The following is a 56294-nucleotide window of genomic DNA, read 5'->3' on the forward strand; positions in this document are numbered from 1 at the left end:
CACCTTGACCTGCGCCGTCGGCGTGGGCACCGTCTACTTCCCGCAGGCGGTCAGCCCGCTGGTCGGTACGGCCCTGCACGTGTCGCCCGGCTCCGCCGGCCTCGTGGTGACCGCGATCCAGATCGGCTACACGGCCGGGATCTTCCTGCTGGTGCCGCTCGGCGACCGGCTCCCGCACCGCCCGTTCCTCGTCACCCTGCTCGCCCTGACCGGCACCGGCCTGTTGGCCGCGGGCTGCGCGCCGGGGCTGGCGCCGCTCCTCGCCGCCGCGGCCGTCGTCGGTGTGACGACCGTGGCCGCGCAGGTCATCAGTCCGCTGGCGGCCGGTCTGGTGGCCGCCGACCGTCGGGGAGCCGTACTGGGCACCCTGCTGAGCGGTTCGACCGGCGGCATGCTGCTGGCCCGCACCTTCGGCGGGACGCTCGGCGAGTGGCTGGGGTGGCGGGCCCCCTACCTGGCGGCCGGGGCCGTGGCCCTGGTGCTGGCGGCCGTCCTGTCCCGCGCCCTTCCGGTCACCTCCCCGACCTCGCGCCGGCCGTACCCGGCCCTGCTGGCCGAGCCGTTGCGCCTGCTGCGCACCGAGCCGGAACTGCGCCGCTCCTGCCTCTACCAGGCGGCGGTCTTCGGTGCCTTCTCGGCGGTGTGGACCTGCCTGGCGCTGCTGCTGACCGGCCCGGCCTACGGCCTGGGCGCCCACGCGGTGGGGATGCTGGCCCTGGTGGGCGCGGTGACCATGCTGTGCACCCCGTACGCCGGGCGCCTGGTGGACCGCACGGGCGCGGACCGGGTGAACCTCGTCTGCCTGCTCGGGGTCCTCGTCTCGGCGGCGGTCCTCGCCGCGGGCGCCGGTGGCGGGGCGGCGGGACTGGCCGCGCTTGCGGGCGGCACGCTGCTGCTCGACGTCTCGATGCAGTCCGGCACGGTCGCCAACCTGGCCCGGGTGTACGCCGTGCGGCCCGATGCCCGCAGCCGGCTCAACACCGCGTACATGACCTGCGCCTACCTGGGCGGCAGCGGCGGGTCCTGGCTGGGCGTACGGATCTACGGCCGGGCCGGCTGGCGGGGCGTGTGCGCGCTCGTGGCCCTGTGCGCCGTGATCGCCCTGGCCCGGCACCTCGTGGCGCCGCACGGGCACAACCACGGGCGCGGGCGCGACGCACGACAGGCGGGGGGCGATGGGCGGGGCGTCCCGGTGCCGGTCGGCATCGGTGGCCCGCCCACCGCCGCCCCGCCTGTCGGTTCAGCCGGTCGAACGGTGTGACGGTGGTGCGACGGATCAGACCGCCGGAACCGGGTAGGTCGGGTACTCGACGCCGGACACGTGCTGGACCACACGGATGACCTGGCAGGAGTAGCCGAACTCGTTGTCGTACCAGAGGTAGAGGATGGCGTTGTCGCCGTCCACCTTGGTGGCGCCCGCGTCGACGATCGAGGCGTGGCGCGAGCCGACGAAGTCCATGGAGACCGCGTCGGGAGCCGTGGTGAAGTCGATCTGGCGCTTGAGCGGCGAGTGCAGCGAGACGTCGCGGAGGTAGTCGAGGACCTCGTCGCGGGTGGTCTCACGGCCCAGGCGCAGGCTCAGGATGGCGATCGAGACGTCCGGGACGGGGACGCGGATCGAGCTGCCGGTGATCGGCGCCTTGAGGTCGGGCAGCGCCTTGGCGACGGCGGAGGCGGCGCCGGTCTCGGTGATGACCATGTTCAGCGGCGCGGAGCGGCCACGACGGTCGGCCTTGTGGTAGTTGTCCAGCAGGTTCTGGTCGTTCGTGAACGAGTGGACGGTCTCCACGTGACCGCGCAGGACACCGTACTCGTCGTCCATGGCCTTGAGCGGCGGGACGATCGCGTTGGTGGTGCAGGAGGCGCAGGACAGGATCTGCTCGTCCGGCTTGATGGTGTCGTGGTTGACGCCGTGGACGATGTTCGGGACGTCGCCCTTGCCCGGGGCGGTCAGCACGACCTTGTCGATGCCGGGGCGCAGGTGCTTGGACAGACCCTCGCGGTCGCGCCACTTGCCCGTGTTGTCGATGAGGATGGCGTCCTTGATGCCGTGCTCGGTGTAGTCCACCTCGGACGGGTCGTTCGCGTAGATCACCTTGATGGCGTTGCCGTTGGCGATGATCGTGCTGCTCGCCTCGTCGACGGTGATCGTGCCCTGGAACTGGCCGTGGATCGAGTCGCGGCGCAGCAGCGAGGCGCGCTTGACGATGTCCTGGTCGCCGCCCTGACGGACGACGATGGCGCGCAGGCGCAGGCCGTTGCCGGAGCCGGCCTTCTCGATGAGCAGGCGGGCGACGAGGCGGCCGATGCGGCCGAAGCCGTACAGGACGACGTCGCGGCCCTCGCTGCGCTCGATCTTGTTCGCGCCGGTGGCACCGGCGACGGCCTCGGCGGTGAACTCGGCCACCGAGAGGCCGCGGTCGTCGCTCTTGTAGTCCGCGGCGAGCATGCCGATGTCGATCTGGGACGGGCCGAGATCGAGCGTGGTGAGCACCTGCAGGAACGGCAGCGTCTCGGTGACCGAGAGCTCCTCACCGTCGATCTGCCGGGCGAATCGGTGGGTCTTGAGGATGCTGACCACCGACTTGTTCACCAGGGAGCGGCTGTGGAGCAGGATCGTGACGTCCCGCTCCCGGTGCAGCTTCCCGATGATCGGGATCATCGACTCCGCGATCTCCTCGCGGTTCTTCCAGCTGGTGAACGAGTCCTCATTGACAGTCACAGGATTATCTTTCGAGCTAGGCGGTGCTCATATGCTAACCCGCCGCCATTTTGGTCACTTAAGCGGTACCCACCGTGTCGGGAACGGGCACTATGTGACATCAATTTGTACGTTTTTTCAATGGTTTGCCGAGAGAACGTGCCTCAGAACCTGCCGCGGAGTCGCATCCCGAGCGGGCGGCCGTCCGGGTCGACGAGCAGGTGGTGCAGGGGGGCGGCGAGGACCCGCTGCGTCACGGACAGGTCCGGGGACACGTACCGGCGCAGCCGACCGGGCGGCCGGGGGCCGGGGCGGCCGCTCTCGTGCCAGGCGTCCAGGGCCCGCGCGCTCGCGGCGAAGGCGGCGAAGGCGGACACCGGGTCGCACAGCTCGTCCGCCGCCCCGGCCCCGGTGTGCTCGCGCATGAGTTCCAGGCGCAGCTCCCGGGCGAAAGCGCGTGCGCCGTCCCCGAGACCTCCCGGGTCGGCCGGCCGCCTCGGGTCCGGGCACTCGTCGTACACGGCGCAGCCGAGCTCCGAATCGTGCGTCCACGAGCGGAGGTTGACGTTGTCGGAACCGACCGAGGCCCACACGTCGTCGATCACGCACACCTTGGCGTGGACGTAGACCGGTGTTCCCGCCCGGTTCTCCAGCCCGTACACCGCGACCCGGTCGCCGCCGGCCCGGCGCAGTTCCTCCAGGGCGTTGATCCGTCCGATCAGGTTCATGGGCAGCGTGAGCCGGCCGTCCTGCTCCGGGACGGTGGGGACGACCCCGATCAGCCGGAGCCCCGGGTGTGCGGCCAGTGCCCGGGCGAAGCGGTCCACCACCCGGGGGGACCACAGGTACTGGTCCTCCAGGTAGATCAGCGCCCTGGCCCGGCGCAGCGCCTTGGTGTACCCGCGGGCGATGCTGCGCTCGCCGTCGGGGGCGAAGGGGTAGCCGTACAGCAGACGGTTCGGATAGGTCCGCAGCAGTTGGACGGTGTGCGTGCCGCAGGACCGTGGATCGGGTGTCTGCGGTGGCAGCCGGTCGGCGCTGACGTCCTCGCGGTGCATCAGCTCCCGCAGTCGGGTGAGCGGGCTCCGGCTGAGCGGAGCCGGGTCCTCCCACCGCTCGCGGAAGACGGCCTCGACGTCGCCGACGACCGGCCCGCGCAGGGCGAGCTGGACGTCGTGCCAGGGCGGGTGCGGCCCGTAGGCGGCGGCCAGGGGCAGCGACTGGCGGTCACCGCGGTGCGAGGCGTCGTCGTTGCGGTTGCGACAGAGGTCGATCCCGCCGACGTAGGCGACGTCCAGCTCCGGGCGGTCGCGGTGGCGCAACACCACCAGTTTCTGGTGGTGGGAGCCGCCGGGCCGCACCCTCATGTCGAGCAGGCACTCACCGCCGGCCCGCGCGATCTCCTTGCCGAAGCGGAGGTTCTCCTCTTGGCTGAAGTGAAGACCGTCCAGGTGGGAACGCCACAACAGGCCCTTGACGAGGACTCCGCGCTCGGCCGCCCGGCACAGGACGGAGCCGACCTCCGTGCCGGGCCCGTCGAGCCGCTCGTCGGGATCGCCCCGCCAGTCGGTGAACAGCAACAGATCGCCCGGACCCATCGCACGGACGGCCGCCAAGAGCTCCGCGAAGTAGACGGCGCCGTGGACCAGGGGCCGTACGTCGTTGCCCGTGGACCAGGCCGCGCCGCCGGGGCGGCGCCGGTCCAGGCGCGTCGCCGGGTTGCCCCGCTCAGCGGGGAGCAGGAGCCAGTCGGCGTGTGTCACGGTACCGGCTCCCCGGCCGCGCGCTACCAGGAGTGACGGCGGTCATCCGGTCCTCCGATCACGCTGGTGCACCCCGGTTCCAGGCTAGCCTCCGGGACGGCGCGGCGCCCTCATCCCACGGGTTCGACGGAGGCGCCGCGGCCGGCCGGCGGGTGCGGGACGGCTCCCCCGCGCACGCCGCGCGTCCCGCGGAAGACCACGTCGACCATCCGTCGCTCCGGGCCGCTCCGGCGCAGGTAGCGGTAGCCGAGGAAGGCCGCCGGGCCGAAGAACACCTGGGCCGGGATGAGGGTCGGCGCGTGGTCGGTGACCGCGGCGAGGACGTGCAGCGCGGCGACCGGGGCCACCGCACCGAAGAGGGTGACCAGCGCGATCCCGGTCCGCAGCCCCCGTTTCGCGTACGCCTTGTAGGCGGTGGTGGTGAACAGGGCGTACGCCAGCAGGTCGCCCATGCCGACCACCGCCCCCAACTCCTCGCCGATGCGCAGCCCCGCGGCGGGGGCGTACGGATACCCCTGGACCGCGTCGGACAACTGCTGGGTCAGCGGTACGACCCAGGCGAAGAAGGCGTCGTACGCGGTGAGCGCGAGCAGGAACCACGCGACGTTCTTCAGCCGCATGCCGCCCTGCACGTTGAGGTTCGTGGCGGAGACGACGATCAGCGCGACGACGGTGCTGTTCGCCACCCAGTACGGCGGCGCGGTCTCGCCGAAGGCCAGGTGCGCGACGAGGACGCTCGCGATCAGCACGGCGATCAGCGCCCAGCGCAGCCGGCCGTTGCCGATCAGGGGCTGGTAGCCGACGGACAGCCCGCCCGCGAAGACGAGGGCGAGCACCACCGGAAGGACCGCACCGGGCAGCGCCAGGTAGACGTACGGCAGCGCCAGGACGAAGCCCATCATCATGAAGATGTCGCTGCCGTTGAAGACGCCGACGGGCGGCCTCGGCGCGCGTACGGCACGGAAGTAGGCGATCGCCCCGGCGCACACCCCGACCGCCAGGGCGACGGTGACCGCGAGCTGGAAGAAGACGCTCATGCGTGGCTCCGGGTGAAGGTGTGCTCCGACAGGTCGCAGCGGAGCGGGAAGAGGCGCGCGGCCTCCTCCTCGTCCACCGGGAGGACCGTGACGCGGGCGTCGACGTCCTGGGCCCGCAGCCGCTCGGCCACCTCCGCCTCGGTGACCTCCTTGGAGGCGACCTCCACGTGGAGCCGGCCGTCGGCCCCGACCTCCGCCCGGTGGCGCAGCGGGAACGGCAGGCCGGGCGTGCCGTCCAGCGCCTCCAGGACGTCGCGCGGGGTCACGATGCCGTCGATGGTGCGGTGCAGGGTGCCCGCCTTGCCGAGGATGTGGGAGACCGCGGGCACGGCCGCCAGTTCGCAGTCCGCTTCGCCCTCCAGGGTGCGGACCACGTCACCGGTGTTGTACCGCAGGACCGGCATGCACTCCCGGTAGGGGAAGTAGGGGGTGACCGTCAGTTCGCCGAGCCGGCCGGGGGCGGCGGGCTCGCCGGTCGCCAGGTCGAGCACCTCGGTGTAGCCCATGTTGGGGTCGATGTGGAGGTGCCGTGCGCTACAGGTGCGGCCGCTGACCGGCAGCAGTTCGGTCATGCCGAAGGCGTCGCCGACGGTAGGGGCGCCGAAGGTCTCGCGCAGGGCGTCCGACAGGCGCCTCGAGAGCATCTCCCCGCCCGCGTAGATCGCGCGCAGCGCGAAGTCCTCGGGTCCGTAGCCGCGTCGCCGGGCGGCGGTGACCATCTGGCCGAGGTAGCTGGGGTTGCCGGTGAGGACGGTGGGCCGGGCTCCGCCGCCCGGGCCGAGCAGGTGCTCGACGGACTCCTCCGGCGGGATCTGTCCCACGACGTGGCACGAGGCGTTGGCGAGCCGGCACACCTCGACGTCCTCCTGCACTGCGGCCGTCGCCCGGGAGCTGAGGTTGATCTGCATCCGGTCGCCGGGCCCGAGGTCGCCGCGCAGCACCAGGGACAGCGCGATCAGCGCGGGCCACAGTTCCATCTCGTAACGGGACAGCCAGATCTGCACGGGGCGGCCGGTGGTTCCGGTCGTCTGGGTCGCCAGGTAGGGGGTCCCGCACAGGAAGTCGGCGGGGCTTTCGATGAGGTCGGCCTTGCGGGTCACCGGGATCCCGGTGAGCGTCGCGGCGGTCACGCCGTCGAGGTCGATGCCGGCGAGCCGCTCCCGGTAGAAGGGGGAGCGCTCGGCGAGTCTGCGTACGGTCCGGCGGAGCGCGCGGTCCTGCAGGTCCCGGCGCTCGTCGGGATCGGCGAACGGTCCGTCGGCCAGTTCGTCGACGTCGTCGCCCAGCGAGCCGAACTCCTCCAACGTGAGGAGGGCGTCGGCGACCAGTCGCTCGACGGCCCGTACGTTCAGCCGCCGGCCGAACACCATCGCCATGGCCACCCGTACCTGGCGGACACCGGTCTCGAGCACTCATACCTCCCTGGGGTGTGGCGGAGGGGTGGGAGCGACGCGCCGCCCCCACCCCTCACTCCTTCGTCAGCTGGCGGAACAGTTGGCGAAGAAGACCGCCGTCATGGCGCCCATGACGTACTTGAACTGCTTGGCGCTCGACTTGATCGCGCTCATCGGATCCTCCTTGATCGTTCCGGGCGGACGGTCCCCCAGGCTCCTCGGAAGTCGCCGTAACGTTCCGTCACTTGGACGAGAAGACAATGGCGCGAACGGATCTCACGGGCAATGATCTGGTCCATTCAACGGACCGGTGAACGGGGGAAGGCACCACCGACACCTCCAACGATCCGGTACGAACGGGGAGTTCTGGTTCCGTCCGACCGATGGAGCCAGGCGTGAAAGGGGGACCGCCCATGGCCAGATCCGGCGCAGAGGGGCGGGGCGTACTGGAAGGGGCGTTCGCGTTGATGGAGGTGCTCGCGGAGGGCGAGGAAGTCGGGCTGACCCGCCTGGCGACGGATGCGGAGTTACCCAAGGCCACCGCCCACCGGCTGCTGGGTCAGCTGGTGTCGCTGGGCGCGGTACAGAGCCGCTCCGGCCGCTACCGGCTCGGGGCGAGGGCCTTCCGCCTGGGGCAGGCATGGCACCCGGCGCGGATGCTGCGCGCGGCATCGGCCCGGCCGCTGCGTGAGCTCGCCTCGGCGAACGGCCGGCTGACCCTCAGCCTGTCGGTCGCGGAGGCGGGACAGACGATCGTCGTCGCAGGGCTGCGCGGCGAGACGGACGACGTCTTCCCACTGAGACCGGGCGTCGTACTGCCGCCCGGGAGCGCGGCCGAGCTGATCCTGGCGGCCTCCGCCCCCGAGGCGGAGCCGCCCGAGGGGCGGACGGCGGCCTCCTGGGCCCGTGAGGTCGCGCAGGCCAGGGAGCGGGGGCTGGCCTTCCAGTACGGGGAGTGCGTGAGCTCGCTCTCGTGCGTGTCGGCTCCGGTTCTCTCCGCGTCCGGGCAGGTGGTCGCCGCCGTGGCGGCGACCAGCCCGGACGCCAAGCAGATCGCGCCGCTGGGCGAGTACGTGGCCCGGGCGGCGGCGATGATCAGCGCCAACCTGTCCCGACGGCCGGCCACCGGGGCCCGGGCGCACCTCGAGCGGCCGGCCAGCCCTCCGGGTCCCCGGGCCCCCCACCCGGTCCTGGCCGGTCCGCACTAGGCCCTGTCGGCAAGGTCCCGGTGGGCCGGGGGGCCGTTCCGGATCCTTCCGGAACGGCCCCCTCCTGCGGCCGGAGTGCCGACGGAGGGTGACCGTGCCACGCTGAATCGGGGGAACGCCGACTCCGGCGCGCCGGGTCGGCTCTGCCACCGAGGAGACCGACATGGCCAGTGACGCCGGCAGCGCCCGGACCAGCCAATCGCAGCCCAGCGCCTGGACTGCACCCACATCGGGTACGACCATCACGGCAGGCGCCCTGATGGTCTTCGCGGGTGCCATGGCGATCTTCGAAGGGATCGCGGCCCTCGCCAGGGACGACCTGTTCGTCGTGACGCGGCACTACGTGTTCGAGTGGAGCGTGACGGGCTGGGGCTGGGTCCACCTGATCCTGGGCATCGCCCTCGTTTTCGCCGGCTGCGCCGTGTTCACCGGAGCCCTGTGGGCGCGCTTCTTCGGCGTGGCCATCGCCGGCCTCGGCGCGATCGCCAACTTCCTGTGGCTGCCGTACTACCCGTGGTGGGCCGTGATCCTGATCGCCGTCAACCTGTTCGTGGTCTGGGCGCTGTGCGCGGGCATGCAACGGGAGGCCGATGCGAGCATGACCACCTGACCCCCTGACCTCGGCCGGAACACCCCGGGGAGGTCGGAAAACGGTCGAAGGGCCGCTCCGGATTGCTCCGAAGCGGCCCTTCGACAACGACTCTCACGAGTCGGGACGACAGGATTTGAACCTGCGACCCCTTGACCCCCAGTCAAGTGCGCTACCAAGCTGCGCCACGTCCCGATGCGCGCTGACCTGGGGTTTCCCCTGGTTGAACGCGCAGGAGAACGATACCGCACTTCGTGGGGTGCTTGCGCGCACCTTTCCGTCTCCGGGTCCGCGCGGCCGTGTCGCCGCCCTCAGCCCGTGTCCGCGGTCAGCTCCGGATGGGCGGCGACCAGGCGTTTGGGGGCCGCCTGGCGCCAGGAATCGGTCAGGATGGCGCGCAGCTCGGCCTCGTTCCGCACGGCCGCGAGCCGGACCCTGATCCAGGCGTAATGGTCGTCGTGGCCGGCGCGCAGGAAGAACTTCTCCGGCTCCGCCGCGATCAGCTCGGCCCGGTCCTCCTTGGGGCACTTCACCCCGATCGAGGTGTCGTCGTCGGCGAGCGAAACGAAGATCTTCCCGCCCACCCGGAAGGTCGGCATGCCCCAGGCGAGCTTCTCGCTGCTGTCCGGAAGCGACAGCGCGATCAGGCGGACGTCCTGCGCGGTCATGGCCATCCCGGTTCTCCCTCTCCAGCCACCGGTGAACCCTTGTCCGACGACCGTAGCCCCCGCCACCGACAGACCCGCTCACCCCCGCCGGTCCTCCCGCTCGTGCACCAGCGCCACCAGGTCCGCCGCGAGCGCCTTCACCGTGGCGAGCCCCTCCGTCCCCCACTTGCGGGGCACCACGTCCACCGCGCACACCGTGCCCAGGACGATCCCCCGCCGGTCCGTGAGCGGCGCGCCCGCGTACGACCGCACGCCGCTCTCGTCCACCACCGCGTTGCCCGCGAAGCGCGCGAAGTCCCGTACGTCCTCAAGCACCAGCGCCCGCCGCCGCACCACCACGTGCGGGCAGTAGCCGTGGTCGCGGGCCAGCACCCGCGCCGGGTACCCGCTCGCCGGGGCCTCGGCGGCGTGGTGCAGCCCGGCGAAGAACTGCCGTTCCTCGCCGATGAAGTTCACCCCCGCGTACGGTGCGCCGAGTGCGTCGGCGACGCGCCTCGCGAAGGCGTCCAGTTCGGCGTCCGTCCGCTCCCCCAGGCCCAGCTCGCGCAGCCGGACGGCACGTGCGGGCGCCTCCCGGTCCACCGGCGTGAGCAGCAGGTGTCCGTTCGATTCGTAGTACGTCATGGCGGTTCCCCCGACTCCGAAGACGAAGAGCTGAACGTGGACATGCAGAGCAGGTGCCGGACCAGGGCGGCCAGCGCCCCCGTCCCGGAGCTCGCCAGGCGCGCGTCGCACCGTACGACGGGCACCTCGGGCCCGAGCCCCACCGCTTCGCGGACCTCGTCGGGCCCGTAGCGGTGACCGCCGTCGAACTCGTTGACGGCGACGATGAAACCGATGCCGCGCCGCTCGAAGAAGTCCACGGCGGGGAAGCAGTCGTCCAGGCGGCGGGTGTCGGCGAGCACCACCGCCCCGAGCGCGCCCGCGCACAACTCCTCCCAGAGGAACCAGAAGCGGTGCTGTCCCGGGGTGCCGAAGAGGTAGAGCACGTGGCGCTCGTCCAGGGTGATCCGGCCGAAGTCGAGCGCGACGGTCGTCGTGGTCTTCTCCTGGACGCCGTGCAGCGGGTCGAAGCCCGCGCCGAGTCCGCTGAGGAGTTCCTCCGTGCTCAGCGGTTCGATCTCGCTCACCGCGCCCACGAAGGTGGTCTTGCCCGCCCCGAACCCGCCCGCGACCAGGATCTTCAAGGTCGCGGGCGGAGCTCCGGCGGCCGGGACCGGGGCCGGAGCGGGGGCGGGGGCGTCACAGTCGTTTACGTAGGCCATCGAGCACCGCCAGGAGCAGGGACCGGTCGTCGGCGGCGAACGAGCTCCCGCCCGGGAACCGCGGCGCCTGCGCCATGACGGCCCCGTGTTCCATCAGATCGGACAGCAGCACCTTCACCACGACGGCGGGCAGCCGCAGCTGCCCGGCCACCTCGGCGACGGTGACGGTGGTGGCGCCCGCGCACAGCCGCAGGGCGAGCGTGTGCTCCGCCCCGAGCGGGACGTGCGGCCGCACCCCCGTCGCCGTCACCAGCGAGAGCAGGTCGAGCGTGAAGCCCGGCCTGGTCCGCCCCCCGCTGGCGGTGTACGGGCGCATCACGCGGCCCGCCGAGTCGTCGAGCCACGGTGTGTCCCGCCCCTTCGCGCACGCCCCCGCCCCGCGGGCCCTCATCGCTCCGTGTCGGCGACGGGCCGCCGCGGCGGGGCCGCGAGGTACGGACGGACGCTCTTGACCAGCATCGCCATCTCGTAGCCGAGCACCCCGGCGTCCGCCTCCCGGTCGGCGAGGACGGCCAGACAGGTTCCGGATCCGGCCGCGGAGACAAAGACGAGCGCGCTGTCGAGTTCGACCACGACCTGCCGCACCTCGGCGCCGCCCGCGAAGCGGGCGCCGGCGCTGCGGCCCAGGGAGTACAACCCGGAGGCGAGGGCGGCCATGTGGTCGGCGCTGTCGGCGTCCATCCCGTGCACGCAGGTCACGAGCCCGTCGGCGGTGAGGAGAACGGCGCTTCGCGTGTACGGCACGCGCTGCACCAGGCCGCTGAGCAGCCAGTCGAGGTCAGAGAGCCGGCCGCCGGTCTTCGTCGCCATTTCGCCGCCCATGGGGGTGCGCTCCTTGCTGATGGGGTGAGGGGTCGGGGTCATACCTGGTTCTCCGACTGGGCCAGGCCGAAGCCCCGTTGGAAGGCGGCCATCAGGCCCGGGTCGTGCACCGGCTGCTCGGGGTCCGCGGCCCGCCGGGGGGCGGGGGCCTCGCGCAGCTGGGGCGCGAGGTGCTCCTGGGCGCGGCGCCGGGGCAGCCGCGGCCGGTCACCGTGGGCGGGCCGGTCCGGTGCGGGCTCGACCGCCGGCGCCGGTCCGGGCGCCGGCTCGGGCGCCGACCAGGCCACCGCCCCGGTCGGTGAATCCGGCACGGGCCCGACCCGGGGGTCGGCCGCGGGCGCCGACCAGGTCACCGCCCCGGGCCCGTCCGTCGCCCCGGACCGGGGCGCGGGCAGGGACGCGGGACGGGGCTGGGGCCGAGGCTCCGGCCGGGGCCGGGGCACGGGCCGGGACGCGGGTTCCGACGGGGTCGCCGCTCCGGGCCCCGGCCCGGGCCGGGTGGTGCCGGCCACGGGCACGGGCACGGGGTCGGGCACAGGGGCGGAGGCGGGGATAGGGGCGGAGGCGGGGACGGGGGCGGACGGGGAGTGGGACGGGGAGGTGGGGTGCGGCGCGGGGTCGTGCGGGGCTCCGGCGCCCGGGCCTCCGAAAGCCGGCCGAGCTTCCGGCCGGGGCGTCGGCAGGGGCATCCGTACCGGCTCCAGCGGGGGCATCGCCGCCCCCTGCCCGGTCCCCCACGAGGTGGCCCGCGAGCCGCCCGCCGCATCGGCCGCGGTGGGCGCCTCCGCGCCCAGCAGCTCCTGCGGCAGCACCAGCACGGCGAGCACACCGCCGTAGATGTTGGACTTGAGCTCGACGGCGATCCCGTGCCGGCGGGCCAGCGCCGACACCACGAACAGGCCGATCCGGCCGTCCGCCAGCAGGTGCCGGACGCTGATCTGGTCGGGGTCGCCGAGCAGGGCGTTCATCCGGTGCTGCTCCTCGGCCGGCATGCCGAGTCCCCGGTCCTCCACCTCGACCGCGATCCCGGCGGTGACCCGCTCGGCGCGCAGCACCACATCGGTGTCGGGGGCGGAGAAGACCGTGGCGTTCTCGACGAGTTCGGCCAGCAGGTGCACCACGTCCGCGACGGCGTGCCCGCGGACGCTGCCGCCGGCCGGGGGCACGACCTTGACCCGGGTGTACTGCTCGACCTCCGCGACCGAGGAGCGGAGCACCTCGCTGAGGTCGATGGGCCTGGTCCACTGGCGGCGCGACGCCGCGCCGCCCAGCACGGCGAGGTTCTCGGCGTGGCGGCGGATGCGGGTGGCGAGGTGGTCGACGTGGAAGAGCTCCTTGAGCAGGTCCGGGTCCTCGACCGTGTCCTCCAGCTCGTCCAGCAGCGAGATCTCGCGGTGCACGAGGGACTGGAGCCGGCGCGCGAGGTTGACGAAGACCTCGACCTTGCGGTCGCTGTCGGTCGGGGCCGCCGGTCCGGCCAGCCGCAACAGGGTCGTGTGCGCCTGTTCGCGGGCGCCCCGCAGCTCCTGGGAGAGCAGCCAGAACTCGTCCATCCCGGCCGGGTCCCCGCCGGGCAGCGGCGAGCTCGGTCCGCCGCGCACCGGGCGCGGCGGGGTCTCGCCCCGTTCCAGCCGGTCGGCGGCCGTGCGCAGCTCACCCCGGCCGCGCACGCTGGAGCGGCGCAGCGCCTCGCACCGGTCCCGTACGGCCTTGGCGGCGCGCTGGGCCCCGAGCAGTGCCGCGGCGAGGGCGCCGACCACCAGGAGGGCGCAGCCGGTGAGGACCGGCCACAGCCGGGCGTCGCGGTCGCCGGCTCCCCCGCCGAGCTGGAGGGTGAAGATGACCGCGGCGGCGCCGCTGAGCCCGGCGGCGAGCGTGGGCAGCAGGGCGGCGCGCACCAGCTGGGGGCGTATCTGCCGGGCGGGACCGGAGACGACGTGTCTCGACGGGGCATGGCGGGCGGCGCGGAGTCCGGACATCTGGGCGTCCTCGGTACGTGGGGCCCGGCCCCCAGCGATCCCGGGGCCCGGTGTTGATCACCGAATACCCACGCTAGACCCCATCGCAGCACCCCGGAACGCCAGTTGGCGAACTTCGAGGGGGTGCTTCCCGCTCCCGGTGGAGCGCTCGTACAGCAGCCCGAATGCGCCGTTCGGACCCCTGGGACCGCTCCGGCGGCGCCTCTCGCGCACGGGCGCACCGGCCGGCGGCGGGTGGATCAGGGCATCCGGCGGGAGCCGAGGAGCGCCGCGGGCTCTGAACCCGGAGGACCCCCATGGGTTACGTCCCGTGGGGGTCCTTCCATGGGCTGCCGCCGCCCGGTCGGGCCGGGACGGCCGGTTCCCGCCCCGATGCAGTGCGTTACGAGCCGACGGACTCCGACTTCTCCTGACCGTCGGCGGCCACGGACGCCACCCGGGCAGCCGTCGCCGCCGCGCCCGCCCCGAGCGGCGGCACGGACGCCGGGCCGTCGAGGGAACCGCCCGCCGCTCTTCCACCGACGAACGGTCTCCACCACGGTGCGGTGGGCGCATCCGCCGAGCCGGGCTCGAAGGGCTGTCCCGGGATCGGGAGCGCGATGGCGGCGCCCGCGTTCTCCGATGCGGTCAGCGTGCCCTCGCCCGGCTCGTCCCACGGGTGCAGGGCCAGGTTGAAGGTGCCCCAGTGGATCGGCAGCATCGTCCCGCGGGGGGTGCCGCCCTGTAGGTCGAGGTGGGCGCGCATGCCCTCCTCCGGCGTCATGTGGATGTCGGGCCAGTACTCCGAGTAGGCGCCGATCTGGATCATGGTGGCGTCGAAGGGCCCGTGCTCGGCACCGATCTCCTCGAAGCCCGGGAAGTAGCCGGTGTCCCCGCTGTGGTAGATCCGGTGCTCGTCGCCGGCGACGACCCAGGACGCCCACAGGGTGTGCTGCTGGTTGCGCAGGCCGCGGCCGCAGAAGTGCCGGGCGGGGGTGGCCGTGAGCGAGAGACCGGCGATCTCGGTGCTCTCGTTCCAGTCCAGCTCGCGCAGCCGGTCGGCCGGTACGCCCCAGCGCTCCAGGTGCGCGCCGACGCCCAGCGGGACGGCGAAGACCGTGTCCGTCCCGGCCAGCGCCTTGATCGTCGGCAGGTCGAGGTGGTCGTAGTGGTCGTGCGAGATGACCACGACGTCGACCGTGCCCAGCGAGGCCAGCGGGACCGGTACCGGGTGCAGTCGCTTGGGGCCGGCGAAGGGGAAGGGGGAGCACCGCTCGCCCCACACCGGATCGAACAGCACCCGGCGCCCGTCGATCTCCGCGAGCACGCTGGAGTGCCCCATCCAGGTCAGCCGCAGGCCGCTCGCGGGCGGCTTCGCCAGGTCCGCGAGGGTCGTCGGGTGGACCGGGATCGGTGCGGCGGGGCTGCGCCGCACCCGCTGCTCCCGGTGGAAGTAGATCTTCGCGAACTCCGCCATCGACCCCGAAGGCCTGTTCCGGGCCCCGACCGGATTCTGGAAGACGCCGTCGGCGAAGTTCGGCGAGCGGCGGATCCGCTCCAGCCGGGCACCGGACGGGTCCGCACCGAAGGCTTCGGGCCGCAGGGCACGCAGCCGCGGACGCAAGGGACGGGAGCCGGTCAAAGCGCCTCCAGGGAGGATGGGGTCAGGATGGTCGTCGTTCTACGACCATCCCAACGCACACCGGCCCCGAAGGATTCCGCTTCCGGCTCCCGCGCCCTGCGGACAAGGCCTAGAGCGGCAGCAGGTCCGGCCGCTTCGCCTCCACGTGGTCCCCGGAGGACTCCCCGCGCAGCCGTCGGCCGATCCACGGCGCGAGGTGCTCGCGCGCCCACTGGATGTTGTCCCGGGTCACGTCCACCGAGCCGCGCGGCCGCTGCGGGGGCCACGGCTGGTCGGGGTCGGCCGGCACGTCCAGCCCGAGCACCTGCGCGGCGCGCAGCGCGACCCGCGTGTGTCCCTCGGGCGAGAGGTGCAGCCGGTCCGTGTCCCAGGCCCGCCGGTCCTGTACGGACTTCAGCGACCAGAGGTCGAGCACCGGGCAGTCGTAGCGGTCGGCGATGGCGCGGACGTGCGCGCTGTACGTCGCCACCTTGCCGCGCAGGTGCTTGAGCACCGGTACGCCCCGGGTGTCGAAGCCCGTGGTGATCATGACCTGCCCCACGGCCCCGGTGAGGTCGGCCACCGCCGCCTCGAACCGCTCCGCCACGTCGTCCGGGTCGGTGCCGGGCCGGATGATGTCGTTGCCGCCCGCACAGAAGGTCACCAGGTCAGGTGCGAGGGCCTTGGCCCTCGGGAGCTGGTCGGCCACGATCTGGTCGAGGAGCTTCCCCCGCACCGCCAGATTCGCATACCGGAAGTCGTGTTCTTCGCGCTGATCGGCCAGGAGCACGGCGAGCCGGTCCGCCCAGCCGAGAAAAGAATCCCCGGGTCCCGGGTCCCCCACGCCCTCGGTGAAGCTGTCCCCGATCGCCGCGTACGAGCCGATGGTCTTGAGTTTCGTCGTCGTCGCTGCCACGAGAACCCATCCTTCACTCCCGTAACCAACCTACGCCAACGTAACGAGGGGTTGACGGGCCGTGATCTATACCACGCGGGAGATAAGGAATAAGTACACGTGGGGCCGGGACCCCCCTCGGGTCCCGGCCCCACGCGTGTCGGTGCTCCTGCGGCGGGTGCCGTCAGAGGCTCGCGCCCTTGGAGCGGAGGTAGGCGATCGGGTCCATGTCCGAGCCGTAGGACGGGGTCGTGCGGATCTCGAAGTGGAGGTGCGGGCCGGTGGAGTTGCCCGTGGAGCCGGAGAGGCCGATGGCCTGCCCCGCGGTGACGCTCTGGCCGGAGGAGACGGAGAGCTGGGACAGGTGGGCGTACTGGGAGTACTTGCCGTCCGCGTGCCGGATGACGATCTCGTTGCCGTACGAGCCGCTCCAGCCGGCGGAGACCACGGTGCCCGCTCCGACGGCCTTGACGGTGGTGCCCATGGCCGCGATGAAGTCGACGCCGGTGTGGTAGCCGGAGGACCACATGGCGCCCGCGACCTTGTACTGGGTGGAGATGCCGCCGCTGACCGGGGCCACGAAGCCGGCGGCCGACTGCGGCGCGGCGGCGGGGGCCTCGGCCTGGGGCTCGGCGGCGGCTTCCGGCTGCGCCGGGGCGGCCTGCTCGGCCTGCTTGCGGGCCGGCTTCGGCGCGACCGGCGCGACCGGCTCCGCTTCGGCTTCGGGGGCCGGGGCGGCCTCGGCCTCGGCGGGAGCCGCCTCGCCGGGACCGCCGAGGGTGAGCTTCAGGCCCGGGTGGATCAGCGACGGGTTGCTCCCGACGGCCTCGCGGTTGTCGGCGTACAGCTGCTCCCAGCCGCCGGACAGGTGGCGCTCGACAGCGATCTTGGAGAGGTAGTCGCCCGGCACGACGGTGTAGACGGTCGGCGCGGCCTGCACGGCGGCGACGGGGGCCGCCCGCAGGGCGACGGGGGCCTGCGGCGCCACCGCGGGGGTCACCGCGGGGGCGGCGGCCGGGGCGCCGGCCGCGTGGGCGCCGGCGGCACCGATCAGCGGCAGCGCGAGGGCCGCGCCACCGGTTCCGGCGACGGCGAAACCGCGGGAAAGGGAAAGGGACTTGGGGCGGCGGTGCTTACCCTTTGCAGGCATGACGAATTCCTCTCCGGCGCCTGCGAGGTGAGCTGTCGGGTTCGGACTGGAGATGTCCGGCCATACATGTACGGGACATGCACGCCTTCACCCCGAGCCGTCCCGGCGAATGGATCTCCGGGTCGGCGGCTTACCTGGTTCCCCCGCTCCTGCCGCGCGAATAGGTCGGATGCGGTTTCCGGGAGGCGGCAGGATTTGGCGGTCCACCCGGATCGATCGCGAAGGTAATCCCTTGCGACCACGGGGAACAAGCCGTGAATTCCCTGACGGAATAACAGGCATGAGGGACCGCCGGAATTACCGTCACCCTGTGTCCATTCCCCACCGCCAACAACCGCCCCGGCGGGGCCATTCGCCCTTAGCGATCAGGCACTCACGGTCACCGTATGATCTGGCTCACGGGGACGTGCCCGATCTCGCCTCCGGATATGGCAAGTTGGCGCCAAGTAGTGTAATTCGGACAGAGGGCCCAGGACGTGGCGGAGGAGTTGCTTTGACCCAGCAGATACAGGAGCCGGAGCTGTCCGGAGTGCGCAATTTCCGCGATGTGGGCGGATTGCCGACTTCTGACGGACGAACGGTCAGGACGGGACGACTGTTCCGAAGCGGACATCTCGCACATGCCACCGAAAGCGATGCAGAGTTCCTCGCCTCGCTCGGTCTCCACACCATCTTCGACTTCCGCAACGTCGCCGACCACGCCCTGGAGGGGCCGGACGTCGAGCTGCCCGGTGTCCGGAACGTCAACATCCCGCTCTCGGACCCGGCCGACGGACGGGAGTTCTGGCGGCTGGTCCGCGACGGCGACCTCGCGCAGCTGCGCGAGATCCTGGGCGACGGCAAGGCGGCCGCCCGGATGTCGAACTCGTACCGCGGGATCATCCGGCAGCGCACCGCCGAGCACGGCCGGGTCGTGCACGCCCTCGCCGAGGACAGCGTCCCCGCGCTGATGCACTGCGCGGCCGGCAAGGACCGGGCCGGCCTGTCGATCGCCGTCACCCTGCTCGCGCTGGGCGTCGAGCGGGAGGCGATCGTGGCGGACTACCTGGAATCGAACGCCCCGCACCGCCGCTACCGCGTGCGCCGCACCGACGAGTCGGCGGCCGCCCGCTCCCCCGAGGTGATGGAGCTGCTCGCGCCGCTCTTCGACGCCCGCGCCGAGTACCTGGTGGCCGCCTTCGACACCATCGACGAGCTCTGGGGCGGGGTGGAGCGCTATCTGGCGGAGGGCCTCGGGCTGACGCCCGAGACCCTCGACCGACTGCGCGACCGGCTCCTGGTCTGACGCGGCGGGGACCGGCGTCCCCCACGGGGTGGGCGGGCCGTCAGCGCGCCGCGACGGCCTGCTTCACCAGCGTCCTGCCGAAGTCCCAGATCAGCCCCGACCCGCCGTGCGCCTCGTCCATGACCTCGCGGAAGGCCCCGACGAACCGGTCCACGTCCGCCTCGTCCACGATCAGCGGCGGGATCAGCTTGATCACCTCCAAGTGGTCCCCGGAGACCTGGGTGAGGATCCGGTGCTTCTGCAGCAGCGGCACCACGACCATCTGCGCGAAGAGCCCCTTGCGGGCCGCCTGCAGCATGGTCCACCGGCTGCGCAGGCCCAGCGAGGACGGCCGGCCGAACTCGATGCCGATCATCAGCCCGCGCCCGCGCACCTCGTGCAGCAGCTCGTACTCGTCCACCAGCGCGGCGAGCCGCCCGCGCAGCAGGTCGCCCGTGGCCCGGGCGTTCGCCACGACCTCCTCGTCCTCCATGACGGACAGGACCGCGAGGCCCGCCGCCATGGCCTGGGCGTTGGAACCGAAGCTCGCGGAGTGCACGAGCACCCGGTCCATGGACGAGTAGACCTTCTTGAAGATCCAGTCCTTGCCCAGGGTCGCGCCGACCGGGACGTATCCGCCCGAGAGCGCCTTCGCCACGCACACCAGGTCAGGTTCCACGCCCGGTTCGTGCTGGTACGCGTAGAAGTCCCCGGTGCGTCCGAGGCCGGTCTGCACCTCGTCCGCGATCAGCAGCGCCCCCCGCCGGTGCAGCATCTCCTGCGCGGCGAGCAGGAATCCCGGCGGGGCGGCCAGGACCCCCTTGCCCTGGATCGGCTCGACGACGAAGGCGGCCACGTCCCCGCGCTTCAGCTCGCGCTCAAGTGCCGCGAGGTCCCCGAGCGCGATCCTCGTGTCGGGGAGCAGCGGTGCGAAGCCGTCGCGGAACCCGTCTTCCCCGTTCACCGAGAGGGAGCCCGTGGTCAGCCCGTGGAAGGCGTGGTCGCAGTAGAGGATCCTGGGGCGCCCGGTGGCGTACCGGGCGAATTTCAGGGCCGTCTCCACCGCCTCGGTGCCGCTGTTGCCGAAGAAGGCCCGGTCCAGGTGCGGGCTGTACGAGAGCAGTTTCTCGGCCAGCAGACCGGGCAGCGGCTGGCAGTCGAACCGGGTCAGGTCGGCGAGCTGGGCGTCCAGGACGTCGTGCAGGGCCCGGCGGACGACCGGGTGGTGCCGGCCCAGGCCCATCACTCCGAACCCGGCCAGCATGTCCAGGTAGTCGTTGCCCTCCGCGTCCCAGAAGTGGGCACCCTCGGCCCGCTCGTAGACCTTGTCGAAGCCGATGGTGTGCAGCATGCGGGGCAACTGGTGGTTGAGGTGCCGGGCGTGCAGCTCGTACCGCTCCGCGCCGCGCTCGGCCAGCAGGGCGCCGAGGTCGAAACCCGGGCCCCGGCCGCCCCCTTCCGCCCCCGGCCGCCCGCTCATGCCGACTTGTCCCGGTTGCTGGCGATCGTTTCCCGGGCCGCGCGCAGGGATTCCTTCAGGGAGCCCATGGTGGCGAGGACGGCGGTCGGCTCGTAGCCGCAGTGCGCCATGCAGTTCGCGCAGCGCGGGTCCTTTCCGCGGCCGTACTTGTCCCAGTCGGTGTCGTTGATGAGCTCGCGGTACGTCGGTACGTAGCCGTCGCTCATCAGATAGCAGGGGCGCTGCCAGCCGAAGAGGGAGTAATTCGGAATGGCCCAGGCCGTGCAGGGGAAATCGGCTTTCCCTTCCAGGAAGTCCAGGAAGAGCGGGGAGTGGTTGAGCCGCCAGCGCCGCCGGTTGCCGCCCGCGAAGGCCTTCCTGAAGAGTTCTCGGGTCTGTTCGACGCCCAGGAAATGCTCCTGGTCGGGGGCCTTTTCGTAGGCATAGGCGGGCGAGATCATCATTTCGTCGACCTGGAGGTCGTCATTGAGGTAGTTGAGCACCTCGATGATCGTCTGCGGGGTGTCGGTGTTGAAGAAGGTGGAGTTGGTGGTCACCCGGAACCCGCGCTTCTTCGCCTCCTTGATGGCGGCGACCGCCTCGTCGAAGACGCCTTCCTTGGCCACCGACTCGTCGTGGCGCTCGCGCAGGCCGTCGATGTGCACGGCGAAGGCGAAATACGGGGAAGGGGTGAACTTCTCGATCTTCTTGCGCAGCAGCATCGCGTTGGTGCAGAGGAATACGTACTTCCGCCTCGCTACCAACTGCCGGACGATCTCGTGGATCTGCGGGTGCATCAAGGGCTCGCCGCCCGCGATGGACACCATGGGCGCACCGGACTCCAGCACGGCGCCGACCGCCTGGGCGACCGGCATGCGCTGCTTGAGCACCCCGGCCGGGTGCTGGATCTTCCCGCACCCCTCACAGGCCAGGTTGCAGGCGTAGAGCGGTTCCAGTTCGACGATCAGCGGGAACTTCTCGCGCTTGCGGAGCTTCTGTTCGAGAAGATACGTCCCGACCCTGATGGACTGGCGCAGCGGCATGGCCATCTGGCTCACCTCCTGGGGAGCAGCAACGAACGGTGCCATTCATGAAACGCGGGCAGTACGGCACGCAGGACACGGAAGGCCGATATTCCCCCGCGAACCGTGCCGATACGGACGAGCTCGTGCTCCGGAGCGTCCACGATCACCCGGACGGCCGCAACCGGACGACCGCCGCCCCGGCTGGCGGTCCACAAGGTGGCCGCGGACTCCATGTCGACCGCGATGGCGCCGGTGGCGCGCAGGTGCGCGCGTTCCTGGCCGCGGACGACGTGGTCGGATCCGATCAGTGCGCCGCGGTGCACCGTCCGGCCCGGCACGGCCCGGGCCAGTGCTTCGGCGAGCACGGCGCTACCGGTGCAGGTGACGGTCCCCAGCGGGTCCCGGGTCTCCTCGGCGACGACGAGGTCCCCGGGGTGCATGCCGGGGACCAGCCCGGCGCAGAACCCCGTCGCGAGGACGGCGGCGAGGTCCAGTCCCGGCCGGTCCAGTGCCCGGCCGACGGCCCGCTCGGCCGCGCGCGGACCCATCCCGGTGCGCAGCAGGACGTGCCCGCCGGCCGACCCGCGCCCCTGGCCGCGGCAGGCGCTGCGCAGCGCCGCCTGCTCGATGCGCAGCGCGCAGGCCACCAGCAGCGGGTCGGGGCCGCGGGCCCGGTCCCCGCCGGCGGCGGACATCACGCCTCCCCGACCGCTGCCGGGTGCGCTCCGGCCGTGGCGAACGGTTCCCCGTACAGATAGCGGCCGAGCGCGGTGAGCGGGAACACCTGCCGGTACAGGTGGTAGTTGATGGAGAAGTCCCACGGGAAGCCGGTGCCGGTGAAGTACGGCTCGTCCCAGGTGCCGTCCTCCTTCTGGGTCTGCACCAGGTGGGCGATGCCCCGCTCCACGGCCCTGCCCTCGCGCTCACCGGCCGACAGCAGGGCCATCAGCGCCCAGGCGGTCTGCGAGGCGGTGGAGGCGCCCTTCCCGGCCCAGGACCGGTCCTTGTAGGAACGCTGGTCCTCGCCCCACCCGCCGTCCTCGTTCTGTACGGACTCCAGCCAGCGCACGGCCCGCCGGATCGCGGGATGCCCCGGGGAGATCCCGGCGGCGGCGAGGGCCGGGACCACCGAGCCGGTGCCGTAGACGTAGTTGGTGCCCCAGCGGCCGAACCAGCCGCCGTTCTCCTCCTGTTCGTCCATCAGCCAGGCGATGCCGCGCCGGGTCCGGGCGTCTCCCGCACGGCCCTCGAAGGCGAGCATCTCCACCACGTGGGCGGTGACGTCGGCCGAGGGCGGGTCGATGACCTCGCCGAAGTCGCAGAAGGGCAGCTTGTTCGGGAGGGGGCTGGTGTTGTCGGCGTCGAAGGCGCCCCACGCCCCGTTCCTCGACTGCATGCCGAGGGTCCAGGACACGCCGCGGGCGATGGCCGCCTCGACCCGGGCCGGGTCCGGGTGCTTGACCCGGCGCAGGGCGAGGACCACCTCGGCCGTGTCGTCGATGTCGGGGTAGGTGTCGTTGTGGAACTCGAACGCCCAGCCGCCGGGGGCGAGCCCGGGCCGGCGCACGGCCCAGTCGCCCGTGCGGACGATCTCCTCGCCGAGCATCCAGTCGGCGGCCTTGACCAGCGCCGGGTGGTCGGGGCGCAGGCCCGCGTCGGCCAGGGCGATCGCGGCGAGGCAGGTGTCCCACACCGGGGACTGACAGGCCTCGATCATCCGGGCGCCGTCCGCGCGCCACACCGCGAACCGTTCCAGGGACTCCAGTCCGGCGCGCATCACCGGATGCCCGAGGTCGTAGCCGAGCAGGTGCAGGGCGATGACCGAGTACACGGCGGGCGGCTGGATCCCGCCCCAGCAGCCGTCGTTCTCCTGGCGTTCGACGATCCAGCGGCCGGCAGTGGCCATCGCGGCCTTGCGCAGCCGGCGCGGAGCGAACCGCCGGTAGACGTGCAGGGCCTTGTCCATCCGCTGGAAGGCGCCGTCCCAGCTGGTCAGCGGGGCGAGTCTCCTGGCCGGGTAGGGCGTCCGCGCGTCGGCGTGCAGCTCGTCGAGGGCGAAGGGGGCCGGGCGGACCGGGCGCAGTGCGGAGACCACGGTGAGCGGGACGATGGTCTGGCGGGCCCAGCAGCCGAAGTCGTAGATGTTCAGGGGCACCCAGGGCGGCAGGAAGACCAGCTCGGGCGGGAGTTCGGGCAGGTGCTCCCAGTTCCACCAGCCGAAGAGGGCCAGCCAGATCCGGGTGAAGACGCGGGCGGCGGCGATCCCGCCGTGGGCCCTGATCCAGGCCGAGGCACGGGTCATGTGCGGGGCGTCCGGCGCGTCCCCGGCGAGGCGCAGCGCGACGTAGGCCTCGATGGTGGCGGACAGTTCGGCCGGTCCGCCGTGGAAGGTGGCCCAGGTCCCGTCCTCGCGCTGTTCGCCGCGGATGAAGAGGGCGGCGGCCCGGGTGGTGGCCTCGTCCCGGATCCCGAGGAACTGCCGCAGCAGCAGGTCCTCCGCGTCCATGGTGACGTTGGTCTCCAGGTCGCCCTTCCACCAGCCTTCGGGGTCCTGGCGGTCCAGCAGGTTGCGGGTGGCCCGCGCGGCGGCCTCGTACACCCCCGGCCGGGTGCCGTCCGGCGGCCGGGGCAGGTCCGCGGTGGTCCGGCCCGGCCGGTCGGGCCCCGGGCCGGGGGACGGGTCCACGGTGCGGGCACGGCCGCCGCCCCGGCCGGTGTTCGGCGCGGGCTGGCCGCCCGGCTTCGCCGCGGGCGGCATCGTGGCCACGCCCTGCCGGCCGGCGGGCGGGGCCAACGGGCCCGGTTCGGCCGTCGACGGGGCGGAACGGGCGCCCTGCGCGCCGGCCGTGCCCGGCGGGCCGTACTCGGCCCGCGGGCCTGCCCGGCCCGCACGGGACGGGGCGGGCGGACCCGGTTCCGCGGCCGGACCACGGGCGCGCCCCACGCCGGGGCCTGCCGGGAGGCCTTGGGCCCCCGGGGTGGATTCGCTGCCGGCGCCGGCGCCCTCGGCGCTGCCGTCGGTCGTCGCTGTCATGGCTTCCCCTTAGAACAGTGTCCTCTGCTGTGCTGGGGTCTGCCGTCGGCCGGTGCGCGCCACGCTCAGGTGGCGGCGCCGGCCGGCGACTCGCGATTCATATCCGCTGTCGGGTGGCGATCACCTCTTGCGCACGACGACGAAGTCCGCGAGGGCCACGAGCTGCTCGCGCACGCGCTGCGGCATGTCGACGTCGTCCAGGGCCCGGATCGCGACGGCGTGCTGGCGGCGCGCCTCGTCGGCGGTCCACTGGCGGCCGCCGGCCGCCTCGATGAGGGCCGCGCGGGCCGCGAACTCCTCCTCCGAGAAGTTCTCGAAGTCGCTGCTCTTGGCGTCGGCGGCGAGCAGTTCGGCGAGCTGCTCGGAGGCCTCCCCGCCGGCGGCGAGTGCGGCGACCACCGGCAGGGACTTCTTGCGCTGGCGCAGGTCGCTCCAGGTCTGCTTGCCGGTCGCCTCCGGGTCGCCCCAGATGCCGAGCAGGTCGTCGATGGCCTGGAAGGCCAGGCCCAGGTGGTAGCCGTACTCCTCCAGCTTGTCGGCGGTGCGGTCGTCCGCGCCGCCGAGCACCGCGCCGATGGACACCGCGCAGGCGAGGAGCGCGCCGGTCTTGTTGCCCTCCATCTCCAGGCACTCCTCGACGCTGACGCGCTCGCGGTGCTCGTAGGAGATGTCCTGCGCCTGGCCGTCGATGAGCTTGCGGCTGGCGGTGGTCAGGCGGCGGGTGGCGCGGCCGGCCTCGACGGTGCCGAGTTCCAGCAGGACCTCGTTGGCGAGGGCGAACAGGGCGTCGCCGACCAGGATGGCCTGGGCCGGTCCGTGGACCTTCCACACGGTGTCGCGGTGGCGGCGCTGCTCGTCGCCGTCCATCAGGTCGTCGTGCAGCAGCGAGAAGTTGTGCACGAGCTCGACCGCGACGGCGCCGGGGATGCCGACCTCGGCCGCGGCGCCCGCGGCTTCGGCGGAGAGCAGCGCGAGCGCGGGACGCACGGCCTTGCCGCCGTCGCCGTCCGCCGCGTTGCCCTGGGCGTCGATCCAGCCGAAGTGGTAGGCGGCGACGGTGTCCATGGGCGCCGCGAGCCGGTCGACGGCGGCGCGGAGCGCGGGGGTCGAGAGCGTACGGCCGCGTTCCAGGAGCGCGATCGTGTCCGCCTTCTCCACGCCCCCTCCGGCTGTGCCCACACTGGCATCCGTGTTCTCGACAGCCGGGTTCCCCGGGTTCACTGGCTCTCCTCTTGTTCCTGTACTTGCGGTGCTGGTGGTGCTAGTGGTGCCGGTGCTGCTGATGGTGCTCGTCATGCCGCCTCCTGCAGAGGGTGTTCGCGGTGGCGGCCGAGCGCGGCGAGTGCGGCGTGGGCCGCGCTCAGTCCGCTCCGGACGGCGCTCTCCATGGTCGCGGGCCAGCCCGTGGCAGTCCACGCACCGGCGAGATAGAGCCCCGGCGTGTCGGTGCGCGCCCCGGGGCGCAGTCGGCCGACGCCGGGGGTGGGGGCGAAGGTGGCCGTCCGCTCCCGGGTGACGAAGAAGTCCCGTACCTTGGCGTCGCGCGCGGCGGGCAACAGCCGCTCCAGCTCGGGCAGGTACTTGGCGCGCAGGACCGAGACGGGCTCGTCGATGTCGTCCTGGGCGACGGACTGGGACAGGGCCAAGTACTGGCCGCCGTCGGGGAGTCCGGAGGATTCCGTACGGTCGAAGACCCACTGGACCGGGGAGCCGAGGGCGGCGAAGAAGGGCTGCTTGAGCACCTTGCGGTCGTAGACCACGTGGACGTTGAGGATGGGCGCGGTGCCGATGTCCAGGAGCGTGTCGCGGTCGGGGAGGGCGTCGGCGGGCAGCAGCCCGTGCGCCTCGCGCTGCGGGACGGCGAGCACGACGGTGCCCGCCTCCAGGGACTCGTCCTCGGTGTCGATCCGCCACGCCCCCTCGGGCATGCGGGAGATGTCCGTGACGCGGGTGCGCAGCTCGGTCCGTACGCCGGCCGCGTCGAGCGCCTTGCGGGCGAGGGTGTCGTGCAGTTCGCCCAGCGGTACCCGGGCCCAGCCGATGTCGGCGGCGCCCTTCTCGGAGAGCAGGCCGGTCTTGAAGACCATGGCGGCCAGGCCCAGTGAGGACTGCTCGGCGGTGGCGTTCAGGGTGGCGATGCCGACCAGGTCCCAGAGGGCCTCGATCGTGCGGGCGGACTGCCCGTAGCGGCCGAGCCAGGTCGCGAAGTCCACGCCGTCGAGCGCCGGGTCGGTGGGGTCCAGGCGGCGCAGCGCGAGGGCGGCGCGGCCGACGCTCAGCCGTTCGGCGAGGGAGAGGTGCCGGTAGCGGGCGAGCGATCCGGCCAGGTGCAGGGGCACGGGCAGGGCGCTGCGGCGCAGCCGGCCCAGGCGCGGTCCGCCGGGGCGGGCGACGTCCAGGACGGGTACGTCGAGCCGGTCCTGCAGGGGTGCGAGGGCGGCGCCGTCGATGCGGTCGAGGAACCACCGGTAGCCGGTGCAGCAGCGCAGGTAGACGTGCTGGCCGTTGTCGACTTCGAGGTCGCCGCGCTTGAAGGAGAAGGCGAGCCCGCCGAGCCGGGGGCGGCCCTCGAGCAGGGTGACGCGGAGCCCGGCGTCGGCGAGTTCGAGGGCGGTGGTGACCCCGGCGAGTCCGCCGCCCACGACGACGGCGTGCTGTTCGAAGCCGGTCATGCGCCCTCCCCCGTGGTGCGGTGGCCCTCCGGGCCGGCCGGTCGGTCCTGCGCGGGCGGGGCCGCCCGGTGTGCGGCTGCCCGGCCCGTGTGGCCGCGGTCCGCCGGAGGAGACGCACCCGCCGCCGGGGCGGTTGCCCGGGCGGCGTCCCGGCCGGGACGGCCGGTCGGGCGCGGGCGCAGGCGTGTGCGCGCCGCGGATGCGGCCGGACCGGCCGCCTCCGGAAGCGCGGTGATCGTGGTCATCAGGCTCGCCTCCGGGTGTTCTGGCGGGAGACGGTGCGTGCGTCGAGGCCGGACAGGCCGCGCACGGCGACGTACGCCTTCTCGTGCGGCGGCAGCGACACGCGGCCCCGCAGCACCGCCTCCGGTTCCCGCTCGATGCGGTCCAGCAGGCGCCGGTAGATGCCGGCCATGGCGGCCACGCAGGCGCCGCTGCGCCGGTCGAGCATCGGCAGCAGCCGGTAGCCCTCGGCGAACAGGGCGCGGGCGCGCCGGACTTCGTGGTGGACGAGTCCGGCGAAGTCGGAGCCGGCGGGCATCCGGTCGCTGCGGAAGCCTTCCGAGCAGCCGAACTTGGCGAGGTCCTCGGCGGGCAGGTAGGTCCGCCCGTTGCCGGCGTCCTCGCGAACGTCCCGCAGGATGTTGGTGAGTTGCAGGGCGAGGCCGAGGGTGTCGGCGTACTCCCCGGCGCGCGCGGCTTCGGCAGCTGCGAGGCCCGGGCCGTTCACCGTGCCGAACACGCCGAGCGAGAGCCGCCCGATGGCCCCGGCCACGCAGCGGCAGTAGGTCTTGAGGTCGTCCCAGGTCTCGTAGGTCTCGCCGCGGACGTCCATCAGGACCCCGTCGATGAGCTCGTCGAGACCGCCGAGCGGGATCGGGAAGCGGCGCGCGGCGTGCGTGAGGGCGACGGCGACCGGGTCGGTGTCGTCCTCGTCGACCTCCTCGGCGAGGATCCGCCCGAGCAGGGCGCGGGTCTCCTCCAGCCGGGCGAACTTGGCTTCGGGCGCCAGCGTGCCGTCGCCGATGTCGTCGACCCGCCGCGAGAAGGCGTACAGCGCGGACATCGCCTGCCGCTTGTCGGTCGGCAGCAGCCGGATGCCGTAGGCGAAGTTGCGTGCCTGTGAACCGGTGACGGCCTCGCAGTAGCTGTAGGCGGCCTGGACCGGTGCGGACGCGTGTGTGAGGCCCTCCACGGTCGGGCTCACCCCTTTCTCGGCGCTGTGCGCAGGACGGCGGCCACCTCGCGGAGCAGGCCGTGCTTGGTGGGCTTGGGCGGGCCGGGGAGTACGTCGAAACCGGCGGCGGTGACGGCTCGGAGGGCCGCACGCCCGCCTCCCACGAAGCCCGCGAGCAACAGCCGGAGTCTGCCGTGCACGCTCCCCACGAGCGGGGTGCCTTCGTCCAGCAGCTCGCGTGCGCGCTCGGTTTCGAACGCGATCAGGGAGCGTACGGACGCGCCGGCGGACGGGGCCGCGAGCTCCGCCTCGGTCACGTGGAAGCGGCGCAGGTCCTCGGCGGGCAGGTAGATCCGGTCGCGGCCGAGGTCCTCGGCGACGTCCTGGAGGTGTTCGACGATCTGCAGGGCGGTGCAGACGGCGTCGGAGCGGCGGATCCGTTCGGGGGTGCTGGTGCCGGTGAGGGAGAGCACCAGGCGGCCGACCGGGTTCGCGGACAACTCGCAGTAGCCGACCAGGTCGGCGTACGTCTCGTAGCGCGCGACCCGCTGGTCCTGGCGGTTGGCCTCGATCAGCCCGAGGAACGGCTCGGGGGTCAGGTCGTGGGCGCGGACGACGGGCCGCAGGGCCTGCAGCAGCGGGTGCCGCGGCGCGCCGGCGGGGCTGCCGGAACCGTTGAAGACACGGTGCAGGTCCGCTTCGAGTGCGTCGAGCATGGCGAGCCGGTCGTCGACCGCGGCGGGGTCGAGACCGAGGAGTACGGCGTCGTGCCCGCCGGGGGCCAGGTCGCCGTCGCCGATGTCGTCGACGAGGCGCGCGTACCCGTAGACGGCCGTCAGTCCGTCGCGCCAGGCGCGGGGGAGGAAGACGGGAGCGACGGGGAAGTTCTCCGCCGCCGCCTTGTCGAGGGTGGCACTCACGTGGACCGTGTCGGCCGGGGGTCGGATGCCGAGCCCCGGGGTCACCGCCCGCCGCCCGGGGCGGGGACGGCCGTCGTGCCTGGGGGCCGGAGAATTCCCGTAGCCATTGCCGTCACATCTCCCGTTCTACACTGCCGACCCATTACATCCTATTTCGGACACGCCGCCGGGGGATTCCCCCGGCTGCCCCAAGGCCCTTCAACTGCGGGGAATCGTCCCCTCTTGCCGCGATTGGGGACCGCCTCAGCTTACGCTGTAGAACGTCGCGGAGCCCTCCCGGGTATTCGCTCCGCCACCGAATGTCGCCGCGAAATGCGAGAACACGATTGAGGCCCCCGCCGCGCTGAGCGGCGGGGGCCTTCGGGTGAAGCGGAAAAGCGCCGCAAGAGGGCGCCGCGCGACCCGGAGGTCAGCCGTTGGTGGCCTTCTCGTATGCCGAGACGACTTCCTCGGTGGGCCCGTCCATCAGGAGCTCGCCCTTCTCCAGCCACAGCACGCGGTCACAGGTGTCGCGGATGGACTTGTTGTTGTGGCTCACCAGGAAGACCGTGCCGGCCTTCTGCCGCAGTTCGCGGATCCGGTCCTCCGAACGCACCTGGAAGCTGCGGTCACCGGTGGCCAGGGCCTCGTCGATCATCAGAACGTCGTGGTCCTTGGCCGCCGCGATCGAGAAGCGCAGGCGCGCCGCCATACCGGAGGAATAGGTACGCATCGGCAGGGAGATGAAGTCGCCCTTCTCGTTGATGCCCGAGAAGTCGACGATGCTCTGGTAACGCTGCTTGATCTGCTCGCGGCTCATGCCCATCGCGAGACCGCCGAGAACGACGTTCCGCTCACCGGTGAGGTCGTTCATCAGGGCCGCGTTGACGCCCAGCAGCGAGGGCTGGCCGTCGGTGTAGACCTTGCCCTCCTCGCAGGGCAGCAGGCCCGCGATGGCGCGCAGCAGGGTGGACTTGCCGGAGCCGTTGGAGCCGATGAGGCCGATCGCCTCGCCGCGGTAGGCGGTGAAGGAGACGCCGCGCACGGCGTGGACCCGCCGGACGCCCGGGGCGTCGCCCTTCTTCCGGCGGACTATCTTGCTGAGCGCGGCGGTGGCCGCGCCCTTGCCGCTGCTGCCGGTGTTGACCCGGTAGACGATGTGGACGCCGTCCGCGATCACGGTGGGGACGCGCCCCTGGGTGTTGTCAGCCACGGCCGTAACGCTCCTCAGACTTCCAGAAGTACACGAAGCCGCCGATGCCGATCACCACGGCCCAGCCCACGGCGAAGGCCCACACGTGCGGAGGCAGGTTCTCGGCGGTGTAGTCCTTGATCAGGGCGAACCGGATGAGGTCCATGTAGATCGCGACCGGGTTCCACAGCAGCAGATCGCTGATCCACTGCGGCTGGTGCTTGAGGTAGACCCCGATCGGGAACATGACGCCGGAGGCGTACATCCAGGTACGCATCACGAACGGCATCAGCTGCGCCAGGTCGGGGGTCTTGGAACCCGCCCGCGCGAAGATCATGGCGAGGCCGGTGTTGAAGACGAACTGGAGCGCGAGCGTCGGGATCACCAGCAGCCAGGAGAGCTGCGGGTAGTTGCCGAAGCAGAGGGCGACGATGAAGACGACGATCATCGAGTACAGCAGCTGCTGGAGCTGCTGGAGCGAGAAGGACACCGGCAGGGCGGCGCGCGGGAAGTGCAGCGCCCGCACCAGGCCGAGGTTCCCGGAGATCGCCCGGACGCCCGCCATCAGCGAGCTCTGCGTGAAGGTGAAGACGAAGATGCCCATCACCAGGAACGGGATGTAGACGTCCTTGGGCATGTCACGGCCGGCTTGGAGGATCAGACCGAAGATCAGCCAGTAGACGACCGCGTTCAGCAGCGGGGTCGCCACCTGCCAGACCTGGCCGAGCTTCGCCTGGCTGTACTGCGCGACCAGCTTGGCCCGGGAGAAGGCCATGATGAAGTGGCGCCGGCCCCAGAGCTGCCGCACGTATTCGCCCAGGCCCGGCCGGGCGCCGCTGACCGAGAGGCCGTACTTCCTGGCGAGCTCCGCGGGGCTCAGCCCCGCGTCGTCGGACAGCGGCCTGCTCGTGGCGAGGGCGCCGTCGTGGGTTGTGTCACTCACAAGTTGAAACTTTCGTCTTCAAGATGCGGCCAGGTGGGCATCAGGCTGGTGGCTCGAGGCCCGTGATCGCGTCATGTTCCCAGACGCGGGCTGGTCAGATGACAGGAGGTCGACCCAGCCGGGTCAACCGCCAGACCGTTCGCCATCTCATCGGGCGGCGGGGTCCGCAGGGAGTGGTCCATCCCTCCCGGAAACCACCGAACCAGGCCTTGAGTGCGGGTGCCGACGGCCTGCGTACGAGCGTCAGCAGGAGCCAGACGCCCAGGTAGACCGGGACCAGCGGGGCGGGCAGGTTGCGGCGGGCGAGCCACACCCGGTTACGAGCCACCATACGGTGGTAGACCGCGTGCCGGGAGGGGGCGGTCGTCGGGTGCAGCAGCACCATGTCCGAGCGGTAGTCGATCAACCACCCTGCGTCGAGCGCCCGCCAGGCCAGATCCGTCTCTTCGTGCGCGTAGAAGAACTCGCCCGGCAGCGCTCCGACCTGCTCGAACACCGTCGTGCGGACGGCGTTGGCGCCGCCCAGGAAGGTGGTCACCCGCGAGGAGCGCATCGGGTCGGAGGCGCGCAGCCGCGGCACGTGCCGGCGCTGGGTCACACCGGTCTCCGGATCGGCGATCCGGAAGCTGATGATCCCGAGCGCAGGATCCTCGGCGAAGGCCTGTCGGCACAGCTCGGCGGTGTCGGTGCGCTCCAGCAGACCGTCGTCGTCCAGGAAGAGCAGCACGTCCACGTCGCTGCCACCGGGGCCGAAGGCTTCGATGCCGACGTTGCGCCCGCCCGGGATGCCCAGGTTCTCGGGCAGGTCGATGCTGCGGACGCCCTCGGGCAGGCCGGTGACCTGCACGCCCTGGCCCACGACGACCACGTCGACGGGGGCTCCGTCCTGGCGGGCCACCGAGTCGAGGAGCGCCTTGAGCTCGTCGGGCCGGTTGCCCATGGTGATGATCACGGCGCCCAGCCGCAGCGGGGCGCTCACTTGAGCCTGCTGGAGGCGAGGATGGACACCAGGTGCAGCACGGTCTGGAGCATCGCGATGGCGGCCAGTACGGCGACCCCGACGCGGGACCAGTACAGGTCGCCCTGCATCTGGTCCACGACGGCCAGCACCAGGATGAGCAGCGAGGCCTCGATGCCCAGGATCAGGCGGTGGAACTTGAGCGCGGAGGCGGCCCGGCGGGCGAGTGCCATGCCCTTCGCGCGCGGCTCGGCCGCCGCGTCCTGGACCACGGGCTTGCCGGCCTGGTGGCGGGCGACGCCGACCAGGTCGGTCTCGGCCTTGATGAGGATGGCGCCGAGCGCGGCCAGGGTGCCCAGGAAGGCCCACAGCCAGTCGGCTCCCCCGGGGCCCCACAGGTCGGCGGCGCGCAGGCCGAAGCCGACCAGGACCGCCGCGTCGCACAGGTAGGCGCCGACCCGGTCCAGGTAGACCCCGGAGAGCGAGAACTGCTTCTTCCAGCGGGCGACCTCGCCGTCGACGCAGTCGAGCAGCAGGTACATCTGGACCGCGATCACGCCGAGGACGGCGCCCCAGATGCCCGGCACCAGCAGCGCCGGCAGGGCGAGGACGCCGGCGAGGGTCATCAGGTAGGTCAGCTGGTTCGGCGTGACCTTGGTGGTGACCAGGAAGCGGGTGATGCGCAGCGAGATCTCACGCATGTAGAGGCGCCCGCCCCAGTGCTCGCCACTGACCCGGTCCTTCACGCCCGCCGGGTGCACGACGGGCCTCAGTTCAGCTACGGATGGTCTTGGCATAGTCGGCGTAAGCGTCCCTGATCTCGGCTGCGGACAGGTTGAGGTGCTCCAGGATCGTGAAGCGTCCCGGGCGGGTCTGGGGGGCGTACTCGACGGCCGCGACGAACTCGTCGATGCTGAAGCCGATCTCCTCGGGGCCGACCGGCAGACCGTGCCGGCGCAGCACCTCGACGAAGAGGCCGGACTGCTCGGCGGCCCCGCGCAGGTGCATCGCGAAGGCGGCGCCGATGCCGACCTGCTCGCCGTGGAGCGCGGAGCGTCCCGGGTGGAGCAGGTCGAAGGCGTGGCTGATCTCGTGACAGGCGCCGGACGACGGGCGGGAGTCCCCGCTGATCGACATGGCGATGCCGGAGAGCACCAGTGCTTCGGAGAGCACGGTGAGGAACTCGTCGTCGCCGCACCCGCCGGGGTGGCGCAGCACGGACTCGCCGGCGGTACGGGCCATGGCGGCGGCCAAGCCGTCGATGGGCTCGCCGTTGATCCGGTGCGAGAGCTCCCAGTCGGCGATCGCCGAGATGTTGGAGATCGCGTCACCGATGCCGGCGCGGATGAACCGGACCGGGGCTTCCTTGATCACGTCGAGGTCGATCACCATGGCGATCGGCGTCGGCACGCCGTAGGAACCGCGGCCGTTGTCGTTGTCCAGGATGGACACCGGCGAGCAGATGCCGTCGTGCGAGAGGTTGGTGGCGACGGCCACCATGGGCAGCCCGACCCGCGCCGCGGCGTACTTGGCCACGTCGATGATCTTGCCGCCGCCCAGGCCGACGACGGCGTCGTAGCGGCGGCCCTTTATGTCGTCGGCCAGCTTGACCGCGGAGTCGATGGTGCCGTCGACGACCGCGTACCAGTCGGCGTGCGGCAGCACGGGCTCCAGCCTGGCGCGCAGCGCCACGCCGGAGCCTCCGCTGATCGCGATGGCCAGCTTGCCGGAGGCGGAGATCCGCTGGTCGGCCAGGAGGCCGGCCAGGTCGTCCATCGCCCCGCGACTGACGTCGACGACGACGGGCGAGGGGATGAGCCTCGTCAGTACTGGCATGCGATCGTCCGGCCCTTGGCGAGGTCGTCGTGGTTGTCGATCTCGACCCACTTGACGTCGCCGATGGGGGCCACGTCGATGGTGAAGCCGTCGTTGACGAGCTGCTGGTAGCCGTCCTCGTAGTAGAGGTCGGGGTCGCGCTCGAAGGTGGTCTTCAGGGCCTCGGCCAGCTGCTCGGCGGCCTCGGGCTCGATGAGGGTGACACCGATGTACTCGCCGGTGGCGTCGGCGGGGTCCATCAGCTTGGTGATCTTCTGAACGCCCTCGCCGTCGGCGGTGACGACCTTCATCTCCTCGTCGGCCAGGTTCTTGACCGTGTCGAGGGCGAGGATGATCTTCTGGCCGTTGCCGCGGGCGGCGAGCAGGGTGCGCTCGACCGAGACCGGGTGGACGGTGTCGCCGTTGGCGAGGATCACGCCCTGCTTGAGGACCTCACGCGCGCACCACAGGGAGTAGGCGTTGTTCCACTCCTCGGCCTTGTCGTTGTCGATCAGCGTGATCTTGACGCCGTACTTGGCCTCCAGGGCCTCGCGGCGGGCGTACACGGCCTCCTTGCGGTAGCCGACGACGATGGCGACCTCGGTCAGGCCGACCTCGGCGAAGTTGCCCAGCGTCAGGTCGAGGACCGTGAGGCTCTCCTCGTCGCCCTCGGGGCCGACCGGCACGAGCGCCTTGGGCAGGGTGTCGGTGTAGGGACGCAGACGGCGTCCGGCACCGGCAGCGAGTACAAGGCCGATCATGCTGGTTCTCCTTCGTCATGTACGGCGGGTGCTCCGGAGGAGACCCAGAATCGGATGCTCTCCACGAGCACCACGAGTGCCACGAACACGGCCACGGCCGTGAGCGCGACGGGGAAGTCCGCTTCGCGCGATACGAGGACGGCCGCCAAGGCCGTGATCAGCAGGACCCGGCCTTCGTGGCCGCCGATCGTCCGCACCAGCCAGTGCGGGGGCGCGCCGGTGCCGCCGCGGATGCGGTACACCGTGTCGTAGTGATGGTAGGCGACCGCCGCGATCAGGCCGAATGCCGCCGGGAGGGCCCCGGGGACGTCCGCCTTGACGGCGAGCGCGAGGACCGTGACGTACTCGGCGGCCCGGAACAGCGGCGGGACCAACCAGTCCAGGGCGCCCTTCAGCGGTGCGGCGACGGCGAGGCCGGCCGCCATGACGTAGATCACGGCGACGGCGATCACCCGCGGGTCGCCGAAGGGCAGGAACACGGCGCCCGCGATCATCACCAGCGTGCCGAGGGCCGCCACGTACACGGAGCCGAAGGACCCGGCCCGGCCGCGCAGCAGGCGGGCCTGGAGCTCGGCGAGCGGTCCCGAGTCGGCCAGGTCGGCCAGCGCCCGGGCCGCCCGGTCGGTGCGGGTGGCCTTGCGCGTCAGGGAGCGCAGGACCCGGCCGGCGGTGGTGTAGAGCGCGCCGAAGGCGCAGCCGACCAGCAGGGCGTAGAAGACGATCCGGGGGGTGGTGAAGGCGGTCAGCACCGCGATCATCGCCCAGCGCTCACCGATCGGCAGGATGATCATCCGGCGGATCCACACGGTCCAGCCGACGCTGTCGAGCCGGTCGGAGAGGGCGGCCGTGGGACTGGTGTTGGCGGTGGCGTCGTGGTTGGCCTCGTTGAAGGAGAAGTCCACGACGTGCCGGCAGGTCATCAGGATCATGGAGCCGACGGCCAGGGCCCAGACGTCGTCGCCGTTCCGGGCCGCGCCGAGCGCGAGGCCCGCGTAGAAGGAGTACTCCTTCGCACGGTCGAAGGTGGCGTCGAGCCAGGCGCCCATCGTCGAGTACTGGAGCGAGTAGCGGGCGAGCTGCCCGTCGGTGCAGTCCAGTACGAAGGAGACGAGGAGCAGCACGCCGGCGGCCACGTAGCCCCAGCGTTCGCCGGTGGCCGCGCAGCCGGCCGCGATCAGCGCGGTGATCAGCGAGGCGGTAGTGACCTGGTTCGGGGTCAGGCCGCGGCGCGCACACCAGCGGGCGATGTAGCGCGAGTAGGGGCTGATGCAGAAGGTGGTGAAGAAGCCGTCGCGGGACTTCACGGCGGTCCGCAGGCGTACGGCCTCGTCGTCGACGGCGGCGACGGCGGCGGTCGCCGCTTCGCGCTCCGCCGGGCCGGCGGGGACGGCGGCGACGAGCGTGCCCAGTTCGGGGCGCTGGACGGCGGTCCCGGCGGCCTCGACGACGGCGGCGAGCCGGTCCGGGTACGGGCCGGCGCCGCCGGATTCCGCGGCGGCGACGGCGACGGCCTTGTCGAGGGCCTCGCGGGCGCCGGCCTGGACGGCGAGGGCGCCGGTGACGGCGCAGGCGTCGAAGCGCGGGTCGGTCAGCGCGAGGCGCAGCGCGTGCACGTGCCCGACGAAGGCGCTGTCCACGACGGCCACCCGCTGGTCGGCGGGGACGCCCGCCAGCGCAGCGGCGACCTCGTGGGGACCGGCGGCCGGGCGGACGTCGAAGCCGAGGGAGCGCAGCTCGTCCGCGAGCGGTGATCCGGGGACCGGCAGGCCGGTGAGGATGACGGTCGGCAGACGAACTCACTCCTTGTAACGGATTCCGAACGCGCGCCCTCATGGGGTGGCGGCACGTCGGCAGAGGCTATCGGATGAATGGAAGCAGGGGTTCACCACCCGTTTACGCCCCGATAAGCCGAATATTCGGGCCCCGGGCCGGGTTCCGATCATCATTGACGATCACGGCGCCCTACCACAAACGGCCTCGATGTTACGGTGGACACGCCCCTGAACGTGTCGAGTGGAAAGAGGTGGGTTGATGACCGTCGTAGTGGTCGCGGCCATGCGCAGCGAACTCCGGTGCATCCCCCATTCCTTCCGGGCATCCGGCCGGGCCTGACCACACAGCTGGGCCTCGTCGGCCGGAGCCCCCGTTCCAAGGGTTCACGTTGACCGACAGCAATTCCTTCGACGCCGCCTCCGATCTCGACGGCGTCGACGACTTCACGCACGCCTTCTTCGCCCTGCACCACGGCCTGCCCCGGCAGGCGCCGGGCTCCGACGCGAGCACCCGCCACCTGTTGTCCCTGTGCGGACCGCTGCCCGAGCGGCCGCGCGTCCTGGACCTGGGCTGCGGCCCGGGCCGCAGCGCGCTGCTGCTCGCCGCCGAGGCGGGCGCGGCCGGCGCGGGCGCCGAGGTGACCGCCGTCGACCTGCACGCCCCCTTCCTCGACGAGCTCCGTGCGGCCGCCGCGGCCCGCGGACTCGCCGACCGGGTCCGCACCGTGGAGGCGGACATGGGCGCGCTCCCGGGCGAGGGCTTCGAGGACGGCTCCTTCGACCTCGTCTGGGCGGAGGGCTCCGCCTACCTCCTCGGCTTCGACGCCGCGCTCGCGCGGTGGAAACGACTGCTCGCCCCGGGCGGCACCCTCGTCCTGACCGAGTGCCAGTGGTCGGTCGCCCGGCCGTCCGCGGGCGCCCGCGCCTTCTGGGACCCGCACTACGCGCTGCGCACCACCGCCGGCAACCTGGCGGCCGCCCAGGCCGCCGGGTACCGGGTGCTCGGCGTGCACGAGCTGCCCGACTCCGACTGGGCCGAGTACTACGGCCCGCTCGCCGAGCGGGTCCGGGCCCTGTCCGCAACCGGCGGCCCGGCGATGGCGCGGGCCCTGGCCGCGACGCGCGAGGAGCTCGACGTACGGGCCCGCCACGGGCACGAGTACGGGTACGCGGGCTACGTCCTGCGCCCGGTGAGCGCCGGGGACGGCGACGCCTGGCCCGCCCGGCCGGAGGCCGCGGCCGACGCGGCGGCCGTCCGGGAGATCAACCTGGCGGCCTTCGGGACCCCGCTGGAGGCCGACCTCGTGGACGCGCTGCGCGGCGACGCCTCCTGGCTGCCCGGGCTGTCGTACGTGGCCGAGGCCCCGGACGGGTCGGTGGCGGCGCACGCCCTGCTGACCCGGTGCGAGGTCGACGGCGCCCCGGCGCTCGCGCTCGCCCCGGTGGCGGCCGATCCCGTGCTCCAGCGCTCGGGCGCGGGCAGCTCGGTCGTACGGGCCCTGCTCGCGGCGGCCCGGGAGCGCGGGGAGTCACTGGTCCTCGTCCTGGGGCACCCGGAGTACTATCCGCGCTTCGGTTTCCTGCCGGCGTCGCACTTCGGGATCCGGGCCCCCTTCGAGGTCCCCGACGAGGCCATGATGGCGCTGGTGCTGGATGGTTCCCGCCCGGTGCCCGCGGGAATGATCAAGTACCCGGATCCGTTCGGGGTCTGACGCGCACCGTCAGGTGATGTGACACGTGATGCGATCCGCCCCTCGTCGCCTAGCACGCGACGGGGGCGGACATGCGTGGTTCTCCGAAGTGGGGACAAGCCTCTTTTGTACGGCAGACTGAAGGCCGAAGTCCGAAGCGAAGGATGGGTATGCCGACCACACCAGCCACCGCCGCGAACAGCGCGTCCAACGGCACCGGTACGCAAGAACCGATCATGCTCGAACTGGTCGACGAGGCCGGCAACACCATCGGCACGGCGGAGAAGCTCTCCGCCCATCAGGCGCCCGGGCAGTTGCACCGGGCGTTCTCCGTGTTCCTCTTCGACGAGCAGGGTCGTCTGCTGCTCCAGCAGCGGGCCCTCGGGAAGTACCACTCCCCCGGCGTCTGGTCGAACACCTGTTGCGGTCACCCCTACCCCGGGGAGTCGCCGTTCGCGGCCGCGGCCCGGCGGACCCATGAGGAGCTGGGCCTGTCGCCCTCGCTCCTCGCACAGGCGGGGACGGTGCGCTACAACCACCCGGACCCCGCATCGGGTCTGGTGGAGCAGGAGTTCAATCACCTGTTCGTGGGACTCGCGCAGACCGTCGTGCGGCCGGATCCGGAGGAGGTCGAGGACACCGCCTTCGTCACCGCCGAGGAACTGGCGAAGCGGCACGCCGAAGTGCCCTTCTCGGCCTGGTTCATGACCGTGCTGGACGCGGCGCGGCCCGCGATCCGCGAGCTGACCGGCGACGCGGCGGGCTGGTAACCCGTACGCCGTCCCGCTCCTGCGACGTCCCGCCCTCCACCGCCCCGCCGGCCGCCGCTCACCCGGTGGTCGCAGGGGCGGTGAGCGGCAGGGCCGCCCAGATCACCTTGCCGCCGGTCGAGGTGTGCTCGACGTCGCAGACCCCGCCGGCCTCCAGGGTGATCTCCCGGACCAGGAGCAGGCCCCGGCCGCCGGTCTGACCGAAGTCGGCCTCGAGAGCCTTGGGGCGGTAGGGGTGGTTGTCCTCCACGGCCACCCGCACCCACGCACGGCCGATCGCGACCTCGACCGCGACCTCCGGCGAGAGCAGGGCGGCGTGCCGGACCGAGTTCGTCACCAGCTCGGAGACGATCAGGAGCAGGGAGTACACGAGGTCCTGATGGGCCGGCACCCCCTGGCGCCCGAGCAGGTCCCGGACCGCACGACGGGCCTGCGGAACGGATTCTTCAACCGCGGGAGCGGTGAACCTCCACACTCCCTCATAGGCGAGGGGATCGGCCGGAGCCTCCACCTCACCCGCCTTGGCCGGCGGGACGCTCCCGCTGACATCCATTTTCCGTCCCCCGTCTTCGCGCTCGATCGTCTCCACGCGACAAGAGTGGGGAACGGGCTGGTGCGACCCGGACTGCTGACCAGAAGTCAGCGTCTATCGGACACTTTCTGACCGCTGGCGTATGACAGAGTCAGTTGTTCGACTATTCCTGATCTTCTGTCCGCCGCTTCCCGGCCGCCTCGCCCGCCCCGTCCCCCGCGGCCGCCGCCGCCGGAGTCCCGTCCTCCCTGACCAACCCCAGGATGCGACGGGAGCCCATGCCCATGGCCACCAGGCTCAGCCCGTCGAACAGCAGGGCGAGGGAGAAGAAGGTTCCGATCACGTACAGACTGTTGCCGGGCCAGTTGGAGAGGATCAGGAAGCCCAGCAGGATCCCGAAGGCGCCCTGGACGACCGCGAGCCCGAAGTTGGCACCGCGCACCACCAGCGCCCCGACCAGCCGGAACACCCCGCCGGTCAGGAAGAGCAGCGCGGCGAACATGGTCAGCGCCTCGGCGCTCGCCTCGGGACGGCGCAGGATCACGAAGCCCGCGGCCAGGTTGATCGCGGCGACGACGACGGCGAGCCAGAAGTAGTTGCTCCTGCGCCACTGCACGGCCTGCAGCAGACCCACCACACCGCCGATCAGCAGCAGCCAGCCGAAGAGGAACATCGAGGTGAGGGTGGCGACGGCGGTGTAGACGAGGCCGACCAGCCCGGCCAGCGCCAGCAGCACCCCGAGCGCGGTCATCAGCGCGAAACTGCGATTGAGCTTCTTCTTCTCGCGCTGCGGTTCCGGGCCCCCGACCTTGGCCCCGGTACGGTCCGCACGGTCTGCGCCCATGAACGTGCCACCTCCTCGCACCCCTGGGGGGTGCCTTGCCGATCAGGCCGGGCCCGACCGACGAGACACCCCCGAGGACTCCCTTGATCATAGGTATGACCGCCCGGGATAGCATCCGGCGCATGGACGCAGCCACGGACGCAACCCTCCTGCACGCGGTCGCCGACGGGGTGGCCACGATCGTCATCTCGCACCCCGCCAAGCGCAACGCCATGACCGCCGCCATGTGGCGGGCGCTCCCGGAGCTGGTGACGGGCCTGGCGGACGACCCTGCGGTACGGGTGCTCGTACTGACCGGGGCCGGACCGACCTTCTGCGCGGGCGCCGACATCTCCTCGCTGACCGGGGACGCGGCGGAGCCCGGACACGCCACGGGCCCCGGGGCCGCCGGGGCCGCGGACCCGCGGGACCTGGCCGTGGCCGCCGAGGAGGCGCTGGCCGCCTTCCCCAAGCCCACGCTGGCGGCGATCCGCGGCTTCTGCGTGGGCGGCGGCAGCCAGCTCGCGGCCGCCTGCGATCTGCGCTTCGCCGAGGAGGGGGCCTCCTTCGGGGTCACCCCCGCCAAGCTCGGCATCGTCTACCCGGCGTCCTCCACCCGCAGGCTCGCTTCCCTGGTCGGCCCGGGCTGGGCCAAGTACCTCCTCTTCTCCGCGGAACTGATCGGCGCGGAGACGGCGCTGCGCGCGGGGTTCCTGAACGAACTGCTGCCGGCCGGCCAACTGGACAAGCGCGTCGCCGAGTTCACCCGGATCCTGGCCTCGCGCTCACAGCTGACGCAGGCGGCGGCCAAGGAGTTCACGGACGGCCGGACCGACCGGGACGCGTACTGGAAGGACCAGGCCGCCGGGAGCGAGGACACCGCGGAGGGCGTCGCCGCGTTCCTGGAGCGCCGGGCTCCGCGCTTCACGTGGACCCCCTGACGGCCGGCCGTCAGCCGGGCAGGCCGTTCCCCCGCAGCATCTCGACGAGAGCCGCCGGGGCCTTGTCCGGTGAGCCGGCGTCGTAGGGCGGCTGGGGGTCGTACTCGGTCATCAGCTGCACGGCCCGGGCGAAGTCGTCGCCGGCGATCCGGCCGAGCAGGGTGAGCCCCATGTCGATCCCGGCGGACACCCCGGCGGCGGTGACGTACTTTCCGTCGAACACCACGCGCTCGCCGGTGGGCTCCACCCCGAGCTTCGGCAGCTTGTCCAGGTACAGCCAGTGGCTGGTGGCCCGGCGGCCGTCGAGCAGCCCGGCGGCGGCCAGCAGCAGGGATCCGGTACACACCGAGGTGGTCCAGGTGGTGGTGGCGTCGACCGTGCGCAGCCAGTCCATGACCACGGGATTGGCCATCTCCCGGTCGGGATGCGGCCCCCCGGGCACGATCACGATGTCGGGCCGGGTGACCTCGTCGAGCCCCTTGTCGGCGACGAGCGCGAGCGACCCGTTGTCGGTCCGCACGGGCCCGGGCCGCTCGGAGACGAAGACGACCTCGGCGTCGGACAGCCGGCCGAGGGTGTCGAAGGGCCCGATGGCGTCCAGGGCGGTGAAGTGGTCGTAGAGAAGTACGGCGATCTGCATGGCTCCTCCGGAGCGCTGGTCGGAACAGTACGCCGCCCCGGTGGGGCGGCTCCTTCTGCTGGATGCGCCGGGGCCGGCCCTCAGCGGCGCGACGTGCGGAAACGGCGGCGGTACTCGGCGGGCGGCTGGCCGAGGGTCCGTACGAATGCCCGGCGCAACGCCTCCGGGTTCCCGTACCCGCAGGCCCGGGCGATCTGTGCGATCCCTTCCCCGCTCTCCTCGAGCAGCCGCCGCGCGTGGTCCACCCGGACCCGTTCGACGTACCGGCCGGGCGTGACCCCGGTCTCCGCCTGGAAGGCGCGTGCGAAGTGCCGCGGTGACAGTCGGGCCCGGGCGGCGAGGTGCTCGACGCCCAGCTTCTCCCCCGGGTGCTCGGCGATCCATTGCTGCACGTCCCTCAGCGGGTCCCGGCGGGCCGTCTGGGCGGCCAGTTGCGCGCTGAACTGCGCCTGGTTGCCGGGCCTGCGCAGGAACACCACCAGGTGCCGGGCGATCGTCAGGGCGACGTCCTGCCCGTGGTCCTCCTCCACCAGCGCCAGGGCGAGGTCGATCCCCGCCGTGACCCCCGCCGAGGTGGCCACCGGTCCGTCCCGTACGTAGATCGGGTCCGGCTCGACGGCGACGGCCGGGTAGTCCCGCGCCATCCGCTCGCACGCGTTCCAGTGCGTCGTCGCCCGCCGCCCGTCGAGCAGCCCCGCCTCGGCCAGCAGCAGGCCTCCCGTGCACACGGAGACCAGCCGCTCCGCGCCACCCCCGTGGGTACGGAGCCAGTCGGTGAGCCGGGGCTCGAAGTCCGCCGAGAACCGTCCCCCGGGCACCAGGACCGTGGTGCCGGGCCCCGGCCGGGCGCTCGCCAGGTCCCCGTCCGGCACCAGCGTCAGCCCGCTGCTGGTGCGGACGGGCGCTCCCGCGGGAGAGACCGTCCGGATCGCGTACCCGGCCCGCCCCGGGAAGTGGGCGAGTGCGGCGAACACCTCCACCGGCCCGGTCACGTCCAGGCTCTGGACCCCGTCGTAGAGGAGGACGAGGACGGTGCGCGGCGATGACGACATGGCTTCATGGTGTTCCGCCCCCGCGATGGCCGCAATGACGTGCTTCCCACCTATCCGGCCATGCCGGGCACCCGTTCGCGCGCGGATAGGATCGGCACATCATGACTGCAACCCTCGTCGCCAAGAAGCTCACCGCCGCGCACGGTGAGCGCACCCTCTTCGCCGATCTCGACCTCGTCGTCGCCCCCGGCGACGTCATCGGCCTCGTCGGCGTGAACGGCGCCGGGAAGTCCACCCTGCTGCGGCTGCTCGCCGGGCTGGACGCCCCCGAGACGGGGGAGCTGCGGCTCTCCCCGCCCGGTGCCGCCGTCGGCCACCTCCCGCAGGAGCCGGAGCGCCGGCCCGAGGAGTCGGTCCGGGAGTTCCTGGCCCGCCGTACGGGCGTGGCGGCCGCGCAGGCCGAGCTCGACGCGGCGACGCAGGGTCTGGTGGACGGAACGCCCGGTGCGGACGACGCGTACGCGAACGCGCTGGACACGTGGCTGAACCTCGGCGGCGCCGACCTCGACGAGCGGGCCCAGGAGGTCGCCGACGAGCTCGGCCTCGCCGTCGGTCTCGACCTGCCCATGACGGCGCTCTCCGGCGGTCAGGCGGCCCGCGCGGGTCTCGCCTCCCTCCTGCTGTCGCGCTACGACGTCTTCCTGCTCGACGAGCCCACCAACGACCTGGACCTGGACGGTCTGGAGCGGCTGGAGCGGTTCGTCAAGGGGCTGCGGGCCGGCACGGTCGTGATCAGCCACGACCGCGAGTTCCTGACCCGGACGGTCACCAAGGTCCTCGAACTCGACCTCGCGCAGCAGCAGATCAACCTCTACGGCGGCGGCTACGACTCCTACCTGGAGGAGCGCGAGCGCGCCCGCAACCACGCCCGCGAGGAGTTCGACGAGTACGCGGGCAAGAAGTCGGCGCTCGAAGGCCGGGCCCAGATGCAGCGCAACTGGATGGACAAGGGCGTGCGCAACGCCCGCCGCAAGGCTTCCGACAACGACAAGATCGGCAAGAACCTGCGGGGCGAGTCGAGCGAGAAGCAAGCCGCCAAGGCTCGTCAGACGGCGCGGGCGATCGAGCGGCTGGAGGTCGTCGAGGAGCCCCGCAAGGAGTGGGAGCTGCGCATGGAGATCGCGGCGGCCCCGCGCTCGGGCTCCGTGGTGGCGACCCTGCGCGAGGCGGCCGTCAAGCGCGGGGACTTCTCCTTCGGCCCGGCGAGCCTGCAGATCGACTGGGCGGACCGGGTGGCGATCACCGGGGCCAACGGCGCCGGCAAGTCCACCCTCCTCGCCGTGCTCCTGGGACGGCTGGCTCCGGACTCCGGCTCCGCCACCCTCGGCTCCGGCGTCCTGGTCGGCGAGGTGGACCAGGCGCGCGGCCTGTTCCTCGGCGACGAACCGCTGCTCGAAGCCTTCTGCGCGGCGGTCCCCGAGACCGAGCCGGCCGAGGTCCGCACCCTGCTGGCCAAGTTCGGCCTCAAGGCGGCCCACGTCCTGCGCCCGGCGGCCACCCTCTCCCCGGGTGAGCGCACCCGTGCGGCGCTGGCCCTGCTCCAGGGCCGCGGGGTGAACCTGCTGGTCCTGGACGAGCCGACCAACCACCTCGACCTGCCGGCGATCGAACAGCTGGAGTCGGCCCTCGACGCCTACGAGGGCACCCTCCTGCTGGTCACCCACGACCGCCGCATGCTGGACGCGGTGCACGTGACCCGCCGCCTGGAGGTCTCCGGCGGCAAGGTCACCGAGCTCTAGCGGACACGATCTAGGGAAGCCGGTCCGGGCGGGCGGCGATGTCCGTGGCCCAGGCGCGGAACGCGCGCAGGTCCTCGGGCGGGATGCGGAGTTCCTCGGGGACGAGGTCGGAGCGGGCCGCGTCGAGGAGGTCGGCGAGGCCGAGGTGGAACCAATCCCAGTGCACGGAGTTGTAAGCCACCATGAGCGGCCGGACCCGCTCCCGGATCGCGGCCGCCTCGGCGGCGTCGACCCCGGCGGCGGCCAGCCGCTCCAGGGTCGCCGCCCGGTGCCGGCGGTCGAACTCGGCGTCGAGGAAGGGTTCGAGCAGGTCGCCCCAGACGTCGGGCCGGGAGCGCAACGGGATCCCGTTGTCGGTGCAGAACTGCTCGAGCTCCGCCTGCCGGACGGACGTCACGAAGACGATCTCGCCCGAGCGGGTGCGGATCTCGGGCGGAACGGCGGACGGATCGGCCTCCCGGACCGTGGACGCGCACAGCACGCCCCCGGGTGCGGCGTCGGGCAGGGCGCCGTCGCCTTCCGGGAGGCGGACGCGGTCACCGTCGAAGAGCGGGTCGAAGATCACCCGGACATCGTCTCCCACGACCGCCCCATATGGGAACGTTTGTGCGAGATCGCCTATTCGGGACCCTTTCGACGGCCCCGGTACCCGTGGTCTTGCCCCGGGCGGTCGAGGCGGCTCGCCTCGTCCGTGTCCGCGGCGCGGACGGGCCCGGGCCCGGGCTTCGGACCCGGCTTCGGGGGCTGCTCGGGCTGCGGGACCTGCCGCTCCTTCCCGCCGTCGTTCCCGGCGCGGTGCGGGCCTCCGCCGGCTCCACCCTGTTCGTCCATGGCGCGTCCTCTCTCTCACCCGGCGGCTGCCCGGGACGCGACCCGCCAAACCGGACCCGTTCAGGCCGCCCGGTCCGCCGGAGGCCGGCGCTTGCGGGCCATCCGGGCAGCCACGAACGTGCGCGGCAGGTGGCGGGCGGCGAGGGCGTAGGCGCGGTAGCGGCGGCCGGTGATGCTGACCGGGCGGCGCAGGGCGAGGTCCTTCAGGGCCTGCGCGACCACGGCCTCCGGCTCCAGCCAGACCGCGTCGCGCAGCGCGCTGACGTCCATGCCGGCCCGCTCCTGGAACTCGGTGCGGGTGAAGCCGGGGACCACGGCCAGCACCCGGACCCCGTACGGCGCCATGTCCACCCTGAGGGACTCGCTGAAGGCGGTGATCCAGGCCTTGGCGGCCCCGTAGGTCCCGGTCGGCAGGAGTCCCGCCACCGAGGAGACGTTGAGGACCGCGCCCCGGCGGCGTGCGCGCAGGCCCGGCAGCACGGCGTGGGTGAGCCGGAGCGGGACCTTGACCAGCAGGTCGAGCATCCGCTCCTCCTCCTCGACCGGGCTGTGGGGGAAGGGCGCGGGCAGCCCGAAGCCCGCGTTGTTGACCAGGATGTCCACGGGCCGGACCGGGTCGGCGAGCCGCTCGGTGACGGCCGCGCAGTCCGCCGGGTCCAGCAGGTCGGCGGGCAGCACCTCGGACGCGGTGCCGTACGTGCGGGCCAGTTCGGCGGCGACGGCGTCGAGTCGGTCCTTGTCCCGGGCCACGAGGACCAGGTCGCAGCCCTTGGCGGCGAAGCCGCGGGCGAAGGCCGCGCCCAGTCCGGCGCTGGCCCCGGTGATCAGTACGGTGGTCAAGACTCGTTCACTTCCTTGTGGTGGCGGGCGCGGCGTACGCCTGGGCGACGTCGACGAGGAACCGGGCCTCGTCCGCCAGGTCCCCGCCCTCCTGCGAGGTGTGGATCGCGGCGGGCAGTTCCAGCGCGGCCGCCTCGCCCGGCTGCCCGGGCGCCCCGTCGAGCTTGGCCTGCCGGGCCTCCTTCAGTACGCGGGCCAGTGCGTGGGCGGTGGCCCGCTGCTCGGGGACCCCGTCTCCGGTGACCTGGCCGCGGGCCTGTTCCAAGGCGCCCGGGGCCACGTACTCGCCCAGGATCAAGATCGCGTCGCGCGTCTCGATGACCTTGCGGTACACGAGCAGGTTGCGCGGGACCGGCGGCCACATCAGCTCCATCACCCGCCAGGCGCGCGGCTTGTTGAGCGCCACGTGCGGCACCGCTTCGACCAGGTCGCGCCACAGCGGCCACAGCCGCCAGGTGGTGGCGATGTCGGCGCAGGTGCGCCGGAAGGTGAACAGGGTGGGCACGAGGATCGCGGCGGCGCGCAGCAGGCCGTGCAGGTTCATGAGCAGGGGGAGGGCGGGCATCGCCCAGGTGCTGCCGAACAGGGCCTTGAGCAGGTACGCCAGCCAGAACAGTCCGGCGAGGGCGGTGCCGAGGCCGAACAGGCGCAGCCCGGCGGCCAGGCCCCGGCTCTCGGTACGGCGGCTGTAGCGCGAGCACAGGGCCACGCAGACGATGTTGGCGGTCACGTGCGCGGAGATCAGGACCAGCCAGTAGGCGAGGGAGGGCACCGGGTCGCCGACCGGCGGCATGGTGTGCGTGCCGTGGTCGGGCGCGGCCGCGTCCAGCGCGAGGAGCGCGCCGAGCCAGGCCGCGGTGGCGACGCAGGCGGTGAGCTGGAGCCGACGGCCGCGGGTGGTGGCGGCCACGAAGTAGAGGACGGCGCCGGCCGACAGCACCCCGATGAGGTTGCGGACGAGGCCGATGGTGTGGGCGTAGCCCGGGCCGCGGCTCATCGCGTACGAGACGACGTCCGGGAGGTTGAGGGTCATCGCGGCGGCGGCGGTGGCGACGGCCAGCCACAGGCCGCGCTGCTGGGGGGAGCGCAGGGCTCCGGGGGCGCGGAGCAGGACGGCGGTCCACAGGCACACCACGCTGGGGACGGCGAGCCAGTTGCCGAAGGCGGTCAGGTCACTTGCCATCGGTGCCCCGCTCGTACCCCATGGCGGACTCCAGTCGGGCCAGGGTGCCCCGGGCGCCGTTCGCGGACCGCGGGCCTGCGTTCGCCGTGCGGATGCGGATCATGCTGGCGAGCATCTCCGCCTCCTGCTCCTGCCGGGTGGTGTAGTTGGTGCGGCCGAGCACCACGGGGGCGTTCCCGTCGGTCTCCTCCCCTTCCAGGGAGTGGTGGCCGAAGAGGATGTGGCCCAGCTCGTGGAGGACGATGTGCTCCCGGTGCAGCGGGGTGGTCTGCGCCTCGTAGAAGACGTAGTCGACGCTGGCCGTGCCCACCCACAGTCCGCAGACCCCGGACTCCGCCGCTTCCTTGGGGAGCGGATGGAGCCGGATGGGACGGCCGCGCCGCTCGGCTATCCGTCGACACAGGTCGTCGAGGGAGAAGGGGTGGGTCAGATCCAGATGGCCGAGAATCTGCTCGCACCTTTTGCGGATGCTGAGTTGCCGGTGGGGCATGTGATCCCTCTTCGGACCCTTTCCGGGGCAACGGCGGTAGGCGTGTATGGGCATGGGCATGACGTCCTGTGCCTTCGAGGCGGCCTCGGGGAATGCGGTCCTGAGGGGAAAACGCGGAAGCCCGTCCGCCGAGTGACGAACGGGCGTTCCACCATGCCTACAGATCTTGTACGCGAGTTGGCAAGGCAAGTCCCCAGGTGGGGAAGCTATTCGGCCACTCGGTACGAAGACCGACACGCTCCGGGTGGCTGCAAGACACCCTTGACGGCTCCTACTTCTTGCGGCGCTCCTCGGGGGCGGTGAGGCCCGCACGGCGCAGGGCGTCGGCCATCGCGCTGTTGGCGGGGGCGGGGGCGCTGCCGCCGCCCTGCCGGCGGCCCTGGCCGCGCTCGCCCTGGCCGCGCTCGCCCTGACCCTGGCCCTGACCCTGGTTGCGGCCACCGGACCCGCCGCGCTGCTGCGGCGGACGGCCACCGCCGCCACCGCCACCGCCGCGCCGGTCCTCGCGCTGCCGCGGAGCGCCCGCGCCGCGCTCCGCCCCGGCCTCGTCCTCCAGCCGCAGGGTCAGCGAGATCCGCTTGCGCGGGATGTCCACGTCCATGACCTTCACACGGACGATGTCGCCCGGCTTGACCACGTCCCGGGGGTCCTTGACGAAGGTCTTCGACAGCGCCGAGACGTGGGCCAGCCCGTCCTGGTGGACACCGATGTCGATGAAGGCGCCGAAGGCGGCCACGTTGGTGACCACGCCCTCAAGGATCATGCCGGGGGCCAGGTCGCCGATCTTCTCGACGCCCTCCTTGAAGGTGGCCGTCTTGAAGGCGGGGCGCGGGTCGCGGCCCGGCTTCTCCAGCTCGCGCAGGATGTCCGTGACGGTGGGCAGGCCGAAGGCCTCGGTGACGAACTGCTCGGGCCGCAGCGAGCGCAGCACGCCCGAGTTGCCGATCAGGGCCGCCACCTCGCTGCCCGCCGTCTTGGCCATGCCCCGGACCACCGGATAGGCCTCGGGGTGCACGCTGGAGAAGTCCAGCGGGTCGTCCCCGCCGCGGATCCGCAGGAAGCCCGCGCACTGCTCGTACGCCTTCGGGCCGAGCCGGGCCACGTCCTTCAGCCCCTTGCGGCTGCGGAAGGGGCCGTTGGCGTCGCGGTGGGCCACGATGTTCTCGGCGAGGCCGCCGCTGATGCCCGAGACCCGCGAGAGCAGCGGCGCGGAGGCGGTGTTGACGTCCACTCCGACGCCGTTCACACAGTCCTCGACGACCGCGTCGAGCGAGCGCGAGAGCTTCACCTCGGACAGGTCGTGCTGGTACTGGCCGACTCCGATCGACTTCGGGTCGATCTTGACGAGCTCGGCGAGCGGGTCCTGCAGGCGCCGGGCGATGGAGACCGCGCCGCGCAGCGACACGTCCATGTCCGGCAGTTCCTGCGAGGCGAAGGCGGAGGCCGAGTACACGGAGGCGCCCGCCTCCGAGACCATCACCTTGGTGAGCTTCAGCTCCGGGTGGCGCGTGATGAGGTCCCCGGCCAGCTTGTCGGTCTCGCGGGAGGCGGTGCCGTTGCCGATGGCGACCAGCTCGACCGCATGTTCCTTCGCGAGGCGGGCCAGCTTGGCGAGGGACTCGTCCCACTTGTTGGCGGGCACGTGCGGGTAGATCACGTCCGTGGCCACGACCTTGCCCGTCGCGTCCACGACGGCGACCTTCACGCCGGTACGGAAGCCCGGGTCCAGGCCGAGCGTCGCCCGGGTGCCGGCGGGCGCCGCGAGCAGCAGGTCGCGCAGGTTCGAGGCGAAGACCCGTACCGCCTCGTCCTCGGCGGCCTGGCGCAGCCGCATCCGCAGGTCGATGCCGAGGTGCACCTGGATCTTCGTGCGCCAGGCCCAGCGGACGGTGTCGGCCAGCCACTTGTCGCCCGGGCGGCCGCGGTCGTTCACCCCGAAGCGGCGGGCGATCATGCCTTCGTACGTGGACGGGCCGGGCTCCTCGCGGGGCTCCTCCGACTCCAGGGTGAGGTCGAGGACGTCCTCCTTCTCGCCGCGCAGCATGGCGAGGACGCGGTGCGAGGGCAGCGCGGTGAACGGCTCGGCGAAGTCGAAGTAGTCGGCGAACTTGGCGCCCGCTTCCTCCTTGCCCTCGCGGACCTTCGCCGCGAGCCGGCCCCGGCCCCACATGCGCTCGCGCAGCTCACCGATCAGGTCGGCGTCCTCGCCGAACCGCTCGGTGAGGATGGCCCGGGCGCCCTCGAGGGCGGCGGCCGGGTCGGCGACGCCCTTGTCGGCGTCGACGAACGCGGCAGCGGCCGCGGCCGGTTCCACCGACGGGTCGGCCAGCAGGCCCTCGGCGAGCGGCTCCAGACCGGCCTCGCGGGCGATCTGCGCCTTGGTGCGCCGCTTGGGCTTGAAGGGCAGGTAGATGTCCTCCAGCCGGGCCTTGGTGTCGGCCGCGGCGATCCGCGCCGCCAGTTCGTCGGTGAGCTTGCCCTGCTCCCGTACGGAGTCCAGGACCGCCGCACGGCGGTCCTCCAGCTCCCGCAGGTACCTCAGCCGCTCCTCTAGGGTGCGCAGCTGGGCGTCGTCGAGCATCTCGGTCGCTTCCTTGCGGTAGCGCGCGATGAACGGCACGGTGGAGCCGCCGTCGAGCAGCTCGACGGCGGCCTTGACCTGCCGCTCCCGTACGCCGAGCTCCTCGGCGATCCTGCCTTCGATGGACGTCGTCACGATCGGGTTCCGCCTGCCTTCGTTTGCACTGGAAGGCTGCCAATTGTGGCAGGTGGCGGTGGCGGACGGCGGGAACCCTGCCCGTCCCGCCGGTCAGGCCCGGCCGAAGAGGTCGCGCGGGAAGGCCCCGGCGCCGATCGCCTTCGTGACGAAGGCGCCGCCGAGTTCGGCGAGGCGGGTCAGCCCCTCCTCGCCCAGGTGCTCGTACGGGGCGGCGTCGAGGCGGTCGGTGTCCGCCTCCAGTCGCTCGCGCACGGCCTTGCCCTCGTCGGTGAGCCCGCCGTCGGCGTCGAGGATGCCGCGCGCACGCAGCCGCTCCGTCGCGGCGTCCAGGTCGGACTGTTCCCAGCCGCGGATGGCCTTGATCCACTTCGCGGTCATGCCGCGGCCGGTGGCGGTGTGGCTGACCAGGGCCTCCACCGGGTCCAGGCCCGCGAGGAGCAGGGCGGCCAGGTGGCCGTCGCCGCGGTGCTCGCGCAGCAGGGTGGTGGCGTGCCACAGGCGCAGGTGCGGGGCTTCGGGTACGGGGAGGTCTGCGTGGGCGGCGTAGAGCGTGCGGGCGTGCCGGGTGCAGCCCTCGGTGGCGCGCATGGCCAGGTCGGCGGCCTCGGCCATCTCGGCCGACTCCACGGTCTCGGTGCCCAGGAGCCGGCGCAGGGTGCTGTCGGCGGCCCGCAGGCGGGCGGCGAGGACCTGCTCGGGCGTGGCGGTGCCCCAGACGGCGGGCAGGTGCCGGGTGAGCAGGTCGTGGCGGTAGTTGTAGAAGGTGGCGGTGACCGTGCCGGGGCCGACGGCGCCCATCGCGGCGGAACGGCTCGCGAGGTTGACCGCGACCGGGTCCGTGACTCCGAGGGCCGCGAGCTCCTTGGTGAGGTCCGGCGAGAAGTAGATCGTCGCGTGCAGCGGGTTGATCGCGGCATGCCAACAGCGACGGGCGGCGAGCAGGGGAAGCGTCATGCCCGGGAGGTTACCGACTGTTCGGTATGCCGGGTAGGGGCGGGGCCCGTGGTGCGGGTCTCACCCTGCGGACGGAGTGCCCCCGTACGCCGCCCAGGCCCGGGAGAGCCGGGCCACCAGCTCCACCAGCCGCGGCTCGGGCAGCGTGAACGGGAGCCTGACGTACGCGTCGTGGTCGCCCGAGGGGTCGGTCGCCGCCCCGGGGACCAGCTCGACCCCGTGCCGGAGCGCGATCTGGGCGAAGACCGCGGCGCCGGCGGGTGCCGGCAGCCGGATCCACAACGCCGCCCCGCCGGCCGGGCGTTGCCAGGTCCACCCCGGCAGCTCGCTCGCCAGCGCGGCCTCCAGGCCGGCCAACCGGGTCCGCAGCACGGCCGCCCGCTCGGCCCGTAGGGCGTCCACCCGCGGCAGCAGCCGCACCGCCAGGGCCTGGTCCAGCAACGGGCTCCCCAGATCGGCCCGGGCCTTGAGGCGGGCCAGGCGCTCCACCACCGGGCCCGGGCCGCGCAGCCAGCCGATCCGCAGCCCGCCCCACACCGACTTGGCCAAGGAGCCCACGCTCAGCACCTCGGCGCCCGGTGGGGCGTACCCGGCCACCGGGCCCGGCTCCGGCCCGTCCCACAGCCGGGTGTCGTAGGCCAGGTCCTCCAGCAGCGGGACGCCGGCCCGCGCGGCAAGTTCCGCGATCCGCTCGCGCCGCCCGACGGACATCAGGATCCCGGTCGGGTTGTGGAAGGTCGGCGTGACATGGGCCAGCGCCGCCGCGGGCAGGGCGGCGCTGAAGCCGCGCGGCTGGATGCCGTCCTCGTCCAGCGGGACCCGGCGCGGCCGCGCCCCGGCGGCGAGCAGCGCGTCCAGGCAACCCGGCCAGCTCGGCGTCTCCACCACCACCGCGGAACCGCGCCGTACGTACAGCTGGGCCACCAGCGCGAGGGCCTGCGTGGCTCCGGTGGTGACCAGGATCTGCCCGGGTTGCGTGGGCAGACCCCCGGCGGTGTAACGGGCGGCGACGGCCGCCCGCAACTCCGGGAGGCCGCTCGGGTGGTAGCCGGTCTCCGCCAGGAGCGGGTCCAGGCCGTCGGCCAGCAGCGCGGCCAGGGCCCCGCGCACCTCGGGGGCAGCCCCCTCCGCGGCCACCGACAGGGAGATCACCCCGTCCGGGCCGTCCACCAACCGCTGCACGAGGGCCGCGGAGGTGCCGCCGCGGACCCGGCCGTCGACCGGGCGCAGCGAGCCACCGGGCAGCCGGGCGACCCAGGTCCCGCTCCCCCGCCGGCTGTCCACGGCGCCCGCGCCGCGCAGTTCGTCGTAGGCGGCGACCACGGTGGCCCGGCTGACGCCCAGGGCCGCGGCGAGGGGCCGCTCGGCGGGCAGCCGGTCGCCGGGCGCGAGGTCGCCCGTACGGACCGCGCCGCGCAGTACGGCGGCGAGGCGCCGGTACAGCGGGCCCGGACCGGCGAGCCGGCCGCCGACCACCGCGTCGAGCTCGGCCGGCGACCAGGTGCGCGGCGCGGAACGGTCCACTTCCCCCTCCATTGGCCCGGGGCTCTCCCCCCGGCCCCGACCAGCCTAGGTGCATGCCCCTCAGCACCTTCCTCGCCTTCGTCGCCGCCGCATCGGCGCTCGTCCTCCTCCCCGGCCCGAACATGGTCCTGATCGTCACCCGCGCCGCCGCCCAGGGCCGGCGCGCGGGACTGGCCACCGCCGCGGGGGTGGAGAGCGCCACCGTGGTGCACATCGCCGTCGCCGTGTCGGGGGGCGCGGAGCTGGTGTCGCGCTCCCCGGCCGCGTACCTGGCGCTCACCCACGCGGGCGCGGCCTACCTGCTCTTCCTGGGCGTACGGGCCCTGCGCGCCGGCCCGTTCCTGCCCGCCGCCGGGGAGGCGGCTCCCGTACGGTGGGGCCGCGCCTACCTCGACGGCGCGCTGGCCAATCTCCTCAATCCCAAGGTGACCCTCTTCTTCCTGGCCTTCCTCCCGCAGTTCGTCCGGCCCGATTCGGCCGATCCGCACGCCCTGATGTGGCTGCTGGGCATGGTGTTCCTCGCCCTCGGGGCCCTCCTCGACATCGGCTACGCCTGCGCCGGCGGGGCCCTGAGCCGGTGGTTGCGCCGCAGGCCACGGGTCCTGGCCCGGCAGCACTGGGTCGTCGGAGGGGTCTATCTGACGCTCGGTGCCCTCGGCGCCGCCGCGGCGCTGCCGGTCGGCCCGTGACGGCCGAATGGCGATCGTGTGACAGCAGGGGCCATGGACATGACCTGAGCGGTCAAGGGTGAATACGGTCGAGCGACAAGGCCTTGGACCACTCTGTGAACCGATCTGTCTCCCCTACCACTTGGAGCCATTCGTGCACCGCAAAGTCATCGCCCCGAGCGTGCTCGCCGCTTCCCTCCTGCTGGTGATCCCGGCGTCGGCGGCGGGTTCGGGTTCGGGCGCCCCGGGTATCGGCGATCCCTACTACCCGGCCAGCGGCAACGGCGGATACGACGTGTCGCACTACGACCTGCGCCTGCAGTACCAGCCGAAGACGGACCTGCTGGAAGGCACGGCCACCCTGTTGGCCACCGCCAAGCAGGACCTGTCCCGCTTCAACCTGGACTTCGGCCTCCAGGTCAGCGAGATCCGGGTCAACGGGGTCAAGGCGAAGTTCGCCACGTCCGGCTCCCACGAGCTGGAGGTCACCCCGGCGAAGCCGCTGGCGCGCAACACCCCGCTGTCCGTCGTCGTCAAGTACGCCGGGAAGCCCTCCGAGCTGAAGGTGGACGGCTGGACGGCCTGGCAGCGCACGCCCGACGGCGCGGTCGCGGCCCAGGAGCCCGACTCGGCGGTCTGGTGGTTCCCGAGCAACGACCACCCGCTGGACAAGGCCACCTTCGACGTCTCGATCAACGTGCCCGACGGCACCCAGGCGATCAGCAACGGCGTGCTGCAGTCCCAGACCTCACGGCTCGGCTGGACCCGGTACAACTGGCGTTCCAACAAGCCGCAGGCGACCTACTTGGCCACCCTGGCCGTCGGAAAGTTCGACATCACCACCGACAAGACGGCGAGCGGGCTGCCGATCCTCAACGCGTACAGCAAGGACCTCGGTGACAACGCGGGCGCGGCCCGCGCGAGCGTGGAGCGGACCGGCGAGGTCACGGAGTGGCTGGAGGGGGTCTTCGGGCCGTACCCCTTCAACGCGCTCGGCGGCTACGTCCCGAACGTGACCGCCGGTTTCGCCCTGGAGACCCAGACGCGGCCCTTCTACGGCCCGGCCCAGTTCCGCAACGGCGCCAACGTCTCGGTGGTCGTGCACGAGCTGGCGCACCAGTGGTACGGCGACAGCGTGTCCGTCGAGGGCTGGAAGGACATCTGGATCAACGAGGGCTTCGCCCGCTACAGCCAGTGGCTGTGGTCGGAGAAGGAGGGCGAGGGCACGGCGCAGGAGCTGGCCGACTGGGCCTACGCCCTGCGCCCGGCCGAGGACGCGTTCTGGCAGGTCAAGCCGGGTGACCCGGGCCCGGAGAACCAGTTCCACGGGGCTGTCTACGACCGCGGGGGCATCGCCCTGCAGGCGCTGCGCAACGAGATCGGCGACGAGAAGTTCTTCGAGATCCTCAAGGGCTGGCCGACCGAGCGGGCCTACGGCAACGCCAAGGTCGGGGACTTCGTCCGGTACGCCGAGAAGGTCTCGAAGAAGCCCCTCGCGCAGCTCTTCGAGACCTGGCTCTACACCCCGGGCAAGCCGGCGGCCTCGGCCCTGAACCCGTCGGCGGCCAGGCCTTCGGCCCGCTCGCCGCAGCAGGCCGCCCCGGCGAAGCCCGCCGCGGAGCCCAAGTCCTGGAAGAAGATCGCGGAGACCAACACGATCCACGACACCGAGCACGGTTCCGGGCCGGGCCACCGGCACTGAGCCGGCGCCCCGCGCCCCGCGCCCCGCACACGGGCTCCCGCATCCGGCGGGGGCCCGTGTGTCCGGGGCCCGTGTGTCCGGGGCCCGTGTGTCCGGGGCCCGTCAGCGGCCTCCCGCATGCCATGCGGCCCGCGCCCGGTAGGCGATCGGCAGGTACCGCAGCCGCTCCGGCAGCAGCGGTACGAGGATCCGTACGGCCGTGCTGAACCGCCGGAGCGTCCGCTCCTGGGCCGGGCTCCACTCCAGCCCGATCGCGGCGCGGGCCTCGGGCGGCATGTAGCCGACGGTGACGAAGGCCCGTAGGCGCAGGAAGGCGGCCCGCAGCACCGGCCAGGTCAGTCTCAGCAGCAGGCGCGCGGCGGGCGAGCCGGCCTGCGGCCGGGGCAGCTTCACCTCGGTGGAGATCAGCTCGCGGGCGACCGCGGTGGGCTCGATCTCCTCGGCCAACATCCGGCCCCAGTACGTCCAGTACTCCTCGATGCTCTGCGGCATGTCCCGGTCGTGCAGGCCGAGGATGCGTCCTACCTGGAGCCACTCCTGGTAGAGCTGCCGCTCCTGGGCGGGGGTGAAGCGGCGCAGCAGGTAGCGCCCGGCGTACAGGTAGACCGGGAAGCCGGTGGCGTGCACCCAGGCGTAGCAGGCGGGGTCGAGGGAGTGGTAGCGGCGGCCGCGGGTGTCGATGCCCTGGATGTCCTTGTGCAGGCGGCGCACCCGGCGGCCCTCCGCGGCCGCCTCCTCCCCGCCGTAGACCCACAGCTGGACCGAACGCAGGGAGCGCTCTCCGCGCCCCCAGGGGTCGGTGCGGAAGACGGAGTACTCGTCGACACCGGCCGCGATCGCGGGGTGGGCGACCTGCATGGTGAAGGCGGCGGGCAGCATCAGCAGGGCCCTGACGTCACCGGCGATGGTCCACAGCACGCCGCCCGGCGGGGGCGGCTCGGGGTCGGTGCGGCGCGTGGCCGCAGGTCCGGCGGGGTGTGCGGAGTCCGTCTTCGTCATACGACAAGTATGCGAGCACCGGACGGCCGTCTTACGGACAGAAAGTCTCTGCACGGGTGTTACCCAGAGGTAACTGCTGCTGCTTGTATGACGGCGTCGATCTTCCCCCGCAGGAATGATGGAGACCTTCATGCTGCTTTCCTCGCCCCGCTCG

53 protein-coding genes, 1 tRNA gene and 1 riboswitch (2 of these 55 cut by a window edge) are annotated in these 56294 nt (G+C 72.6%); of the genes, 12 read left to right on the forward strand and 42 right to left on the reverse strand.

Annotated elements, in window-relative coordinates:
- Positions 1 to 1261, forward strand: partial view of an MFS transporter gene (locus OG386_RS09700; protein ID WP_405789505.1) — the 3' portion only. It extends 71 nt beyond the left edge of the window; 1261 of the gene's 1332 nt are visible here — the last part of the coding sequence; its start codon lies beyond the left edge, outside the window; its stop codon occupies positions 1259 to 1261.
- Positions 1262 to 1276: 15 nt separating this feature from the next.
- Here the strand turns inward: OG386_RS09700 and OG386_RS09705 are convergent, their stop codons facing one another.
- The 4 genes from OG386_RS09705 to OG386_RS09720 form a co-directional block, all read right to left on the reverse strand.
- The gene (locus OG386_RS09705; protein ID WP_327382222.1) at positions 1277 to 2722 is read right to left on the reverse strand and encodes a glyceraldehyde-3-phosphate dehydrogenase; all 1446 of its coding nucleotides are present in this window, start codon (positions 2720 to 2722) and stop codon (positions 1277 to 1279) included.
- A 143-nt stretch (positions 2723 to 2865) separates the two neighbouring features.
- Positions 2866 to 4464 (reverse strand): phospholipase D family protein, encoded by a 1599-nt coding sequence (locus OG386_RS09710; protein ID WP_328787764.1) that lies wholly within the window; start codon positions 4462 to 4464, stop codon positions 2866 to 2868.
- Between the two features lie 110 nt (positions 4465 to 4574).
- Positions 4575 to 5501 carry a hypothetical protein gene (locus OG386_RS09715; protein WP_328787765.1) on the reverse strand — a complete coding sequence of 309 codons (927 nt, stop codon included), beginning with the start codon at positions 5499 to 5501 and terminating at the stop codon, positions 4575 to 4577.
- Positions 5498 to 6913 carry a phenylacetate--CoA ligase family protein gene (locus OG386_RS09720; protein WP_328787766.1) on the reverse strand — a complete coding sequence of 472 codons (1416 nt, stop codon included), beginning with the start codon at positions 6911 to 6913 and terminating at the stop codon, positions 5498 to 5500. Before OG386_RS09720 ends, OG386_RS09715 begins: the two co-directional genes overlap by 4 nt.
- A 395-nt stretch (positions 6914 to 7308) precedes the next feature.
- Here OG386_RS09720 and OG386_RS09725 point away from each other — a divergent pair, with 395 nt between their 5' ends.
- Together OG386_RS09725 and OG386_RS09730 are read left to right on the forward strand one after the other, a co-directional pair.
- Positions 7309 to 8103 carry an IclR family transcriptional regulator gene (locus tag OG386_RS09725; RefSeq protein WP_328787767.1) on the forward strand — a complete coding sequence of 265 codons (795 nt, stop codon included), beginning with the start codon at positions 7309 to 7311 and terminating at the stop codon, positions 8101 to 8103.
- Between the two features lie 163 nt (positions 8104 to 8266).
- On the forward strand, positions 8267 to 8713 hold the full coding sequence (locus tag OG386_RS09730; protein WP_328787768.1) for a DUF7144 family membrane protein: 447 nt from the start codon (positions 8267 to 8269) through the stop codon (positions 8711 to 8713).
- Positions 8714 to 8813: 100 nt separating this feature from the next.
- Here the strand turns inward: OG386_RS09730 and OG386_RS09735 are convergent.
- The 10 genes from OG386_RS09735 to OG386_RS09780 all read right to left on the reverse strand — a co-directional run bounded on the left by OG386_RS09735 (position 8814) and on the right by OG386_RS09780 (position 17071).
- Positions 8814 to 8887: transfer RNA gene (locus OG386_RS09735), tRNA-Pro, on the reverse strand.
- Between the two features lie 116 nt (positions 8888 to 9003).
- Positions 9004 to 9366, reverse strand: a complete 363-nt coding sequence (locus tag OG386_RS09740; RefSeq protein WP_328787769.1) for an MmcQ/YjbR family DNA-binding protein — start codon at positions 9364 to 9366, stop codon at positions 9004 to 9006.
- A 72-nt stretch (positions 9367 to 9438) separates the two neighbouring features.
- Entirely contained in the window at positions 9439 to 9984 is a 546-nt protein-coding gene (locus OG386_RS09745) for a GAF domain-containing protein (protein ID WP_266606510.1), read from the reverse strand.
- Positions 9981 to 10625, reverse strand: coding sequence for a GTP-binding protein (locus OG386_RS09750; protein ID WP_328787770.1), 645 nt, complete (start codon positions 10623 to 10625; stop codon positions 9981 to 9983). Before OG386_RS09750 ends, OG386_RS09745 begins: the two co-directional genes overlap by 4 nt.
- Entirely contained in the window at positions 10603 to 11016 is a 414-nt protein-coding gene (locus OG386_RS09755; protein WP_327382230.1) for a DUF742 domain-containing protein, read from the reverse strand. The genes OG386_RS09750 and OG386_RS09755 overlap by 23 nt, the downstream gene beginning before the upstream one ends.
- The gene (locus OG386_RS09760; RefSeq protein ID WP_327388419.1) at positions 11013 to 11447 is read right to left on the reverse strand and encodes a roadblock/LC7 domain-containing protein; all 435 of its coding nucleotides are present in this window, start codon (positions 11445 to 11447) and stop codon (positions 11013 to 11015) included. The genes OG386_RS09755 and OG386_RS09760 overlap by 4 nt, the downstream gene beginning before the upstream one ends.
- 38 nt (positions 11448 to 11485) lie before the next feature.
- Positions 11486 to 13426, reverse strand: a complete 1941-nt coding sequence (locus OG386_RS09765; RefSeq protein WP_328787771.1) for an ATP-binding protein — start codon at positions 13424 to 13426, stop codon at positions 11486 to 11488.
- A gap of 382 nt (positions 13427 to 13808) precedes the next feature.
- The gene (locus OG386_RS09770; protein ID WP_328787772.1) at positions 13809 to 15047 is read right to left on the reverse strand and encodes an MBL fold metallo-hydrolase; all 1239 of its coding nucleotides are present in this window, start codon (positions 15045 to 15047) and stop codon (positions 13809 to 13811) included.
- Positions 15048 to 15156: 109 nt separating this feature from the next.
- Positions 15157 to 15942, reverse strand: a complete 786-nt coding sequence (locus OG386_RS09775) for an SGNH/GDSL hydrolase family protein (protein ID WP_328787773.1) — start codon at positions 15940 to 15942, stop codon at positions 15157 to 15159.
- A gap of 163 nt (positions 15943 to 16105) precedes the next feature.
- On the reverse strand, positions 16106 to 17071 hold the full coding sequence (locus tag OG386_RS09780; RefSeq protein WP_328787774.1) for a LysM peptidoglycan-binding domain-containing M23 family metallopeptidase: 966 nt from the start codon (positions 17069 to 17071) through the stop codon (positions 16106 to 16108).
- Positions 17072 to 17073: 2 nt separating this feature from the next.
- Positions 17074 to 17249, reverse strand: a riboswitch (cyclic di-AMP (ydaO/yuaA leader).
- 315 nt (positions 17250 to 17564) lie between these two features.
- Here OG386_RS09780 and OG386_RS09785 point away from each other — a divergent pair.
- Positions 17565 to 18356, forward strand: coding sequence for a tyrosine-protein phosphatase (locus OG386_RS09785; protein ID WP_328787775.1), 792 nt, complete (start codon positions 17565 to 17567; stop codon positions 18354 to 18356).
- 40 nt (positions 18357 to 18396) lie between these two features.
- Here the strand turns inward: OG386_RS09785 and OG386_RS09790 are convergent, their stop codons facing one another.
- The 16 genes from OG386_RS09790 to OG386_RS09865 all read right to left on the reverse strand — a co-directional run bounded on the left by OG386_RS09790 (position 18397) and on the right by OG386_RS09865 (position 35907).
- Positions 18397 to 19815 (reverse strand): aspartate aminotransferase family protein, encoded by a 1419-nt coding sequence (locus OG386_RS09790; RefSeq protein WP_328787776.1) that lies wholly within the window; start codon positions 19813 to 19815, stop codon positions 18397 to 18399.
- Entirely contained in the window at positions 19812 to 20843 is a 1032-nt protein-coding gene (hpnH, locus tag OG386_RS09795) for an adenosyl-hopene transferase HpnH (protein WP_328787777.1), read from the reverse strand. The genes OG386_RS09790 and hpnH overlap by 4 nt, the downstream gene beginning before the upstream one ends.
- Positions 20844 to 20848: 5 nt before the next feature.
- On the reverse strand, positions 20849 to 21514 hold the full coding sequence (locus tag OG386_RS09800) for a phosphorylase family protein (protein ID WP_328787778.1): 666 nt from the start codon (positions 21512 to 21514) through the stop codon (positions 20849 to 20851).
- Entirely contained in the window at positions 21514 to 23853 is a 2340-nt protein-coding gene (gene shc, locus OG386_RS09805) for a squalene--hopene cyclase (RefSeq protein WP_328787779.1), read from the reverse strand. The genes OG386_RS09800 and shc overlap by 1 nt, the downstream gene beginning before the upstream one ends.
- A gap of 120 nt (positions 23854 to 23973) precedes the next feature.
- Entirely contained in the window at positions 23974 to 25149 is a 1176-nt protein-coding gene (locus OG386_RS09810) for a polyprenyl synthetase family protein (protein WP_327382239.1), read from the reverse strand.
- Complete coding sequence (gene hpnE / locus OG386_RS09815; protein WP_328787780.1) at positions 25146 to 26525, reverse strand: hydroxysqualene dehydroxylase HpnE; 1380 nt, start codon at positions 26523 to 26525, stop codon at positions 25146 to 25148. The genes OG386_RS09810 and hpnE overlap by 4 nt, the downstream gene beginning before the upstream one ends.
- Positions 26522 to 26770: a hypothetical protein gene (locus OG386_RS09820; protein WP_328787781.1), complete on the reverse strand. Its 249-nt coding sequence runs from the start codon at positions 26768 to 26770 to the stop codon at positions 26522 to 26524. The genes hpnE and OG386_RS09820 overlap by 4 nt, the downstream gene beginning before the upstream one ends.
- Complete coding sequence (gene hpnD / locus OG386_RS09825; RefSeq protein WP_405789467.1) at positions 26770 to 27732, reverse strand: presqualene diphosphate synthase HpnD; 963 nt, start codon at positions 27730 to 27732, stop codon at positions 26770 to 26772. The genes OG386_RS09820 and hpnD overlap by 1 nt, the downstream gene beginning before the upstream one ends.
- Positions 27729 to 28622, reverse strand: a complete 894-nt coding sequence (gene hpnC / locus OG386_RS09830; protein ID WP_328787783.1) for a squalene synthase HpnC — start codon at positions 28620 to 28622, stop codon at positions 27729 to 27731. Before hpnC ends, hpnD begins: the two co-directional genes overlap by 4 nt.
- A gap of 409 nt (positions 28623 to 29031) precedes the next feature.
- The gene (locus OG386_RS09835) at positions 29032 to 29814 is read right to left on the reverse strand and encodes an ABC transporter ATP-binding protein (RefSeq protein ID WP_030010274.1); all 783 of its coding nucleotides are present in this window, start codon (positions 29812 to 29814) and stop codon (positions 29032 to 29034) included.
- A complete protein-coding gene (locus OG386_RS09840) occupies positions 29807 to 30736 on the reverse strand; it encodes an ABC transporter permease (protein ID WP_328787784.1) in 930 nt (309 codons plus the stop codon). The genes OG386_RS09835 and OG386_RS09840 overlap by 8 nt, the downstream gene beginning before the upstream one ends.
- Before the next feature lie 94 nt (positions 30737 to 30830).
- The gene (locus tag OG386_RS09845; RefSeq protein ID WP_030010276.1) at positions 30831 to 31715 is read right to left on the reverse strand and encodes a glycosyltransferase family 2 protein; all 885 of its coding nucleotides are present in this window, start codon (positions 31713 to 31715) and stop codon (positions 30831 to 30833) included.
- Positions 31712 to 32491: a CDP-alcohol phosphatidyltransferase family protein gene (locus tag OG386_RS09850; protein WP_328787785.1), complete on the reverse strand. Its 780-nt coding sequence runs from the start codon at positions 32489 to 32491 to the stop codon at positions 31712 to 31714. The genes OG386_RS09845 and OG386_RS09850 overlap by 4 nt, the downstream gene beginning before the upstream one ends.
- Positions 32469 to 33530, reverse strand: coding sequence for an iron-containing alcohol dehydrogenase family protein (locus OG386_RS09855; protein WP_189741197.1), 1062 nt, complete (start codon positions 33528 to 33530; stop codon positions 32469 to 32471). The genes OG386_RS09850 and OG386_RS09855 overlap by 23 nt, the downstream gene beginning before the upstream one ends.
- Positions 33518 to 34270 carry a phosphocholine cytidylyltransferase family protein gene (locus OG386_RS09860; RefSeq protein WP_328787786.1) on the reverse strand — a complete coding sequence of 251 codons (753 nt, stop codon included), beginning with the start codon at positions 34268 to 34270 and terminating at the stop codon, positions 33518 to 33520. Before OG386_RS09860 ends, OG386_RS09855 begins: the two co-directional genes overlap by 13 nt.
- A complete protein-coding gene (locus OG386_RS09865; RefSeq protein WP_328787787.1) occupies positions 34267 to 35907 on the reverse strand; it encodes a DUF5941 domain-containing protein in 1641 nt (546 codons plus the stop codon). Before OG386_RS09865 ends, OG386_RS09860 begins: the two co-directional genes overlap by 4 nt.
- Between OG386_RS09865 and OG386_RS09870 the strand changes: the two genes are divergently transcribed.
- From OG386_RS09870 to idi, 3 genes are all read left to right on the forward strand, one after another.
- Positions 35884 to 36021, forward strand: a complete 138-nt coding sequence (locus OG386_RS09870; protein WP_328787788.1) for a hypothetical protein — start codon at positions 35884 to 35886, stop codon at positions 36019 to 36021. The genes OG386_RS09865 and OG386_RS09870 overlap by 24 nt on opposite strands.
- A gap of 410 nt (positions 36022 to 36431) precedes the next feature.
- Entirely contained in the window at positions 36432 to 37754 is a 1323-nt protein-coding gene (locus OG386_RS09875) for a methyltransferase domain-containing protein (RefSeq protein ID WP_443053160.1), read from the forward strand.
- Positions 37755 to 37903: 149 nt separating this feature from the next.
- A complete protein-coding gene (gene idi, locus OG386_RS09880) occupies positions 37904 to 38503 on the forward strand; it encodes an isopentenyl-diphosphate Delta-isomerase (RefSeq protein ID WP_030771441.1) in 600 nt (199 codons plus the stop codon).
- Between the two features lie 58 nt (positions 38504 to 38561).
- On the opposite strand, the gene OG386_RS09885 is transcribed toward idi, so the two are convergent.
- Together OG386_RS09885 and OG386_RS09890 are read right to left on the reverse strand one after the other, a co-directional pair.
- Positions 38562 to 39056 (reverse strand): ATP-binding protein, encoded by a 495-nt coding sequence (locus OG386_RS09885; protein ID WP_327382253.1) that lies wholly within the window; start codon positions 39054 to 39056, stop codon positions 38562 to 38564.
- 142 nt (positions 39057 to 39198) lie between these two features.
- Positions 39199 to 39879 carry an HdeD family acid-resistance protein gene (locus tag OG386_RS09890; protein ID WP_328787789.1) on the reverse strand — a complete coding sequence of 227 codons (681 nt, stop codon included), beginning with the start codon at positions 39877 to 39879 and terminating at the stop codon, positions 39199 to 39201.
- 122 nt (positions 39880 to 40001) lie between these two features.
- Here OG386_RS09890 and OG386_RS09895 point away from each other — a divergent pair, with 122 nt between their 5' ends.
- The gene (locus OG386_RS09895) at positions 40002 to 40799 is read left to right on the forward strand and encodes an enoyl-CoA hydratase/isomerase family protein (RefSeq protein ID WP_328787790.1); all 798 of its coding nucleotides are present in this window, start codon (positions 40002 to 40004) and stop codon (positions 40797 to 40799) included.
- A 10-nt stretch (positions 40800 to 40809) separates the two neighbouring features.
- Here OG386_RS09895 and OG386_RS09900 read toward each other — a convergent pair whose 3' ends face one another.
- Complete coding sequence (locus OG386_RS09900; RefSeq protein WP_328787791.1) at positions 40810 to 41439, reverse strand: DJ-1/PfpI family protein; 630 nt, start codon at positions 41437 to 41439, stop codon at positions 40810 to 40812.
- Between the two features lie 80 nt (positions 41440 to 41519).
- On the reverse strand, positions 41520 to 42491 hold the full coding sequence (locus OG386_RS09905; RefSeq protein ID WP_328787792.1) for a GlxA family transcriptional regulator: 972 nt from the start codon (positions 42489 to 42491) through the stop codon (positions 41520 to 41522).
- Positions 42492 to 42592: 101 nt separating this feature from the next.
- Between OG386_RS09905 and OG386_RS09910 the strand changes: the two genes are divergently transcribed.
- A complete protein-coding gene (locus tag OG386_RS09910; RefSeq protein ID WP_328787793.1) occupies positions 42593 to 44230 on the forward strand; it encodes an ABC-F family ATP-binding cassette domain-containing protein in 1638 nt (545 codons plus the stop codon).
- Positions 44231 to 44240: 10 nt separating this feature from the next.
- Here the strand turns inward: OG386_RS09910 and OG386_RS09915 are convergent, their stop codons facing one another.
- From OG386_RS09915 to yczR, 7 genes are all read right to left on the reverse strand, one after another.
- The gene (locus tag OG386_RS09915; protein WP_328787794.1) at positions 44241 to 44813 is read right to left on the reverse strand and encodes a hypothetical protein; all 573 of its coding nucleotides are present in this window, start codon (positions 44811 to 44813) and stop codon (positions 44241 to 44243) included.
- A gap of 308 nt (positions 44814 to 45121) precedes the next feature.
- Positions 45122 to 45901 carry an SDR family NAD(P)-dependent oxidoreductase gene (locus OG386_RS09920; protein WP_328787795.1) on the reverse strand — a complete coding sequence of 260 codons (780 nt, stop codon included), beginning with the start codon at positions 45899 to 45901 and terminating at the stop codon, positions 45122 to 45124.
- A gap of 7 nt (positions 45902 to 45908) precedes the next feature.
- Positions 45909 to 47084 (reverse strand): MAB_1171c family putative transporter, encoded by a 1176-nt coding sequence (locus tag OG386_RS09925; protein ID WP_328787796.1) that lies wholly within the window; start codon positions 47082 to 47084, stop codon positions 45909 to 45911.
- Positions 47074 to 47574, reverse strand: a complete 501-nt coding sequence (locus tag OG386_RS09930; protein ID WP_327382264.1) for a hypothetical protein — start codon at positions 47572 to 47574, stop codon at positions 47074 to 47076. Before OG386_RS09930 ends, OG386_RS09925 begins: the two co-directional genes overlap by 11 nt.
- Positions 47575 to 47845: 271 nt before the next feature.
- Positions 47846 to 50290: a Tex family protein gene (locus OG386_RS09935; protein WP_328787797.1), complete on the reverse strand. Its 2445-nt coding sequence runs from the start codon at positions 50288 to 50290 to the stop codon at positions 47846 to 47848.
- Positions 50291 to 50383: 93 nt separating this feature from the next.
- On the reverse strand, positions 50384 to 51247 hold the full coding sequence (locus OG386_RS09940) for an SCO6745 family protein (protein ID WP_328787798.1): 864 nt from the start codon (positions 51245 to 51247) through the stop codon (positions 50384 to 50386).
- Between the two features lie 60 nt (positions 51248 to 51307).
- Complete coding sequence (gene yczR, locus OG386_RS09945; protein WP_328787799.1) at positions 51308 to 52771, reverse strand: aminotransferase-like domain-containing protein; 1464 nt, start codon at positions 52769 to 52771, stop codon at positions 51308 to 51310.
- A 53-nt stretch (positions 52772 to 52824) separates the two neighbouring features.
- Between yczR and OG386_RS09950 the strand changes: the two genes are divergently transcribed.
- Positions 52825 to 53460 carry a LysE family translocator gene (locus OG386_RS09950; RefSeq protein WP_328787800.1) on the forward strand — a complete coding sequence of 212 codons (636 nt, stop codon included), beginning with the start codon at positions 52825 to 52827 and terminating at the stop codon, positions 53458 to 53460.
- A 133-nt stretch (positions 53461 to 53593) separates the two neighbouring features.
- Entirely contained in the window at positions 53594 to 55141 is a 1548-nt protein-coding gene (locus tag OG386_RS09955) for a M1 family metallopeptidase (RefSeq protein ID WP_328787801.1), read from the forward strand.
- A 102-nt stretch (positions 55142 to 55243) separates the two neighbouring features.
- Here the strand turns inward: OG386_RS09955 and OG386_RS09960 are convergent, their stop codons facing one another.
- Positions 55244 to 56140: an oxygenase MpaB family protein gene (locus OG386_RS09960; RefSeq protein ID WP_328787802.1), complete on the reverse strand. Its 897-nt coding sequence runs from the start codon at positions 56138 to 56140 to the stop codon at positions 55244 to 55246.
- A 130-nt stretch (positions 56141 to 56270) separates the two neighbouring features.
- Here OG386_RS09960 and sph point away from each other — a divergent pair, with 130 nt between their 5' ends.
- Positions 56271 to 56294: the start of a sphingomyelin phosphodiesterase gene (gene sph, locus OG386_RS09965; RefSeq protein WP_328787803.1), read on the forward strand. 966 nt of this gene lie beyond the right edge of the window; 24 of the gene's 990 nt are visible here — the first part of the coding sequence; the start codon lies at positions 56271 to 56273; its stop codon lies beyond the right edge, outside the window.

It is taken from the genome of Streptomyces sp. NBC_00273, assembly GCF_036178145.1.
GTDB lineage: Bacteria > Actinomycetota > Actinomycetes > Streptomycetales > Streptomycetaceae > Streptomyces.

Excerpts from the sequence above, each read along its gene's own strand:
- OG386_RS09715 (WP_328787765.1), bottom strand. The coding sequence starts at position 5,501 with ATGAGCGTCTTCTTCCAGCTCGCGGTCACCGTCGCCCTGGCGGTCGGG.
- OG386_RS09725 (WP_328787767.1), top strand. The coding sequence starts at position 7,309 with ATGGCCAGATCCGGCGCAGAGGGGCGGGGCGTACTGGAAGGGGCGTTC.
- OG386_RS09730 (WP_328787768.1), top strand. The coding sequence starts at position 8,267 with ATGGCCAGTGACGCCGGCAGCGCCCGGACCAGCCAATCGCAGCCCAGC.
- OG386_RS09740 (WP_328787769.1), bottom strand. The coding sequence starts at position 9,366 with ATGGCCATGACCGCGCAGGACGTCCGCCTGATCGCGCTGTCGCTTCCG.
- OG386_RS09745 (WP_266606510.1), bottom strand. The coding sequence starts at position 9,984 with ATGACGTACTACGAATCGAACGGACACCTGCTGCTCACGCCGGTGGAC.
- OG386_RS09750 (WP_328787770.1), bottom strand. The coding sequence starts at position 10,625 with ATGGCCTACGTAAACGACTGTGACGCCCCCGCCCCCGCTCCGGCCCCG.
- OG386_RS09755 (WP_327382230.1), bottom strand. The coding sequence starts at position 11,016 with ATGAGGGCCCGCGGGGCGGGGGCGTGCGCGAAGGGGCGGGACACACCG.
- OG386_RS09760 (WP_327388419.1), bottom strand. The coding sequence starts at position 11,447 with ATGGGCGGCGAAATGGCGACGAAGACCGGCGGCCGGCTCTCTGACCTC.
- OG386_RS09765 (WP_328787771.1), bottom strand. The coding sequence starts at position 13,426 with ATGTCCGGACTCCGCGCCGCCCGCCATGCCCCGTCGAGACACGTCGTC.
- OG386_RS09780 (WP_328787774.1), bottom strand. The coding sequence starts at position 17,071 with ATGCCTGCAAAGGGTAAGCACCGCCGCCCCAAGTCCCTTTCCCTTTCC.
- OG386_RS09790 (WP_328787776.1), bottom strand. The coding sequence starts at position 19,815 with ATGAGCGGGCGGCCGGGGGCGGAAGGGGGCGGCCGGGGCCCGGGTTTC.
- hpnH (WP_328787777.1), bottom strand. The coding sequence starts at position 20,843 with ATGGCCATGCCGCTGCGCCAGTCCATCAGGGTCGGGACGTATCTTCTC.
- OG386_RS09800 (WP_328787778.1), bottom strand. The coding sequence starts at position 21,514 with ATGTCCGCCGCCGGCGGGGACCGGGCCCGCGGCCCCGACCCGCTGCTG.
- shc (WP_328787779.1), bottom strand. The coding sequence starts at position 23,853 with ATGACAGCGACGACCGACGGCAGCGCCGAGGGCGCCGGCGCCGGCAGC.
- OG386_RS09810 (WP_327382239.1), bottom strand. The coding sequence starts at position 25,149 with ATGACGAGCACCATCAGCAGCACCGGCACCACTAGCACCACCAGCACC.
- hpnE (WP_328787780.1), bottom strand. The coding sequence starts at position 26,525 with ATGACCGGCTTCGAACAGCACGCCGTCGTCGTGGGCGGCGGACTCGCC.
- OG386_RS09820 (WP_328787781.1), bottom strand. The coding sequence starts at position 26,770 with ATGACCACGATCACCGCGCTTCCGGAGGCGGCCGGTCCGGCCGCATCC.
- OG386_RS09850 (WP_328787785.1), bottom strand. The coding sequence starts at position 32,491 with ATGCCAAGACCATCCGTAGCTGAACTGAGGCCCGTCGTGCACCCGGCG.
- OG386_RS09855 (WP_189741197.1), bottom strand. The coding sequence starts at position 33,530 with ATGCCAGTACTGACGAGGCTCATCCCCTCGCCCGTCGTCGTCGACGTC.
- OG386_RS09860 (WP_328787786.1), bottom strand. The coding sequence starts at position 34,270 with ATGATCGGCCTTGTACTCGCTGCCGGTGCCGGACGCCGTCTGCGTCCC.
- idi (WP_030771441.1), top strand. The coding sequence starts at position 37,904 with ATGCCGACCACACCAGCCACCGCCGCGAACAGCGCGTCCAACGGCACC.
- OG386_RS09885 (WP_327382253.1), bottom strand. The coding sequence starts at position 39,056 with ATGGATGTCAGCGGGAGCGTCCCGCCGGCCAAGGCGGGTGAGGTGGAG.
- OG386_RS09890 (WP_328787789.1), bottom strand. The coding sequence starts at position 39,879 with ATGGGCGCAGACCGTGCGGACCGTACCGGGGCCAAGGTCGGGGGCCCG.
- OG386_RS09895 (WP_328787790.1), top strand. The coding sequence starts at position 40,002 with ATGGACGCAGCCACGGACGCAACCCTCCTGCACGCGGTCGCCGACGGG.
- OG386_RS09900 (WP_328787791.1), bottom strand. The coding sequence starts at position 41,439 with ATGCAGATCGCCGTACTTCTCTACGACCACTTCACCGCCCTGGACGCC.
- OG386_RS09905 (WP_328787792.1), bottom strand. The coding sequence starts at position 42,491 with ATGTCGTCATCGCCGCGCACCGTCCTCGTCCTCCTCTACGACGGGGTC.
- OG386_RS09910 (WP_328787793.1), top strand. The coding sequence starts at position 42,593 with ATGACTGCAACCCTCGTCGCCAAGAAGCTCACCGCCGCGCACGGTGAG.
- OG386_RS09925 (WP_328787796.1), bottom strand. The coding sequence starts at position 47,084 with ATGGCAAGTGACCTGACCGCCTTCGGCAACTGGCTCGCCGTCCCCAGC.
- OG386_RS09930 (WP_327382264.1), bottom strand. The coding sequence starts at position 47,574 with ATGCCCCACCGGCAACTCAGCATCCGCAAAAGGTGCGAGCAGATTCTC.
- OG386_RS09940 (WP_328787798.1), bottom strand. The coding sequence starts at position 51,247 with ATGACGCTTCCCCTGCTCGCCGCCCGTCGCTGTTGGCATGCCGCGATC.
- OG386_RS09950 (WP_328787800.1), top strand. The coding sequence starts at position 52,825 with ATGCCCCTCAGCACCTTCCTCGCCTTCGTCGCCGCCGCATCGGCGCTC.
- OG386_RS09960 (WP_328787802.1), bottom strand. The coding sequence starts at position 56,140 with ATGACGAAGACGGACTCCGCACACCCCGCCGGACCTGCGGCCACGCGC.